48 protein-coding genes and 1 tRNA gene (2 of these 49 cut by a window edge) are annotated in these 57671 nt (G+C 51.1%); 21 read left to right on the top strand and 28 right to left on the bottom strand.

The genetic code is table 11. The features are described from left to right. On the bottom strand, positions 1 to 232 hold the 5' end (the start) of the coding sequence (locus BN2591_RS00570) for a transporter substrate-binding domain-containing protein (RefSeq protein ID WP_086868404.1). It extends 542 nt beyond the left edge of the window; only the first 232 of its 774 coding nucleotides appear in the window; it begins with the start codon at positions 230 to 232; its stop codon lies off the left edge, out of view. A gap of 189 nt (positions 233 to 421) precedes the next feature. Further along, positions 422 to 1288 carry a DNA-binding transcriptional regulator YeiE gene (yieE, locus tag BN2591_RS00565; protein ID WP_086868176.1) on the bottom strand — a complete coding sequence of 289 codons (867 nt, stop codon included), beginning with the start codon at positions 1286 to 1288 and terminating at the stop codon, positions 422 to 424. 101 nt (positions 1289 to 1389) lie between these two features. Here yieE and BN2591_RS00560 point away from each other — a divergent pair, with 101 nt between their 5' ends. Beyond that, positions 1390 to 2439: a YeiH family putative sulfate export transporter gene (locus BN2591_RS00560; protein WP_086868174.1), complete on the top strand. Its 1050-nt coding sequence runs from the start codon at positions 1390 to 1392 to the stop codon at positions 2437 to 2439. Positions 2440 to 2511: 72 nt separating this feature from the next. Next, positions 2512 to 3369 (top strand): deoxyribonuclease IV, encoded by an 858-nt coding sequence (nfo, locus tag BN2591_RS00555; RefSeq protein ID WP_086868172.1) that lies wholly within the window; start codon positions 2512 to 2514, stop codon positions 3367 to 3369. Between the two features lie 49 nt (positions 3370 to 3418). On the opposite strand, the gene fruA is transcribed toward nfo, so the two are convergent. The 3 genes from fruA to fruB are packed head-to-tail and all read right to left on the bottom strand — an operon-like array spanning position 3419 to position 7196. Then, on the bottom strand, positions 3419 to 5110 hold the full coding sequence (gene fruA, locus BN2591_RS00550) for a PTS fructose transporter subunit IIBC (protein WP_086868170.1): 1692 nt from the start codon (positions 5108 to 5110) through the stop codon (positions 3419 to 3421). Positions 5111 to 5126: 16 nt separating this feature from the next. Then, positions 5127 to 6065, bottom strand: a complete 939-nt coding sequence (gene fruK / locus BN2591_RS00545) for a 1-phosphofructokinase (RefSeq protein ID WP_086868169.1) — start codon at positions 6063 to 6065, stop codon at positions 5127 to 5129. Next, entirely contained in the window at positions 6066 to 7196 is a 1131-nt protein-coding gene (fruB, locus tag BN2591_RS00540) for a fused PTS fructose transporter subunit IIA/HPr protein (RefSeq protein ID WP_086868402.1), read from the bottom strand. Positions 7197 to 7558: 362 nt separating this feature from the next. Here fruB and setB point away from each other — a divergent pair, with 362 nt between their 5' ends. Next, positions 7559 to 8740 carry a sugar efflux transporter SetB gene (gene setB, locus BN2591_RS00535; protein ID WP_086868167.1) on the top strand — a complete coding sequence of 394 codons (1182 nt, stop codon included), beginning with the start codon at positions 7559 to 7561 and terminating at the stop codon, positions 8738 to 8740. Here the strand turns inward: setB and BN2591_RS00530 are convergent. Beyond that, entirely contained in the window at positions 8737 to 8991 is a 255-nt protein-coding gene (locus tag BN2591_RS00530) for a YkgJ family cysteine cluster protein (RefSeq protein ID WP_017458533.1), read from the bottom strand. The genes setB and BN2591_RS00530 overlap by 4 nt on opposite strands. Before the next feature lie 164 nt (positions 8992 to 9155). On the opposite strand from BN2591_RS00530, the gene yeiP reads away from it, so the two are divergent. After that, positions 9156 to 9728, top strand: a complete 573-nt coding sequence (yeiP, locus tag BN2591_RS00525; protein ID WP_017458534.1) for an elongation factor P-like protein YeiP — start codon at positions 9156 to 9158, stop codon at positions 9726 to 9728. A 66-nt stretch (positions 9729 to 9794) separates the two neighbouring features. Here yeiP and uxuA read toward each other — a convergent pair whose 3' ends face one another. Then, positions 9795 to 10985, bottom strand: coding sequence for a mannonate dehydratase (gene uxuA, locus BN2591_RS00520; protein WP_086868166.1), 1191 nt, complete (start codon positions 10983 to 10985; stop codon positions 9795 to 9797). A gap of 206 nt (positions 10986 to 11191) precedes the next feature. Between uxuA and BN2591_RS00515 the strand changes: the two genes are divergently transcribed. From BN2591_RS00515 to yejF, 9 genes are all read left to right on the top strand, one after another. Then, the gene (locus BN2591_RS00515; protein ID WP_086868165.1) at positions 11192 to 12658 is read left to right on the top strand and encodes a mannitol dehydrogenase family protein; all 1467 of its coding nucleotides are present in this window, start codon (positions 11192 to 11194) and stop codon (positions 12656 to 12658) included. Between the two features lie 120 nt (positions 12659 to 12778). After that, positions 12779 to 13759 (top strand): CobW family GTP-binding protein, encoded by a 981-nt coding sequence (locus tag BN2591_RS00510; RefSeq protein WP_086868163.1) that lies wholly within the window; start codon positions 12779 to 12781, stop codon positions 13757 to 13759. 40 nt (positions 13760 to 13799) lie between these two features. Further along, positions 13800 to 14501, top strand: a complete 702-nt coding sequence (locus tag BN2591_RS00505) for a phosphatase PAP2 family protein (RefSeq protein ID WP_086868162.1) — start codon at positions 13800 to 13802, stop codon at positions 14499 to 14501. A gap of 423 nt (positions 14502 to 14924) precedes the next feature. Next, complete coding sequence (gene mepS / locus BN2591_RS00500; protein ID WP_017458539.1) at positions 14925 to 15488, top strand: bifunctional murein DD-endopeptidase/murein LD-carboxypeptidase; 564 nt, start codon at positions 14925 to 14927, stop codon at positions 15486 to 15488. A gap of 158 nt (positions 15489 to 15646) precedes the next feature. Further along, complete coding sequence (locus BN2591_RS00495; RefSeq protein ID WP_086868161.1) at positions 15647 to 17203, top strand: cyclic di-GMP phosphodiesterase; 1557 nt, start codon at positions 15647 to 15649, stop codon at positions 17201 to 17203. A gap of 94 nt (positions 17204 to 17297) precedes the next feature. Next, entirely contained in the window at positions 17298 to 19106 is a 1809-nt protein-coding gene (locus BN2591_RS00490) for an extracellular solute-binding protein (RefSeq protein WP_086868159.1), read from the top strand. A gap of 9 nt (positions 19107 to 19115) precedes the next feature. Further along, entirely contained in the window at positions 19116 to 20216 is a 1101-nt protein-coding gene (locus BN2591_RS00485) for a microcin C ABC transporter permease YejB (protein ID WP_086868158.1), read from the top strand. After that, positions 20216 to 21241 carry a microcin C ABC transporter permease gene (locus BN2591_RS00480; RefSeq protein ID WP_086868156.1) on the top strand — a complete coding sequence of 342 codons (1026 nt, stop codon included), beginning with the start codon at positions 20216 to 20218 and terminating at the stop codon, positions 21239 to 21241. Before BN2591_RS00485 ends, BN2591_RS00480 begins: the two co-directional genes overlap by 1 nt. A gap of 1 nt (position 21242) precedes the next feature. Then, complete coding sequence (gene yejF / locus BN2591_RS00475; protein ID WP_086868155.1) at positions 21243 to 22832, top strand: microcin C ABC transporter ATP-binding protein YejF; 1590 nt, start codon at positions 21243 to 21245, stop codon at positions 22830 to 22832. A 1-nt stretch (position 22833) separates the two neighbouring features. On the opposite strand, the gene BN2591_RS00470 is transcribed toward yejF, so the two are convergent. The 3 genes from BN2591_RS00470 to rsuA form a co-directional block, all read right to left on the bottom strand. After that, positions 22834 to 23178 (bottom strand): YejG family protein, encoded by a 345-nt coding sequence (locus tag BN2591_RS00470; RefSeq protein WP_086868153.1) that lies wholly within the window; start codon positions 23176 to 23178, stop codon positions 22834 to 22836. Positions 23179 to 23513: 335 nt separating this feature from the next. After that, positions 23514 to 24707, bottom strand: coding sequence for a Bcr/CflA family multidrug efflux MFS transporter (locus BN2591_RS00460; RefSeq protein WP_086868149.1), 1194 nt, complete (start codon positions 24705 to 24707; stop codon positions 23514 to 23516). A 14-nt stretch (positions 24708 to 24721) separates the two neighbouring features. Further along, entirely contained in the window at positions 24722 to 25429 is a 708-nt protein-coding gene (rsuA, locus tag BN2591_RS00455; RefSeq protein ID WP_086868147.1) for a 16S rRNA pseudouridine(516) synthase RsuA, read from the bottom strand. Between the two features lie 149 nt (positions 25430 to 25578). Between rsuA and radD the strand changes: the two genes are divergently transcribed. Next, positions 25579 to 27339 carry a DNA repair helicase RadD gene (gene radD, locus BN2591_RS00450; RefSeq protein WP_086868145.1) on the top strand — a complete coding sequence of 587 codons (1761 nt, stop codon included), beginning with the start codon at positions 25579 to 25581 and terminating at the stop codon, positions 27337 to 27339. 123 nt (positions 27340 to 27462) lie between these two features. Next, complete coding sequence (rplY, locus tag BN2591_RS00445; protein ID WP_017458549.1) at positions 27463 to 27747, top strand: 50S ribosomal protein L25; 285 nt, start codon at positions 27463 to 27465, stop codon at positions 27745 to 27747. A 47-nt stretch (positions 27748 to 27794) separates the two neighbouring features. Here the strand turns inward: rplY and yejK are convergent, their stop codons facing one another. Then, on the bottom strand, positions 27795 to 28802 hold the full coding sequence (yejK, locus tag BN2591_RS00440; protein WP_086868143.1) for a nucleoid-associated protein YejK: 1008 nt from the start codon (positions 28800 to 28802) through the stop codon (positions 27795 to 27797). Positions 28803 to 28935: 133 nt separating this feature from the next. On the opposite strand from yejK, the gene BN2591_RS00435 reads away from it, so the two are divergent. The 3 genes from BN2591_RS00435 to BN2591_RS00425 all read left to right on the top strand — a co-directional run bounded on the left by BN2591_RS00435 (position 28936) and on the right by BN2591_RS00425 (position 31095). Beyond that, positions 28936 to 29163: a YejL family protein gene (locus BN2591_RS00435; RefSeq protein ID WP_086868140.1), complete on the top strand. Its 228-nt coding sequence runs from the start codon at positions 28936 to 28938 to the stop codon at positions 29161 to 29163. 18 nt (positions 29164 to 29181) lie between these two features. Next, complete coding sequence (gene yejM, locus BN2591_RS00430) at positions 29182 to 30942, top strand: LPS biosynthesis-modulating metalloenzyme YejM (protein ID WP_086868138.1); 1761 nt, start codon at positions 29182 to 29184, stop codon at positions 30940 to 30942. Positions 30943 to 31018: 76 nt separating this feature from the next. After that, positions 31019 to 31095: transfer RNA gene (locus BN2591_RS00425), tRNA-Pro, on the top strand. 649 nt (positions 31096 to 31744) lie between these two features. Here BN2591_RS00425 and BN2591_RS00420 read toward each other — a convergent pair. The 11 genes from BN2591_RS00420 to mqo form a co-directional block, all read right to left on the bottom strand. Then, on the bottom strand, positions 31745 to 33790 hold the full coding sequence (locus tag BN2591_RS00420; protein WP_086868136.1) for a peptidase domain-containing ABC transporter: 2046 nt from the start codon (positions 33788 to 33790) through the stop codon (positions 31745 to 31747). A 15-nt stretch (positions 33791 to 33805) separates the two neighbouring features. Further along, positions 33806 to 34747, bottom strand: coding sequence for a hypothetical protein (locus BN2591_RS00415; RefSeq protein WP_086868134.1), 942 nt, complete (start codon positions 34745 to 34747; stop codon positions 33806 to 33808). A gap of 42 nt (positions 34748 to 34789) precedes the next feature. Further along, positions 34790 to 35515 (bottom strand): SDR family oxidoreductase, encoded by a 726-nt coding sequence (locus tag BN2591_RS00410; RefSeq protein WP_086868132.1) that lies wholly within the window; start codon positions 35513 to 35515, stop codon positions 34790 to 34792. An 18-nt stretch (positions 35516 to 35533) separates the two neighbouring features. Next, positions 35534 to 35770: an acyl carrier protein gene (locus BN2591_RS00405; protein ID WP_407659110.1), complete on the bottom strand. Its 237-nt coding sequence runs from the start codon at positions 35768 to 35770 to the stop codon at positions 35534 to 35536. A gap of 14 nt (positions 35771 to 35784) precedes the next feature. After that, the gene (locus BN2591_RS00400; protein ID WP_086868128.1) at positions 35785 to 36570 is read right to left on the bottom strand and encodes a MaoC/PaaZ C-terminal domain-containing protein; all 786 of its coding nucleotides are present in this window, start codon (positions 36568 to 36570) and stop codon (positions 35785 to 35787) included. Further along, positions 36567 to 37808 carry a beta-ketoacyl-[acyl-carrier-protein] synthase family protein gene (locus tag BN2591_RS00395; protein WP_086868126.1) on the bottom strand — a complete coding sequence of 414 codons (1242 nt, stop codon included), beginning with the start codon at positions 37806 to 37808 and terminating at the stop codon, positions 36567 to 36569. Before BN2591_RS00395 ends, BN2591_RS00400 begins: the two co-directional genes overlap by 4 nt. A gap of 1 nt (position 37809) precedes the next feature. Next, entirely contained in the window at positions 37810 to 39198 is a 1389-nt protein-coding gene (locus BN2591_RS00390) for an efflux transporter outer membrane subunit (RefSeq protein WP_279627194.1), read from the bottom strand. Further along, positions 39195 to 41135 carry an ATP-binding cassette domain-containing protein gene (locus BN2591_RS00385; RefSeq protein ID WP_086868125.1) on the bottom strand — a complete coding sequence of 647 codons (1941 nt, stop codon included), beginning with the start codon at positions 41133 to 41135 and terminating at the stop codon, positions 39195 to 39197. The genes BN2591_RS00390 and BN2591_RS00385 overlap by 4 nt, the downstream gene beginning before the upstream one ends. Continuing rightward, positions 41136 to 42281, bottom strand: a complete 1146-nt coding sequence (locus tag BN2591_RS00380; protein WP_159457488.1) for an efflux RND transporter periplasmic adaptor subunit — start codon at positions 42279 to 42281, stop codon at positions 41136 to 41138. It lies immediately after the preceding gene. A 71-nt stretch (positions 42282 to 42352) separates the two neighbouring features. Beyond that, positions 42353 to 42523 carry a hypothetical protein gene (locus BN2591_RS24455; protein ID WP_159457487.1) on the bottom strand — a complete coding sequence of 57 codons (171 nt, stop codon included), beginning with the start codon at positions 42521 to 42523 and terminating at the stop codon, positions 42353 to 42355. Positions 42524 to 43591: 1068 nt separating this feature from the next. Next, positions 43592 to 45247: a malate dehydrogenase (quinone) gene (mqo, locus tag BN2591_RS00375; RefSeq protein WP_086868122.1), complete on the bottom strand. Its 1656-nt coding sequence runs from the start codon at positions 45245 to 45247 to the stop codon at positions 43592 to 43594. Between the two features lie 277 nt (positions 45248 to 45524). Here mqo and BN2591_RS00370 point away from each other — a divergent pair, with 277 nt between their 5' ends. Further along, positions 45525 to 46760: a SulP family inorganic anion transporter gene (locus BN2591_RS00370; protein ID WP_086868120.1), complete on the top strand. Its 1236-nt coding sequence runs from the start codon at positions 45525 to 45527 to the stop codon at positions 46758 to 46760. On the opposite strand, the gene mgtE is transcribed toward BN2591_RS00370, so the two are convergent. From mgtE to BN2591_RS00340, 6 genes are all read right to left on the bottom strand, one after another. Further along, a complete protein-coding gene (gene mgtE, locus BN2591_RS00365; RefSeq protein WP_086868118.1) occupies positions 46723 to 48159 on the bottom strand; it encodes a magnesium transporter in 1437 nt (478 codons plus the stop codon). The genes BN2591_RS00370 and mgtE overlap by 38 nt on opposite strands. A 143-nt stretch (positions 48160 to 48302) precedes the next feature. After that, the gene (locus tag BN2591_RS00360) at positions 48303 to 49946 is read right to left on the bottom strand and encodes a multidrug ABC transporter permease/ATP-binding protein (protein ID WP_086868116.1); all 1644 of its coding nucleotides are present in this window, start codon (positions 49944 to 49946) and stop codon (positions 48303 to 48305) included. Positions 49947 to 50019: 73 nt separating this feature from the next. Then, a complete protein-coding gene (alkB, locus tag BN2591_RS00355; protein WP_086868114.1) occupies positions 50020 to 50670 on the bottom strand; it encodes a DNA oxidative demethylase AlkB in 651 nt (216 codons plus the stop codon). Next, positions 50670 to 51731, bottom strand: a complete 1062-nt coding sequence (ada, locus tag BN2591_RS00350; protein WP_086868112.1) for a bifunctional DNA-binding transcriptional regulator/O6-methylguanine-DNA methyltransferase Ada — start codon at positions 51729 to 51731, stop codon at positions 50670 to 50672. The genes alkB and ada overlap by 1 nt, the downstream gene beginning before the upstream one ends. Positions 51732 to 51803: 72 nt before the next feature. Continuing rightward, complete coding sequence (gene apbE, locus BN2591_RS00345) at positions 51804 to 52835, bottom strand: FAD:protein FMN transferase ApbE (protein WP_086868110.1); 1032 nt, start codon at positions 52833 to 52835, stop codon at positions 51804 to 51806. A 115-nt stretch (positions 52836 to 52950) separates the two neighbouring features. Continuing rightward, positions 52951 to 54096, bottom strand: coding sequence for a porin OmpC (locus BN2591_RS00340; RefSeq protein ID WP_086868108.1), 1146 nt, complete (start codon positions 54094 to 54096; stop codon positions 52951 to 52953). 838 nt (positions 54097 to 54934) lie between these two features. Between BN2591_RS00340 and rcsD the strand changes: the two genes are divergently transcribed. Together rcsD and rcsB are read left to right on the top strand one after the other, a co-directional pair. Beyond that, positions 54935 to 57604, top strand: a complete 2670-nt coding sequence (gene rcsD, locus BN2591_RS00335) for a phosphotransferase RcsD (RefSeq protein WP_086868106.1) — start codon at positions 54935 to 54937, stop codon at positions 57602 to 57604. A gap of 16 nt (positions 57605 to 57620) precedes the next feature. Further along, positions 57621 to 57671, top strand: the 5' portion of a protein-coding gene (gene rcsB, locus BN2591_RS00330) for a response regulator transcription factor RcsB (RefSeq protein WP_017458563.1). Its footprint extends 600 nt past the window's final position; the window shows 51 of its 651 coding nt (coding positions 1-51); it begins with the start codon at positions 57621 to 57623; its stop codon lies beyond the right edge, outside the window.

Here is a 57671-nt window from a genome sequence, read left to right as displayed (position 1 = left end):
CGCTGGTTACTGGCACCAGTTGCAGTTTCACCTTCATACCTTTTGCCAGGTATTCGGCCATATCAATGTCGTAACCCTGCGGTTTGAGATCGGTGCCCACAGAGCCAAACGGCGGGAAATCCTGCGGTACTGCCACGCGCAATACGCCGCGCTTCTGAATATCCTGTAATTGATCCGCCATGGCCTGCGAGGTACATGCCATCATTACTGTCGCCACCGCTGCTGCCTTCATCCACGTTTTCATCATCAACACCTCATCGCTCATGAAACAAAAGATTCTTTGAATCACTTTCTGCAACTAATGTGCCAGAACGATATATTCTGACGGAGCGTGACAGACAGGAGGTTTACGGCGTGAACCGAAGGTTGCAGCGCTGCGTCTGCACCACCAAAACGGTGCAGACGCCTGCTGATGGTGCAATCAAATATCGCAGTAGCGAATAAAGCGGTTTAATGCGCTGGAGAGGTGTTTCTGACGATGGTGGATACGCCACAACGTGCGCACCAGACGCGGCAGCGGGATCGGCACTTCCACTAAACTGCCGGTTTCAAGCTGTTCGGCAATCACGCGCCGCGACAGGCAGCTAATGCCCAACCCATGACGCACCGCGTGCTTAATGGCTTCAGAGTTGCCAAGCTCCATGCCCAGGTGAAACTGCGGCAGATGCGAGAGGAGTAAATAGTCGACGATTTCGCGCGTGCCGGAGCCGCGTTCACGCAGGATCCACGGCGCAGCGGCGAGTTGCTCCAGCGTCACACGCCCTTGCAGCAACGGCGATGACGGCGGCGCGAACACTACCAGTTCATCTTCCAGCCACGGCTCGGCGATAATCTCCGCCGTGTGGCACGGGCCTTCGATTAAACCGATATCGACGCGGAAATCCGCGACGGCGTTGATCACGTCCTGGCTGTTGCCCACGCTCAGTTCCAGCGGCAGATCGGGAAAATCGCGGCGGTAGTGGGCAATCACCTCCGGCAGGATGTAGTTACCAATGGTGCTACTGGCGAAGACGCGGATAGCGCCGTTATCTTCGCGAAACAGCTGCTCGATCTCCGTCGCCTGCTCCAGCGCTGCCAGCGCGCGGGGATAAAGCAAACGTCCATGTTCATTCACCACCAGCCGTTTGCCTACGCGGTCAAACAGTTGCACACCCAGTTGCCCTTCCAGATCAGTTAGCGCCGCGCTTACCGCAGATTGCGAGAGCGCCAGTCGCTGTGAGGCCTGCGTAGTGGAGCCGCTTTTCAGCACTTCAGCAAAGACTTCAAGCTGGCGTAACGTTATATGCATAGAGGTCACTTACCACTTATAAAGATTGATTATAAATATATAATCAATTTTACCTTTAAGCCAGTTCGCCTTAACCTTTTCTCCATTGAAAGGAGAAGGTTATGACAGAAATCACGTTACAGATTCGACGCCATCCGGCCTGGCACTTTGTTCCTGGCTTGCTGTTGACCGGCCTGATTACCGCCGCCGCATTATGGCTTGGCGCTATCCCGTCGGTCGCGGGCCTGGGGCTGAGCGCCTTAACGCTGGCTATTCTTATCGGCATGCTTCTCGGCAACACGCTCTACCCGACATGGCACCACCGTTGCGACAGCGGCGTGCTGTTTGCCAAACAGCACCTGTTACGACTGGGGATTATCCTTTATGGTTTTCGTCTGACGTTTTCGCAAATTGCCGACGTGGGGGTTAGCGGTATCGCCATCGATGTGCTGACGCTATCGAGTACTTTTTTGCTGGCCTGTTTTCTTGGGCAAAAAGTATTCGGGCTGGATAAAAAAACCAGTTGGCTGATTGGCGCAGGCAGCAGTATTTGCGGTGCGGCCGCCGTGCTGGCAACCGAACCGGTGGTCAAAGCGGAAGCCAGTAAAGTGACCGTAGCGGTCGCCACAGTCGTGATTTTCGGCACGCTGGCAATTTTTATCTACCCGGCGCTCTACCCACTGCTTGCACAGTGGTTCAGCCCGGAAACCTACGGTATCTGGGTGGGTTCAACGGTACATGAAGTGGCGCAAGTGGTTGCCGCCGGTCATGCCATCAGCCCGGAAACGGAAAATGCCGCCGTGATTGCCAAAATGCTGCGCGTGATGATGCTGGCTCCGTTTTTACTGCTGCTGGCCGCACGCGTAAAACAGCTCAGCCCGCAGCAAGGCGCAGAAAAAAGCAAGCTGACGATCCCGTGGTTTGCGCTGGGCTTTGTGGCTGTCGCGGTGTTTAACTCATTTCATCTGTTGCCAGCATCGGTAGTGAACATGCTGAATACGCTGGATACGCTGCTGCTTGCCATGGCGATGGCGGCGCTGGGGTTAACCACACACATCAGCGCGCTGAAGAATGCCGGGGCAAAACCGCTGGTCATGGGGCTGATTCTGTTTGTCTGGCTGATTGTCGGCGGCGGTGCTATTAACCTGGCAGTTCATCACCTGATGGCATAAACCACTACATCTCCTGCCTGTTGACCCGCTATGATGAGCGTTTTTCCCCTGGCGGGTTTAACAGGAGTTTTTATGAAATACATTGGTGCGCATGTGAGCGCCTCCGGCGGCGTGGCAAATGCCGCCATTCGCGCGGCAGAGATTGGCGCGACTGCCTTTGCGTTGTTTACCAAAAATCAGCGCCAGTGGCGGGCCGCGCCGCTGAGTTCGGAAACTATCGACGAATTCAAAGCCGCCTGCGAAAAATACCACTTCACACCCGGCCAGATCCTGCCGCACGACAGCTACCTGATTAACCTGGGCCATCCGGTGGCCGAGGCGCTGGAAAAATCCCGCGACGCGTTTATTGATGAGCTGAGCCGTTGCCAGCAACTGGGGCTGACGCTGCTGAACTTCCACCCCGGCAGCCATTTGATGCAGATCGACGAAGATAAATGCCTGGCGCGTATTGCCGAGTCCATCAATATTGCGCTGGCACAAACCGAAGGTGTTACCGCAGTGATTGAAAACACGGCCGGTCAGGGCAGCAATCTGGGGTTTAAGTTCGAGCATCTGGCGGCGATCATTGACGGTGTGGAAGACAAATCCCGCGTTGGTGTGTGCATTGATACCTGTCATGCGTTTGCCGCAGGCTATGATTTGCGTACTGAACAAGCCACGGCAGACACCTTTGCGGAATTCGAACGTGTGGTTGGTTTCCAGTATCTGCGCGGTATGCATCTGAATGATGCCAAAAGCACTTTTGGTAGCCGCGTTGACCGCCACCACAGCCTCGGCGAAGGTAATATCGGGCATGACGCGTTTCGCTGGATCATGCGCGATGCGCGTTTCGACGGCATTCCTATGATTCTGGAAACCATTAATCCGGATATCTGGGCCGAAGAGATTGCCTGGCTGAAGGCGCAGCAGACCGCTGACGCCACCGCATAAAAAAGGGCCGCTTAGCGGCCCTTCTCATTTCCCGGGTGTCAGCAATTTCTTATGCTACTTTCGCTACGGCTTCTGTTTCCGGCCGTTTCAGGAAGGCATACACCAGACCCGCCAGCAGCGTACCCGCTACGATAGAGAGCAGGTAGCCCAGCACCGGCGTGATAGCACCTGGGATCAGCAGCACAAACAAACCACCGTGCGGTGCCATCAGTTTCGCGCCAATCGCCATGGAGATAGCACCGGTCAGCGCACCGCCGGCGATACAGCACGGCAGAACACGCATCGGGTCACGGGCGGCAAACGGAATAGCGCCTTCGGAGATAAAGCACAGACCCAGTACCAGTGCCGCTTTACCACCTTCACGTTGACCTTTGTCGAACTTGTTGCGGGCAACAATGGTCGCCAGCCCCATCGCCAGCGGCGGCACCATACCGGCAGCCATAATCGCCGCCATCGGCGCGTAAGTTTGCGTACTCAGCAGACCCACACCAAAGGCGTATGCCGCTTTGTTGACCGGGCCACCCATGTCGGTACACATCATGCCACCGAGGATAGCACCCAACAGGACGGCGTTAGCCGTGCCCATGGTTTGCAGCCAGGAGGTCAGACCCGCGAGGATTTTCGCCACCGGCGTACCGATCAGGTAAATCATCGCCAGACCGACAATCAGGCTGGAAACCAGCGGAATGATAAGAATCGGTTTCAGCGCTTCCATACTCGGCGGCAGCTTCAGGCCTTTACTGATGCCTTTCGCCAGATAGCCCGCGAGGAAACCGGCAATGATACCGCCGATAAAACCCGAACCGGTGCTTACCGCCAGCATACCGCCGATTAAACCCGGGGTCAGACCCGGACGGTCAGCGATGGAGAACGCGATAAAGCCCGCCAGCACTGGCACCATCAGGGCAAAGGCTGAACCACCGCCAATTTTCATCAGCGCGGCTGCCAGTGTGCCTTCTTCTTTAAACGCGGTAATACCGAATGCGAAGGAGAGTGCAATTAACAGACCACCCGCTACCACCATCGGCAGCATGTAGGAAACGCCCGTCAGCAGGTGACGGTAGGCGCCCGCGCTCTCTTTCTTACCTTCAGCAGCATCAGCAGAAGGTTTACCCGACGGCTGATAAGGCTTCGCTTCCGCGACGGCTTTATCCAGCTCTTGTGCGGTTTTCTTCAGCGCCAGGCCCGTTGTTGTACGATACATCGGCTTACCGGCAAATTTTGCCAGGTCTACTTCGATGTCAGCGGCAACCACCACCAGATCCGCCTGAGCAACCTCTTCCGGGGTGATAGCGTTGCCCGCCCCCACGGAGCCACGGGTTTCCACTTTCACCCACCAGCCGCGTTTTTTCGCTTCGGTTTCGATAGCCTCCGCCGCCATAAACGTGTGTGCCACACCTGTCGGGCAGGCGGTGACCGCAACAATGCGTTTCGGGCCACTGCTGGTAACGGCAGCCGCCGTTGCGGCAGGCGCGACATACGCCGATGCGTGGTTTTTCGCTTCGCTCAGGAACAGTTCCGGGTGGGCGACTGCGCGATTGATATCGCCCAGCCAGACCTTTTTCCCGTCCAGTGCACTGTCGCCTGGCAGCTTGCTACCCAGCACGATAGCCAGTTCCGCTTCGCCTGGGTTATCAATAAATTGCAGATTTGCTTTCTGCGCCGCCGCGCCCAGCAAGGTCTTCGCCATATAGGCGCGGGCCTGCCCGAGTTCGGAGTCGATTATCAGCAGCGTTTTCATTATGCCTCTCCTGCTGTTAGTTGAAGGGTTTTAAGTCAACTCGCGCCATCATCGCGGCTAACTGGGTACGATCGGTAATACCTACGTTACTCTGACTTACCGCCAGTGCAGCAACAGCGGTGGCCAGGCGTAATGTATGTTCACTGGATTCACGCATCAGCAGACCGTAAATCAGCCCACCGACCATTGAATCCCCTGCGCCAACGGTGCTTACCACTTCCATTGACGGCGGTTTGGCGATCCATTCGCCCGAAGCGTTAACCCACAGCGCGCCTTCTGCGCCCAGTGAAATCACCACATGGGCGATCCCCTGTTCGCGAAGCGCATGAGCGGCTTCAATAACGTCCTTCAATTCTGGCAATTTACGGCCCGCCCAGATTTCCAGCTCACGGCGGTTTGGTTTCACCAGCCACGGCGCGGCTTTCAGGCCGGCTACCAGCGCATCGCGGCTGCTGTCAAAGATAATGCACGGGCACTGACTACGCAGGCGCGTCATCCAGTCGGTAAAGGCTTCCGGAGTGACGCCAGACGGCAGGCTGCCGCTCACGCAAACCATGTCGAACTGACCAAGCCAGGTCAGTGAATCGTTAACAAAGCGCTCCCAGTCAGCCGGGGTAACTTCAAAGCCGGAGAAGTTAAAGTCCGTTACTTCGCCATCTTTTTCCGTCAGCTTCACGTTGATGCGGGTACGCCCCTGCACTACCTGGAAACGGTTGGCAATGCCCAGCTCGCTGAACAGTTGCTGAAAGCCGTCCTGGTTATCTTTACCGAGGAAGCCACCCACGGTGACATCAATGCCAAGGTCTTTCAGCACCTTTGCGACGTTGATCCCTTTACCCGCGGCATGCAGGCCAGTGGTGCGCACAAGGTTAACTTCGCCGCGTTCAATTTCCGGGGTGAAACCCACCAGGTCATAGGCCGGATTCAGGGTAATCGTAGCTACACGTCTGCTCATTTATGCTCCCTCTCCCAGACCAGACGCGATGGCTTCGCCAATCGCTTTCAGCGCCTGTTCAGCATCATCACCCTGCGCGGTGAAACGCAGGCGGTGTCCTTTCTTCACGCCAAGTGCAACAACTTTCATCAGACTCCGTCCATTTGCGGGTTTGCCAGTACCGTCAAGGTTGGTGACGGTGATTTCACTGTTAAATTGCTTGATAGTGTTAACCAACACGGTGCCCGGACGTGCGTGCAAGCCGTGTTCGTTACGCACGACAAACTCCTCGCTCAGCAGGTCTTCAGCCACCGCATCGTCGCTGGTCAGCAGCGCCAGCAGCGTAGCGGCATCGGCGTTCAGCAGCAGATTGGTTTTATTGTTGAGCAGCAGATCGCTAAGACGCTTAAGTACCGCAACTGGCTGTTCGTCGGCCATGGCGACACTGACCAGCAGCGCGGCATGCTCACCTTCCACCTCAAACGGGGTGGCTGCACGACTGACCGCAATTGCGCTCAGCAGGTTGCCTTCAGCACTGTCGTTCAGCCAGATGCCCTGACCCAGGTTCAGCGGTTTCTCGTTAATGGCGCGGGTAACATACGCCGCGTCAACCGCCCCCGCCTCTTTCAGGCGCGCGGCGTTCAGCGCTTGCAGCGTCGTCAGATCGCTGGCGGCAACATCAAGCGTTAAGGTTTCATTATCCAGCTTGAGTGATGCGCTCTGCTTTTCACCCATCAGCAATGCACGCAACTCTTCAGGGGACGTAGCGGACTGCAACTGTGCGGCCACAGAATCATCGCTCAGCACATGCGTCAGCTGACGCAGCAGCCCAAGATGTTCGTCGGAGCTGGCAGCGATACCGATGGCGACATACGCCACCTGCCCTTCGCTCCAGAGGATGCCCTGCGGGAACTGGAAAACTTTCACACCGGTTTTCAGCACTTGATCGCGCGTGTCGGTAGTGCCGTGAGGAATGGCAATGCCATTGCCAAGATAGGTGGAAGTTTGCCCTTCGCGCGCCAGCATGCCATCGACGTAACCGTCGGCGACGTTGCCGGCTGCTGCCAGCGCCGCCGCAATCTGGCGGATGGCATCTTCTTTATTGCTGGCCTGCTGGCCTGGATGGATGTCCTGAACAGATAACTGGAACATGTGACCTCGCTCGCTGAATTGAATCGTTTCAGCTACATTGAGAAAGAGTGCGTCACCGCCGTTGTTCAGACATAACGCGATGACGCTGAAACGTTTCAAGGAGCATTCACTTTTTTTCGTCCGTAAGCAAGAATTCTCTCATTTTGCGTTGCAGAATTTTGAGGTTCAGCACATTTCGCCCGCGCGTAAGGTAAATTTGCTGAAGTGACCTTTCCGTTCAGCAATCCACTTTCAGCTTTCGTCAGCCTGAATGAATTCCGGGAAAAGGATTTGGATTTTTTGTCGCAAATATTGCTTAGCAGGCTGTGTTTTTTTCATGCAGCGGCGTACACTCCGCGTCTCGCTTTTGGATCTCATTTAATATGCAAAATTCTCCCGCCGCTGCCCGTCCCGGCGCTTTTGATTTCACCTCGACGGCATTCCTGATTGTCGCCTTTTTAACGGGGATTGCCGGTGCGTTGCAAACGCCGACGTTGAGCCTGTTTTTAACCAACGAAGTGCACGTTCGCCCGGCAATGGTGGGCTTCTTTTTTACCGGCAGCGCGGTGATTGGCATTCTGGTGAGCCAGTTTCTTGCCGGACGCTCGGATCGTAAAGGCGATCGCAAGACGCTGATTGTGTTCTGTTGCCTGCTCGGCGTACTGGCCTGTGTGTTGTTCGCCTGGAACCGTAACTACTTTGTTTTGTTGTTTGTCGGGGTTTTCCTCAGCAGTTTCGGCTCAACAGCGAACCCGCAAATGTTTGCCCTTGCGCGTGAGCATGCAGATCGCACCGGACGTGAAGCCGTGATGTTCAGCTCAATACTGCGCGCGCAAGTATCACTGGCGTGGGTGATTGGCCCACCGCTGGCCTACGCGCTGGCGATGGGTTTTGGTTTTTCCACCATGTATTTGTGCGCGGCGGCAGCTTTTATTGTCTGCGGCGCAATGGTGTGGCTGTTCCTGCCAACCATGCGTAAAGAGCCGAAGCTGAAATCAGCGGTGATGGAAGCGCCACGCACTCACCGCCGTGATGCACTGCTGTTGTTCGTGATTTGTACGCTGATGTGGGGCACCAACAGCCTTTATATTATTAATATGCCGCTGTTCATTATTGATGAACTGCATCTGCCGGAGAAATTGGCTGGTGTGATGATGGGTACGGCAGCCGGGCTGGAAATCCCCACCATGCTGATTGCCGGGTATTACGCAAAGCGCTTCGGCAAACGCTTTCTGATGCGCGTTAGCGCCGTGGCGGGCATCTTCTTTTATGCCGGAATGCTGACGGTGCACACCCCCGTCGTATTGCTTGCTTTGCAACTGCTGAACGCGATTTATATCGGCATTCTTGCCGGGATTGGCATGCTCTATTTTCAGGATTTGATGCCTGGCCAGGCGGGTTCAGCCACCACCCTTTATACTAATACCACGCGTGTCGGCTGGATTATCGCCGGTTCGCTGGCTGGCGTGGTGGCAGAGATCTGGAGTTATCACGCGGTGTTCTGGATTGCGCTGGCGATGACGCTGGTTACGCAGGTTTGCCTGAGCCGGATAAAAGATATTTAAGGCGCGGTTTGTTGTTCAAGATCGAGCAGATAAACCATCGCCTGCTCGCGGTTTGCGCCGCACATGTCGCGGCTCGGTTGCAGCCCGGCGCAGACTTTTGGGCGCAGCGGCGAGCCGAATATTTTGCAGCGCTTTTGCGCGTCGAGCTGAACGCAGGGCGTATTCGCGGGCTTGCCGTCAGGCATACCGGGTATCGGGCTACTGATGGACGGGGCGGTACAGCAGGCTCCGCAGTCCGGGCGGCATTCCATAAACGTTCTCTTTTTATCAGGCGCGCGGGGCTGCGCGTGCAGGGCGCAAGCTATCATCTTTTGCCCTCTGAACGCAAAACTCTCCGATTCCACTTGCCTGGAAAGTTCCTCGCGAGTAGTTTGTCGCGATATTTTCGTTATTTTCAATTTACAGGACCCTTGCAATGCCAAGAGCGAACGAAATTAAAAAAGGTATGGTGCTGAATTACAACGGCAAACTGCTGATTGTGAAAGATATTGATATTCAGTCACCGAGCGCCCGTGGCGCGGCAACGCTCTACAAAATGCGTTTTTCCGATGTCCGTACCGGGCTGAAAGTGGAAGAGCGTTTTAAAGGCGATGATATCCTTGATACCGTGACCCTGAACCGTCGTTTTGTCGACTTCTCTTATGTTGACGGCAACGAATACGTGTTTATGGATAAAGAGGATTACACGCCGTACACCTTCAATAAAGAGCAGATTGAAGAAGAACTGCTGTTTATTCCGGAAGGCGGCATGCCGGATATGCAGGTTCTGCTGTGGGACGGCCAGTTGCTGGCGCTCGAACTGCCGCAGACAGTGGATCTTGAAATTGTGGAAACCGCACCAGGTATCAAAGGCGCTTCCGCCAGCTCGCGCACCAAACCAGCAACACTGACCACCGGTCTGGTTGTCCAGGTGCCGGAATACCTGACCACCGGCGAGAAAATCCGTATTCATATCGAAGAGCGCCGCTATATGGGCCGCGCCGACTGATAAGCGGGATGCAGTAAAAAAGCCACTTCATTGAAGTGGCTTTTTATTTTCCGACGGTAAACCGGCTTACAGCAGATCGCGGAACAGCGTTTTCTTCAGCGCCAGCTCAACGCCGCGCACTTCCGCCATCCCTTTCAGGCGACCAATCGCCGAGTAACCTGGGTTGGTTTTCTTACGCAGATCGTCCAGCATCTGGTGACCATGATCCGGGCGGAACGGGATCGGACGCAAATCGCCGGCTTTCTTGCGGCGCTGCTCTTCGGTCAGAATGGCGGCAACCACCGACACCATATCCACATCGCCCTGCAAATGCGCGGCTTCATGGAACGTTTTCGGGTTATCTTCGCGACAGGTTGAACGCAGGTGCGTGAAGTGAATGCGATCGCCAAACGTCTCGATCATCCGCACTAAGTCGTTATCCGCACGCACACCGTATGAACCTGTGCACATCGTGAAACCGTTATTGATGCTGTCTACTGCTTCTTTCAGCCACTGCATATCTTCAAGAGTAGAAACGATACGCGGCAGGCCGAGGATCGGGCGCGGCGGATCGTCCGGGTGAACCGCCATACGCACGCCCACTTCCTGCGCAACCGGCACAATAGCGCGCAGGAAATAGGCCATGTTTTCACGCAGTTGCGCTTTGTCGATCCCGTCGTATTCCGCAAGGCGCGCATGGAACTGCTCAAGGGTATAGCCCTCTTCCGCGCCAGGCAGACCAGCGATGATATTGCGCGTCAGCTTTTCGACTTCCGCTTCAGTCATGGTGTTGAAGTAAGCCTGCGCCTGGCGCTGCTCTTCTTCGCTGTAGTCAGCTTCTGCGCCTTTGCGCTTCAGGATATGCAACTCAAACGCGGCAAAAGCAATCTGGTCAAAACGCAGCGCTCTGGAACCGTCCGGTAGTTCATATTCCAGATCGGTACGCGTCCAGTCGAGGATCGGCATAAAGTTGTAGCACACGGTATCAATACCGCAGGCTGCCAGGTTGCGGATACTCTGCTGATAGTTGGCAATCCAGGTATCGTACTGCCCGGTATGGGTTTTAATATCTTCATGCACCGGAATACTTTCGACCACCGACCAGACCAGCCCTTTTTCCGCCAGCAGCGCCTGACGCGCTTTGATCTCGTCAACCGGCCAGACCTGGCCGTTCGGGATATGGTGCAGTGCGGTCACGACGCCCGTCGCGCCTGCCTGACGCACATCATCAAGCGACACCGGATCGTTCGGTCCATACCAACGCCAGGTTTGTTCCATTGCCTTACCCTCTACAAAGTTGTTATACCAATACACACAAACATATGACGACTACCATACATGCTTAATTACAGCGGTCAAATCTTCCCACAGCAATGATTGATCCAGCTCACATTCCCCGGATAATTACGGCATACCAATTCTTTTTGCTGTCATATAACTTTACACTGCGCATTGTTAATTATTGGTTAATCAGGTGTATATAGATGAAGACAATCGCCTCCGTAACGCTGCCCGCCAGCGTACAGCAACCCCAGTATGACCGCACACAACTGCGCTCGCGAATTGTGCACTTTGGTTTTGGCGCATTTCATCGCGCGCATCAGGCATTGCTGACCAACCGGGTGCTTAACGCGCAAGGCGGTGACTGGGGGATCTGTGAAATCAGCCTGTTCAGCGGCGATGTGCTGATGTCCCAGTTACGCGAGCAGAATCATTTATACACCGTGCTGGAAAAAGGGGCGGAGGGAAACCAACCGATAATCATTGGCGTGGTGAACGAATGCCTGAACGCGAAACTCGACTCGCTGCCCGCCATTATTGAAAAATTTTGCGAACCGCAAGTGGCGATTGTTTCCCTGACCATCACCGAGAAAGGCTATTGCATCGATCCTGCCAGCGGCAAACTGGATCTGCATCAGCCGCGCATCGAACACGATCTCCAGCACCCAGGCGAACCGCACTCAGCGCCAGGGATTCTGGTTGAAGCGCTCTCCCGTCGCCGTGAACGCGGGTTGCCGCCCTTTACGGTACTCTCCTGCGATAATATTCCCGATAATGGTCATATTGTTAAAAATGCCGTACTCGGAATGGCGCAAACCCGCTCACCGGAACTGGCGCAGTGGATAGAGGAACATGTAAGTTTCCCGGCTACCATGGTGGACCGCATTGTTCCGGCGGCAACAGATGAATCACTGGCGGAAATTGGCGAAGCGCTGGGGGTATTTGATCCGTGCGCCATCAGTTGCGAGCCATTCATTCAGTGGGTAATTGAAGATAATTTCGTTGCCGGACGTCCCGAATGGGAAGTAGCTGGCGTACAACTGGTGCAGGATGTGCAGCCGTGGGAGCAGATGAAGTTACGTATGCTCAATGGCAGCCACTCTTTTCTGGCCTATCTCGGCTACCTGGCAGGCTTCGCGCATATTAATGACTGCATGCAGGATGAGCTCTTCCGCACGGCGGTGCGCCGCCTGATGCTCCAGGAACAAGCCCCGACGCTGCGTATTACCGGCGTTGATCTTACCGCCTATGCCGATAGCCTGATCGACCGTTTTGCTAACCCGGCGCTGAAGCACCGTACCTGGCAAATCGCCATGGACGGCAGCCAGAAGCTACCGCAGCGTATGCTGGACGGTGTTCGGGTACATTTGCAACGAGAAACGCAGTGGCCGCTGTTAGCGCTGGGCATTGCGGGCTGGATGCGCTACGTCAGCGGCGTGGATGACGCCGGTAACAGTATTGATATTCGCGATCCGCTGGCGGATAAAATTCACGCGATTGTTGAAACCAGCAGCGTCGATGAACGCGTAACGGCACTGCTGACGCTCAAAGAGATTTTCGGTAGCGACCTGCCGCTCAACCCGACGTTTGTTAATGCCATTAATGACGCATGGCAGATGCTCACCACCGAAGGTGCGCATGCCGCGGTAAAACGCGCACTCGGTAATTAACAATTTCTGCTACTAAAGCGGACGGTTAGTGCTTTTACGCCGTCCGCGCCCTTCTCTTTTCGCACTTTTTTCGCCAGGATCGTCAGTCATGTTTAAATTTTGTTGACGCCTGGAGATCTTGTGACCAAAACCAACCTCATCACCGGCTTTCTCGGAAGCGGTAAAACCACGTCGATTTTGCATTTGCTGGCCAATAAAGACCCGCAGGAAAAATGGGCCGTGCTGGTGAATGAATTTGGTGAAGTCGGCATTGATGGCGCGCTACTGGCTGACAGCGGTGCGCTACTAAAAGAGATCCCGGGCGGATGTATGTGCTGTGTGAATGGCCTGCCGATGCAGGTGGGTCTGAATACGCTGCTGCGCCAGGGGAAACCTGACCGCCTGCTGATAGAACCGACCGGGCTGGGCCACCCAAAACAGATCCTCGATATGCTCACCGCGCCGGTGTATGAGCCGTGGATTGACCTGCGCGCAACGCTCTGCTTGCTCGATCCCCGCCAGTTACTGGATGAAAAAGCACTTCACAACGAAAACTTTCGCGACCAGTTAGCGGCGGCGGATATTGTTGTCGCCAATAAACAGGATCGCGCCACACCGCAGAGCCAGCAAGCGCTGGAGGCGTGGTGGGCCGAGTTTGGTGGCGAGCGCTTACAGGTCAGTGCGACCCAGGGCGCTATTGATGGCGCTCTGCTTGATCTTCCTCGCCGTAACCTGCGTGCGCTGCCTTCAAGTGCCGCGCATAACCATGCTCACGATGAGAAGAAGGGGCTCGCGGCATTAAGCTTGCCGGCACACCAGCGCTGGCGTCGCAGTCTTAACAGCGGCCAGGGCCATCACGCCTGCGGCTGGATTTTTGATGAAGAAACGGTGTTCGACACCATCGGTTTGCTGGAGTGGGCACGGCTTGCGCCGGTCGAGCGGGTGAAAGGGGTGATGCGCATTCCGGAAGGATTGCTGCGCGTTAACCGCCAGGGGCAGGATCTGCATATCGAAACGCAAAACGTTGCGCCGCCGGACAGCCGTATCGAGTTGATCACCGCCTCGGAGGCCGACTGGAACACACTTCAATCCGCTTTGTTGAAGCTTCGTTTAAGTCAGTAACACTAACGTTGCCGCCGTGTTAATTGAAAATAGACTCGTAATGAAAACTCGTTTACCACTAATTTTACTGTTGAACGCCGCAGGGCTGGCGCTATTTATTTCCTGGTACCTCCCTGCTAACCACGGTTTCTGGTTTCCGCTGGACGCCGCGATGTTCCACTTTTTCAACCAGGGTCTGGTGGAAAACCGCGCTTACTTGTGGCTGGTAGCGCTTACCAATAACCGCGCCTTTGACGCCTGCTCGCTGGTAGCAATGGGCTGTTTAATGCTCGCTTTCTGGTTAAAAGAAGATGCGAGCGGACGACGCCGTATTCTGATGATTGGCCTGGCGATGCTGCTGATAGCCGTGGTGATCAATCAACTGGCGCAGAATCTGATGCCCGTCAAACGCGCCAGTCCGTCGCTGTTCTTTACCGATATTCACCGGGTTAGTGATTTGCTCAACTTCCCCACCAAAGACGCCTCGAAAGACAGTTTCCCTGGCGATCACGGCATGATGCTGCTTATTTTCGCTGGCGTAATGTGGCGATATTTCGGCCGAAAAGCGTTGGGTGTTGCCCTGATTATTTTTGTGGTTTTCGCCTTCCCGCGCGTGATGATTGGCGCACACTGGTTTACCGATATTGCTGTCGGTTCTCTCTCGGCTGTTTTGATCGGTTTGCCGTGGTGTTTACTAACACCACTTAGCGACAGAATTATTTCTGCCTTTGATCATTTCCTGCCCGGAAATAACAAAATTTAAACAACTTCCGATTATCAATAACGCGCATTCATCAGAGATCGTTTTCGATCTCTGATGCCTAATCCCGGCTTTTGCCTAATTTTGTCATTTTCTCGTCACGGCAATCTGCCTATAAAAGAGCAATTTGCACGCTATTTAAGCCAAATTGGTTATTTTTTATTCAATTCTGAGAATTCACTTTCTGTATCATAATTTCTTATAAAAAATTAAAGAAAACCGCTCGCCATGCCGAAGATGTTCAGGTAACCTCGGTTCGTCTTGTCGCAAAGAGTGCTCTTATTCTCATTGCGCGTAAATTTGTGCGTTCTTCCACAAAATTACGTCAGAGCGTTTGTCTCGATGCATTCAGATAATTAATCTCGCTGCGTTGGCATTTTTTATAACGATATTTATCGTTAAGGACTTCAAGGGAAAATAAGCAACATGGTCAAATCTCAGCCGATTTTGAGATATATCGTGCGGGCGATACCCGCGATTGCAGTAGCGGTTCTGCTTTCAGCTTGTTCGACAAATACCGCAAAGAACGTGCATTCTGAGACGCTTGCTGTGGGCGAAGACAACTCTTCACTGCAAGCCTCTCAGGATGAATTTGAAAATATGGTTCGTAATCTGGACGTAAAAGGCCGCATTATGGATCAATATGCTGACTGGAAAGGCGTTCGCTACCGTTTAGGCGGCGACACCAAAAAAGGCATCGATTGTTCCGGCTTTGTGCAGCGTACTTTCCGTGAACAGTTTGGTTTAGAGCTGCCGCGTTCCACCTGGGAACAGCAGGAAACAGGCAAGTCTATTTCGCGCACCAGTTTGCGCACAGGCGATTTAGTTCTGTTCCGTGCGGGTTCTACCGGCCGACACGTTGGCATTTATATCGGTAATAACCAGTTTGTTCATGCCTCCACCAGCAACGGCGTCATGATTTCAAGCATGGATGAGCCGTACTGGAAGAAGCGCTATAACGAAGCGCGACGCATCCTGACACGCAGCTAATTGCTTAATGCCGGTTTTCCCTTGGCTGACGTTAAGTATAAAAAAACACTGCTCCGGCAGTGTTTTTTTATGCCTGCATTATGCTATACGAACCTTTTCAGGTTATAGTCCGACTCTGTCACTACGCCGCCCCGAGCACTTACAATGGGCCCAACGCTATGTTCACCCGCCATTTTTCCGTTAATCGAAAAATTTTGCTGACCAGCCTGCTTATCGGTCTGTTTTCAGCATTAATCGCGAGTGGCTGTCAGTTTTGGTTCGAACAACAGCGTCGGGAAGCCAGATACGATACGCTGCTCACGAATATGCAGTCCTGGCTTACGGACTATCTCAACGACATCCGCGCCACTGCCGAATCACTCCAGCCACTCACGCTGAATGATTGCCACGCCGTCACCAGCGAGCTCACTTCCCGCGCCGCATTCAGCATGAATGTGCGCGCTTTTTTACTGGTGAAAGATCGCCTCGCCTTTTGCTCCTCAGCCACCGGTGAGATGAGCCTTGCGATGAAAGATCTGGTACCGGAAATCGATCTCGATAAAACCAGCGATATGGTGTTTTTACCCGGGACGCCAATGATGCCGGATAAACCCGCCATCGCGCTCTGGTTTCGCAGCCCATTACTGGATCATCGGGGCGTATTCGCTACGCTGAACATCAATCTGACCCCCTACAGGCTTTACACCTCGCAGCAACCGGATTTAACCGGCATCGCCCTGGGTATTGGCGATCGGGCTGTCTCCACGTTTTCCAGCGGGCTTCTTAACCTGAGCAATATGCCTCAGCCCCCTTTTCTGACCACCCGGATTGAAGATTCGCCAATTACGCTTTATCTCTACGCCGAAAAGTGGCGTCCGGAAGATATACAATTTGCCGCGCTGCTGGGCGCCACCTTTGGCATGCTGGTAGCATTGCTGAGCGCTTTCATCCTTAACACGCAATTGCGCCCCGGCAGAGAGATCCTCACGGCCATTAAGCGCGACCAGTTTTATGTCGTTTATCAGCCCGTTATCGGCGCGAAAGATCTGAAAGTGACGGGTATCGAAGTGCTGATGCGCTGGCGGCATCCCACCGCAGGAGAAATATCGCCTGACGCTTTTATTCACTTTGCCGAAGCGCAGCAGCTTATTGTGCCGCTGACATTGCATCTGTTTGACCTGATTGCTCGAGATGCGCCCGTATTACAAACGCTGCTCCCGCCGGGCGCAAAAATGGGCGTTAATATCGCGCCAGGCCATTTGCATGCCGCCAATTTCCTTGACGATATCCGCGACTTCGCCCACTCCCTGCCCCCACACCATTTCAGTATTGTGCTGGAAATTACCGAGCGGGATATGCTGCGCTATACGGAAGTGACCAAACTGTTTGAGTTGCTGCGCAACGAAGGTTATGAAATCGCTATTGACGATTTTGGTACCGGGCACAGTGCATTGATCTATCTGGAGCGCTTTACGCTTGATTATCTGAAAATCGACCGGGGTTTCGTTAACGCCATCGGTACAGAAACCGTGACATCGCCGGTGCTCGATGCCGTTCTGACGCTGGCGAAGCGGTTAAATATGCTCACGGTTGCCGAAGGTGTCGAAACGCCAGAACAAGCCAGGTGGCTACGCGAACACGGCATTCATTATATGCAGGGCTATTTTTTCAGCCGACCGCTGACACTGGAACAGTTTGTCGCATGGCATCCGCCAGAGTTCACCACCATGCTTTAGCGTGAATCATTTCACATCAGACCAGGCCTCCCTTATTATTCAACGATAAGTAGTCAGCGAGCCTGTCGCGTTGCAGGTCAAAGGAACACACCGGATGAAGTTTGTGCGCATTTCAGCTTTATTGCTGGCTTTTGTCGGCCTGACATGTCAGGCGCAAACCATAAAAGAGAGCTACTCATTTGCCGTTATTGGCGAGCCAAAATACGCGATTAGTTTTTCCCATTTCGATTACGTGAATCCCGCCGCGCCCAAAGGCGGCAACGTCACGCTGTCCGTGATTGGCACATTCGATAATTTCAACCGCTACGCATTACGCGGGAACGCGGCGGTGCGCACCGAATCACTCTATGACGCCCTGTTTACCACCTCGGATGATGAACCAGGCAGCTATTACCCGCTGGTCGCTGAAATGGCGCGCTACGCCGATGATTATTCATGGATGGAGATCAGCATCAATCCGCGGGCGATATTTCATGACGGTTCACCGATCCGCGCCAGCGACGTTGCGTTTACCTTTCAGAAGTTTATGACCGAAGGCGTGCCGCAGTTCCGCCTGGTCTACAAAGGCACGACGGTAAAAGCCATTTCGCCGCTTACCGTGCGCATTGTGCTGGCGAAACCGGGTAAAGAGGACATGCTCAGCCTGTTAACGCTACCCATAATGCCGGAGAAATTCTGGAAAGATCATAAGCTGAGCGATCCGCTTGCCCGTCCGCCGCTGGGCAGTGGGCCTTATCGCATCAGCACCTGGCGCATGGGGCAATACATTGCCTACACCCGCGTTCGCGATTACTGGGCGGCGAATTTGCCGGTGAATCGGGGGCGCTGGAATTTCGACAATATTCGTTATGACTACTACCTCGATGACAACGTGGCGTTCGAGGCGTTCAAAGCGGGTGCTTACGACCTGCGCAGCGAAGGCGATGCGAAAAACTGGGCGACACGCTATATCGGCAGCAATTTCAGCCGGGGCTATATCGTTAAAGATGAGCAGCCCAACACCTCCGCGCAGGACACGCGCTGGCTGGCGTTTAACACCACGCGTCCGGTCTTTAGCGATCGCCGCGTACGCGAAGCGGTATCGCTGGCCTTTGATTTTGAATGGATGAACAAAGCGCTGTTCTACGGGGCATACAGCCGCGCCAACAGCTATTTCCAGAACACGGAATATGCGGCGCGTAACTATCCTGATGCCGATGAACTGACGCTTCTGGCGCCGTTAAAAGCGCAAGTGCCGCCGGAAGTGTTTACCTCTATTTATTCGCCTGCGAAATCAAACGCGGATGGCTATGACCGCGAAAACCTGCTGAAAGCCGATAAACTGCTCACTGAATCCGGCTGGATACTGAAAAATCAGCAGCGCGTTAATGCCAAAACCGGGCAGCCCTTCACCTTTGAACTGCTGCTGCCCTCCGGCGGCAATACGCAGTGGGTTTTGCCGTTTCAGCACAACCTTGCTCGGCTTGGCATCACCATGGATGTGCGCCAGGTCGATAACTCGCAGGCCACCAATCGCCTGCGCAGCCGCGACTATGACATGATGCCGAGTCTGTGGCGCGCGCAACCGTGGCCGAGCGGCGATTTGCAAATCTCCTGGAGCTCGCAATATATCAACTCTTCGTATAATGCTGCGGGCGTCAAAAACCCGGCGGTCGATAAGCTAATTGAGCAGATCAACCGCTGGCAGGGAAACAAAGAGAAATTACTTCCGCTTGGACGGGCGCTTGATCGCGTGCTGACCTGGAACTATTACATGCTGCCCATGTGGTATATGGCAGCCGATCGCGTCGCCTATTGGGATAAGTTTTCCATGCCCGGCATTCGCCCCGTCTACTCCCTTGGCTTCGACACCTGGTGGTATGACGTAAACAAGGCGGCGAAACTGCCCGCTGCCAGACGTTAAGGAGAAGAGATGGGCGCGTATCTCATTCGCCGGTTATTGCTGATCATTCCTACGATTTGGGCAATTATCACCATCAACTTTTTTATTGTGCAGATCGCCCCCGGCGGCCCGGTCGATCAGGCTATCGCGGCGATTGAGTATGGCGATCAAAGCAACCTCCCCGGTAGCGGCGGTGGCGGAATGGGTGCCACACATGCGCGCACCGGCGTCGGCGATGCGTTGAGCAATAACAGCCACTATCGCGGTGGTCGCGGCCTTGATCCGCAAGTCATTGAAGAGATCAAAAAGCGCTACGGCTTTGATAAGCCAATGTACCAGCGCTATTTCAAAATGCTGTGGGATTATGCGCGTTTCGACTTTGGCGACAGCCTGTTTCGCAGCGCGTCGGTGTTACAGCTGATTAAAGACAGCCTGCCGGTTTCGGTGACCCTTGGTCTGTGGGGCACACTCATTATCTATCTGGTGTCGATTCCCCTTGGTATTCGCAAGGCAGTCTATAACGGTAGCCGCTTTGACAGCTGGAGCAGTGCGCTGATTATCGTCGGCTACGCCATTCCCCCTTTTCTGTTTGCCATCTTGTTGATTATTTTCTTCGCGGGCGGCAGCTATTACGACTTCTTCCCGCTGCGCGGGCTGGTGTCGACCAATTTCGACACGTTGCCGTGGTATAAGCAAATCACCGACTACTTGTGGCACATCGCGCTACCGGTGCTGGCAACAGTGATTGGTGGTTTCGCCGCGCTGACCATGCTGACCAAAAACGCCTTCCTTGATGAGATCCGTAAGCAGTATGTGGTAACCGCGCGCGCCAAAGGTGTCAGCGAGCGCAATATTATGCGCAAACATGTGTTTCGTAACGCCATGCTGCTGGTGATTGCCGGGTTCCCGGCGACGTTTATCAGCATGTTTTTTACCAGTTCATTGCTGATTGAGGTGATTTTTTCCCTTAACGGGCTGGGGTTGTTGGGTTATGAAGCCACCGTCTCGCGGGATTATCCGGTGATGTTTGGCACACTCTATATTTTCTCTTTGATCGGCCTGCTGCTGAATATCCTCAGTGATATCACCTATACGCTGGTGGATCCGCGCATCGATTTCGAGGGGCGCTGATGATTCAATTAAGCTACATCAACCGGGCGCGCTGGGCGCGTTTTCGCCATAACCGCCGCGGCTACTGGTCGCTGTGGATTTTCCTGGTGATTTTTATTCTGAGCCTGTGCGCCGAGCTGGTGGCTAATGATAAACCCCTGCTGGTACGCTATCAGGGACAGTGGTTCACGCCCGTGGTGAGAGATTACAGCGAAAGCGATTTTGGCGGCCCGTTCGCGACGCCTGCTGATTACCAGGATCCGTGGCTGCAAAAGCAGCTTGAAGATCACGGATGGGTACTCTGGGCACCGGTACGTTTTGGTGCGCGCAGCATCAATTACGCCACCACGCAGCCGTTCCCTTCCCCGCCTTCGGCGCAAAACTGGCTGGGGACCGATGCGAACGGCGGAGACGTGCTGGCGCGACTCCTTTATGGCACGCGCATCTCGTTACTGTTTGGTTTAATGCTGACCCTCTTTTCCAGCGTTATCGGTATTCTGGCTGGTGCCGTACAGGGTTATTACGGCGGCAAAATCGATCTGCTCGGCCAGCGCTTTATTGAAGTCTGGTCAGGATTACCCACACTGTTTTTAATCATCTTGCTTTCGAGTGTGATCCAGCCGGGTTTCTGGTGGCTTCTCGGCATCACGGTGGTGTTCGGCTGGATGACGCTGGTGAGCGTCGTGCGCGCCGAATTTTTGCGTACGCGTAATTTCGACTATATCCGAGCCGCTCAAGCTATGGGCGTGGGCGATCGCGCCATAATCTTGCGTCATATGCTGCCGAACGCGATGGTCGCGACGCTGACCTTCCTGCCGTTTATTCTTTGCGGCTCGATCGGCACACTTACCTCACTCGATTTCCTCGGCTTTGGTCTGCCGCTCGGTTCACCGTCGCTCGGCGAATTGTTATTGCAGGGCAAAAACAATTTACAGGCACCGTGGCTGGGTATCGCCGCTTTTGTCTCTACCGCTCTGCTGCTTTCGTTGCTGATTTTTATTGGCGAAGCCGTGCGCGACGCGTTTGACCCCAATAAGGCGGTGTAATATGGCAACTCCCCTGCTCTCTGTCGATACTCTGAGTATTGCCTTTCGCCAGCGTGATACGCAGCATCTTGTCGTCAATGACCTCTCCTTACGGATTGAGGCGGGCGAAACGCTGGCGCTGGTGGGCGAATCCGGTTCCGGTAAAAGCGTTAGCGCGTTATCGATCCTGCGCCTGCTCCCCTCACCGCCGGTGGTATACCCCTCCGGCGATATCCTGTTTCATGGCGAGTCGTTGTTGCATGCCAGCGAAAGAACCTTGCGCGGCGTGCGCGGCAATAAAATCGCCATGATTTTCCAGGAGCCGATGGTCTCCCTGAACCCGCTGCATACGCTGGAAAAACAGCTGTATGAAGTGCTCTCGTTGCATCGCGGTATGCGACGTGAAGCGGCGCGGGCAGAAATTCTTGATTGTCTGGATCGCGTGGAGATCCGCAACGCGCGCGCGCGATTAGGCGATTTCCCGCATCAGCTTTCCGGCGGTGAGCGCCAGCGCGTGATGATCGCGATGGCGCTGCTCACGCGCCCCGAACTGCTGATTGCCGATGAGCCGACGACCGCACTTGACGTGTCCGTACAGGCACAAATCCTGACGTTATTGCGTGAGCTGCGCGATGAGCTGAACATGGGATTGCTGTTTATCACCCATGATTTAAGCATTGTGCGTAAGCTGGCGGACACGGTGGCGGTGATGCAAAACGGCCGCTGTGTCGAGCAAAACAGTGCGCAGACCTTGTTCAGCGCACCGGCGCATCCTTATACGCAAAAGCTGCTCAATAGTGAGCCCAGCGGTAAGCCCGTCTCCCTTCCTTCCGATGCCCAGCCCTTGTTACAGGTCGAAAACCTCGCCGTTAGCTTCCCGGTTCGCAAAGGGATCTTTAAGCGCGTGGTGGATAACAACACGGTGGTGAAGGACATCAGCTTTACGCTGCGCCCCGGTGAAACGCTTGGCCTGGTGGGGGAATCCGGTTCGGGGAAAAGCACCACCGGGTTAGCGTTGCTGCGCCTGGTGGCCTCGCGCGGGACAATTCTGTTTGATAACAAACCACTACATCAATGGAACCGTAAGCAGATGCTGCCGGTGCGCCATCGTATTCAGGTGGTCTTTCAGGATCCAAACTCGGCCCTGAACCCAAGGCTGAATGTGCAGCAAATTATCGAAGAGGGGCTGCGGGTGCATCACCCGGAGCTATCGCGTGAACAGCGCGAACAGCGTGTGATCGAGGTGATGGGTGAAGTCGGGCTGGATGCCGAAACGCGGCACCGCTTCCCCGGTGAGTTTTCCGGCGGCCAGCGCCAGCGCATCGCTATCGCCCGTGCGCTGATCCTTAAGCCTGAACTGATTATTCTCGATGAGCCGACATCGTCGCTGGATCGCACTGTGCAGGCGCAAATCCTCGCGCTGCTGAAATCATTACAGGAAACCCACCGGCTGGCGTACATCTTTATCAGCCACGACCTGCAGGTTGTGCGCACATTGTGCCATCAAGTGATTGTGCTGAAAGAGGGGGAAGTGGTGGAGCAAGGAGAGTGCCGACGTGTGTTTGATGCGCCTGCTCAGGCGTATACACGCCAGCTTCTGGCATTACGCTAAATCAGAACGGATTTTGTCCTGAGAAGGGTTCCGCGATGGCAACGCCGAAATTTTTCAGGCGGCACGTCGCGGCAAACTCATCCTCGCAGTTGACGAACAGGCACGGTTCCCCTTCGCACTCAAGCACGGAGCAATTCACTTCGATATCGCTCAGCGCCTGGCTGAGTTTGTGCATGACAGGCCATGCGTTGTCGCCATCCGGGCTCAACAGTTTTAAGGCAACAAGCGTGTCGTCCGCTGACTGACCATTTTGCGGAATCGGTTCAACTTTGGCACCTGCAAAACCATCTAACCAGCGATAGCACTGGGGCAGACGGTGGATGATGGAGAGCTGTAATGTATTCACGTTCTTTCCCCGGAAGTACTTTTACTTCACAAATATTTCACACTTATATTAACACACTATTGACAATTCATCCTGTCAACCACGTAGAAGTGAACACATCCCGCGTGGCGTGTGGGGTAGTCACTCATTTATCAGGATTTTATGGGTAAGCGACAGGCCCGGTTTCGGGGTATATGTACCCGTTTCTGCGATCTAACTCAACCTTTTTCACTACAATGATGTGACTTTTTACACTAATAGATTTTACATAAAATAAACAAACGCGTGTAAAGGTAAGTTGTTTCTGGTTGACATGTATCAAAAAAGGGAGCGTTTTTGCTCCCTGTTCAGGCAGGTTACGCCGGTTTTTTCGCCCGGCTGGCGTAGAGATAGAAGAGAATTGAGCAGGTAGCGCAGAAGGTAATTGACCAAATCATCGGCCAGGCGGTGTTAAAGGTCGCCATCGACAGCAGCGCACCCACAATGGCGCCAATGCCAAAACGGAACGTCCCCGCCAGTGATGACGCCGTGCCCGCCATATGCGGAAACTCATCGAGGATCACCGCCATCGCGTTTGACGCCACCAGCGAAACGCAGCCAACAAACGCCGCAACACCCAGCACCAGCGACCAGAAACCGACATCCAGCAGTGCCGTCACCACCATCCATAACGCCATGGCAAATTGCACCCACAGCCCACTGCGGAACATGTTTAAGGCACCAACACGGCGCACGATACGCCCATTAATTATTGTCGTCACAAACAGGAACACAATGTTCAGCGCAAAGTAGTAACCAAAGTCCTGCGGCGAGATATGGTTAATTTTGATATAGACAAACGGCCCGGCGCTAAGAAAAGAGAACATGCCGGCAAAGCTGAAACCGCTCGCCAGCATATAGCTCAGCACGCGTTTATGGCGAAACAGCGACGCGAAGTTACCAAGCGTGGTGCGGAAATGGAATTTATGCCGTTTTTCTACCGGCAACGTTTCGCGGATAAAAAAGACAATCATTGCTGAGACCAGCAATGCGGCAATTGCCAGGATCCAGAAAATGGCGTGCCAGTTGAACCAGACCAATACTGCGCCACCAATCATCGGTGCCAGCAGCGGCGCAATGGTGGTCACCAGCATGACAAATGACATCATGCGGGAGAACTCCTCACGCGGGTAAATATCACGCATCAGCGCGTTAATCACCACGCTTGCCGCAGCCGCCGCAAGGCCATGAAAAAAGCGCATGGTAATCAATTGTTCGATACTCTGCGCCAGCGCACAGGCAACGGCAGCCGCGGCAAAAACCAGCGTACCGCCGAGGATAACCGGCTTACGCCCGATGCTGTCGGCCATCGGACCGTATAACAACTGGCCGACCGCAAAGCCCAGAATATAGGTACTCAGCGTCATCTGCGCGCTGCCCGCCGGTACGCCAAACTGTTCGGCAATCACCGGTAGCGCAGGCAGATACATATCGATGGATAACGGCATCAGCATGGCCAGCAGGCCAAGAATAAATACAATGCTCAATGATGAGTGTGGCCTGCGGGTCACGTAAATCTCCTGAATTAGCGGGGTGGCATGCCAACGCTGGCAATTTCATCTTCAGTTAATGGCCGGTATTCGCCCGGTTCGAGATCTGCATCAAGCGCAATCGCACCGATGCGCTCGCGGTGCAGACCCACAACATGGTTGCCAACGGCTGCGAACATCCGTTTTACCTGATGGTAACGCCCTTCGCTGATGGTCAGACGCACTTGTGTCGGCGTGATAACTTCCAGCATTGCAGGCCTGGTGAGATCTTTTTCATTATGCAACTGTACGCCACGGGCAAACTGCTCAGCGGTGTCATCTGCGACCGGCGATTCCAGCGTCACCAGATAAGTTTTTTCGCAGTGATGGCGCGGCGAAGTAATGCGGTGCGACCATTGACCATCGTCGGTCATCAATACCAGACCGGTGGTATCAATATCCAGGCGCCCCGCCGCATGCAGCTTATGCGCCACCGGCTCATCAAGAAAATAGAGTACCGTCGGGTGATCCGGATCGTCCGTCGAGCAGACGTAACCTTCTGGCTTGTTGAGCATAAAGTAGCGCGGGCCATTTTGCTGAACGAGGGTATTGCCGTCGTATTCAACCTCGTGCTCGGGTTGCAGTTTAAAGGCGGTATCTCTGACGATCTCACCATTGACCGTAACGCGCTGGCCGCGGATTTCACGCCCGGCAATAGCGCGGCTGACGCCGAGTTGCTGAGCGATAAACTTATCAAGTCGCATGAAATTTTTTTGCCTGTATGGTGCTGGGTGCGGGCAATGCGCCCGAAAACAGAAATGAGTACCCGAACAGTATAACGAGCATCACAGACCGCTCAAAGGAAAGATTCGTGGCATACTGTGCCGTGTGAATGTGTAACCCCTGCGAGATAATGACTTTTACCTTACGCCCCTATCAACGCGAAGCGGTGGACGCCACCCTCGCCCACTTTCGTCAACATGCCGAACCTGCAGTCATTGTGCTGCCCACCGGTGCAGGAAAGAGCCTGGTTATCGCCGAACTGGCGCGGCTCGCGCGCGGGCGCGTACTGGTGCTGGCGCACGTTAAAGAGCTGGTGGCGCAAAACCACGCGAAGTATGTCGCGCTTGGGCTGGAGGCCGATATTTTCGCCGCCGGGCTTAACAGCAAACAGAGCCACGGCAAAGTGGTGTTTGGCAGCGTCCAGTCCGTTGCGCGTAATCTGGCGCAGTTTCAGGGGCAATTTTCCCTGCTGGTGGTCGATGAGTGTCACCGCATTGGCGACGACGATGACAGCCAGTACCAGCAAATCCTCAGCCATTTGCGCGAAGTGAACCCTCACCTGCGTTTGCTCGGCCTGACGGCGACACCTTTTCGCCTCGGTAAAGGCTGGATTTATCGCTTTCATTACCACGGTATGGTGCGCGGCGATGAAAAGGCGCTGTTTCGCGACTGCATTTATGAACTGCCGCTGCGCTACATGATTAAACACGGTTATCTCACACCGCCGGAACGGCTGGATATGCCGGTAGTGCAGTATGACTTCAGCCGTTTGCAGGCGCAAAGTAACGGTCTTTTTAGCGAAGCGGATTTGAACCGTGAGCTGAAAAAGCAGCAGCGCATTACGCCGCACATTGTTAGCCAGATTGTCGAATTTGCGCAGACGCGCAAAGGGGTGATGATTTTTGCCGCCACCGTCGAACACGCGCGCGAGATAACGGGCTTGTTACCTGCCGATGACGCGGCGCTAATTACCGGAGAAACCCCCGGCCCGCAGCGTGATGCCTTAATCGAAGCCTTCAAAAGTCAGCAATTTCGCTTTCTGGTAAACGTCGCGGTGCTGACCACGGGCTTTGATGCGCCGCATGTGGATTTGATAGCCATTCTGCGCCCGACAGAATCCGTCAGCCTGTATCAGCAAATTGTTGGTCGCGGCCTGCGACTCGCGCCAGGAAAAACCGACTGCCTGATCCTTGATTACGCCGGCAACCCGCACGATCTCTATGCCCCGGAAATCGGGGCGCCAAAAGGTAAAAGCGATAATGTGCCGGTGCAGGTGTTCTGCCCGGCGTGCGGTTTTGCCAATACCTTTTGGGGAAAAACCACCGCCGACGGCACACTGATTGAACATTTCGGCCGCCGCTGCCAGGGCTGGCTGGAAGATGATGAAGGCCACCGTGAACAGTGCGATTTCCGTTTTCGCTTTAAAAACTGCCCGCAGTGCAATGCAGAAAATGATATCGCCGCCCGTCGCTGTCGCACCTGCGATACGGTGCTGGTTGACCCGGACGATATGCTAAAAGCGGCGCTGAAACTGAAGGATGCGCTGGTGCTGCGCTGTAGTGGCATGACGTTGCAACAGGGGGCGGATGAAAAAGGCGAATGGCTGAAAATCACCTATTACGATGAAGATGGCGCGGATGTGAGTGAGCGCTTCCGCCTGCAAACCGCCGCGCAACGCACCGCCTTTGAGCAACTCTTTATTCGCCCACACACTCGCACGCCTGGCGTGCCGCTGCGCTGGATTGTCGCAGCAGATATCGTGGCGCAGCAGGCATTATTACGCCACCCTGACTTCGTCGTCGCGCGGATGAAAGGCCAGTACTGGCAAGTGCGGGAAAAAGTGTTCGATTATGAAGGCCGTTTCCGGCGGGCACATGAATTCCGGGGATAAACGCGCTTTTGATTGATGTATCGAACATTCAGGGATAGAATACCGCCCGCTTTTGCATCCGCAAAGCCGATCATCTGCCTGTTGCTGGGTCGCCTGTAACAGGATTATTTAAGAGAGATTCAAATGTTTACTATTAACGCAGAAGTACGTAAAGAGCAGGGTAAGGGTGCGAGCCGCCGCCTGCGCACAGCGAACAAGTTCCCGGCTATCGTTTACGGTGGAACTGAAGCGCCAATCGCTATCGAACTGGATCACGACAAACTGTGGAACATGCAGGCGAAAGCTGAGTTCTATAGCGAAGTTCTGACCATCGCTGTTGATGGCAAAGAAGTAAAAGTGAAAGTTCAGGCTGTACAACGTCACCCGTACAAAGCCAAACTGACTCACATCGACTTCGTTCGCGCTTAATCGCCGACAAGTTGAAGAAACCCCGCTCCGGCGGGGTTTTTTATGGCTTATTTTCCGCCGGTCAGGCGTCGTTGCAGCTGGTCGCGCAGATTCGGCGGCGTACCTTTAATGGTCAGCGTATCGGTCGCCGGATCCCAGAAAATGCGCTCGCCGAGCAGTAAAGCATCGAAATTGATGGTCAGGCCGCCGCCGCTACCGGCATATTTGGTCAGCTGACGCAGCGTGCTACGATCCGCCGGGAAGCTCTCCTCCAGCTCGTAGCCCTGACCTGCGGTGAACTCTTCGAAACTGACTTCGCTCACGCCTGCCAGTTCTTTGGAGAGCGAAGCCAGTTCAATCTCTTCGCCCGCCTGCAACTGCTCATTACAGTAGGTGTAAACCTGCTGGCGCACCGTCTGGCGTTCTGATTTGTCCAGCTCCGCCTGGGCGGTAAAATCGTCCACCGCTTGCAACAACCCGCGGTTTTGCGCTTTGGCGTTCAGCCCTTCGCTGGCCCCGAGGAAATCCATAAAGAAGTCAGCGACTTTTCGCCCTACCCGACCCTTCAGGAATGTCAGATAGCGGGTCGACTGCGGATTGGTTTCCCACTCCGTGAGATCGATACGCGCGACGATATCCGCATGGTTAATATCCAGATAGTGTGTGGCGCTGATATCCAGATGTTCATTAACACGCATGCTGCTTAAGTTGTTCAGCACCGCGATCAGCAGGTATTCCACCGCCAGGTAACGGTAGTGGCAAAAAAGCACAATACCGCCATCAGCGAACGGATATTTTGCCAGTTCATCACGTAAGCGCCCGGTTGCCGCACGGCTGAAGGCCAGAAACGCTTCTTCGCCCTGGCGCTGAAGACGCAGCGCTTGCGCCAGTTCGCTCTCGTCGTTAAACAGGCCATAGGCTTTATTTTTCGCACTGTAAACCCGGTGCAACTCAGCAACCATCTCTTCGACAGGCGCGGTGGGTTCCAGCAAAGAATCGCGCAGCACCAGTTCAAGGGTTTGCTCATCACGTTTGATAAGCTGGTGCAGGGCAATCTGGTTGATGTCCAGACTCATGATAAACTCTCCTTTTAGACCGCCGGTATTCAACCACCACCAACGCGACTGTGCAACTGCTGATAAAAAAGCAGAAAAAAAGCTGTTGCTACGGTAATATGTTGCCCTTTCATGAACAGACTGATTTCGATTTATGCCACAAATCTCCCGCTACAGTGATGAACACGTTGAAAAGCTTCTGAGTGAGCTGGCTAACGTACTGGAAAAACACAAAGCACCGACCGATCTGTCCCTGATGGTGTTGGGTAATATGGTGACAAATCTGATTAATACCAGCGTCGCCCCCGCACAGCGTCAGGCTATCGCGAACTCTTTCGCGCAGGCGTTACAATCGTCCATCGGCGACGACCAGGCGCATTAAGGGAAATATCGACAGTTTATGGTGACTAATCGTCAGCGCTACCGAGAAAAAGTCTCCCAGATGGTTAGCTGGGGACACTGGTTCGCGTTGTTCAACATTCTGTTGTCCATCGTGCTCGGTAGCCGTTATCTGTTTGTTGCCGACTGGCCGACCACCCTCTCCGGGCGGGTTTATTCCTACCTGAGCGTGGTCGGGCATTTTAGTTTTTTGGTTTTCGCCACCTATCTGCTGGTGTTGTTTCCGCTGACATTTATTGTGATGTCCCAGCGGCTGATGCGCGTGTTGTCCGCGCTGCTGGCGACCGCCGGCATGACGCTGTTGTTGATTGACAGCGAAGTCTTTACCCGTTTTCACCTGCATCTCAACCCCATCGTCTGGGAACTGGTCATTAACCCGGACCAGAACGAAACCGCGCGTGACTGGCAATTAATGTTTATCAGCGTGCCAGTGATCCTGCTGATTGAGATGTTGGTTGCGACCTGGAGCTGGCAGAAACTGCGCAGTCTCACCCGGCGTCGCCACTTTGCCAAACCGTTGGCCGCTTTTTTCTTCGTCGCCTTTATTTCCACCCACGTGATGTATATTTGGGCCGACGCCAATTTCTATCGCCCCATTACCATGCAGCGGGCGAATCTGCCGCTCTCCTATCCAATGACCGCACGTCGTTTTCTGGAAAAACACGGGCTACTGGATGCGCAGGATTACCAGCGCCGCCTGGTGGAGCAAGGTAATCCGGAAGCGGTATCGGTGCAGTATCCGCTCAGTGATTTGCGTTACCAGGATATGGGTTCCGGCCAGAACGTATTGCTGATTACCGTCGACGGTCTCAACTATTCACGTTATGAGAAACAGATGCCGCAACTGGCGAGCTTCGCCCAGCAAAACGTCACGTTTACGCAGCATATGAGTTCTGGCAATAACGCTGATGGCGGCTATTTCGGTCTTTTTTATGGCATATCGCCAAGTTACATGGATGGCGTGCTGTCGGCGCGTATTCCGGCGGCGCTGATTACCGCTTTCAACCAGCAGGGTTATCAGCTGGGGCTGTTCTCTTCCGACGGTTTTAGCAGCCCACTCTATCGCCAGGCGTTGCTATCTGATTTTTCTCTGCCCCCAGCAAAAGCGCAAAGCGATGAACAAACTGCCGATCAGTGGATTAGCTGGCTGGGTCATTATGCGCAGGAAGATAACCGCTGGTTCTCGTGGATTTCGCTAAACGGCACAGCGTCTGTTGATATGTCACAGCCTGGCTTTGCCCGTAAATATGGCCGAGCAGCGGCTGGTGTCGACGATCAAATCGCCCGCGTGCTGGATGCTCTGCGCACCTCAGGTAAGCTTGATGACACGGTAGTGATCATTACCGCCGGACACGGTATTCCGGAAAGCAAAGAAGATAACCATTTTGACTGGTCACGCAGTCGGTTGCAGGTGCCGCTGGTTGTGCACTGGCCAGGGACGCCGGCGCAACGCATTAGCAAATTAACGGATCATAAAGACATTATGACTACGCTGATGCAGCGTCTGCTGCATGTCAGCACGCCGGCAAGCGAGTATTCACAAGGTCAGGATCTGTTTACCGCCACGCGCCGTCATAACTGGGTAACCGCTGCGGATAGCGACGTACTGGCGATTACCACGCCGGAATTAACGCTGGTGCTGAATCAGAATGGGAATTACCAGACCTGGAATGCGCAGGGTGAGAAAATTCGCGATCAGAAACCGCAGCTCAGCTTACTGCTGCAGGTGCTGACGGATGAAAAACGTTTTATCGCTAACTGATTGATTAATTATGAATCACTCAGCCTGCCCTTAGCTTGCAATCAGCGATGAAAAGGGTACTATTAGCGCCACATGTCGGCACGTAGCGCAGCCTGGTAGCGCACTGTCATGGGGTGTCAGGGGTCGGAGGTTCAAATCCTCTCGTGCCGACCAAAAAATCCCAAGAAAACCAACCCATTGCGGTTGGTTTTTTTATGTCGGCAATTTGCTCAAGGTAAAAAGAAGGTAAAACCTCTGTCCGTTCAGTGCGTGCATGACAGGAAGAACGCGTCCGCTATGAGCGCGGAGCATAAGTTCGGAACTTCCACAACCGCATGACTGACACGGAGGCGTCTTAAGCAACCGGGAGCAGGTTAGTTCAGTCGATACATTTAAAACAGGTATTTTAGTTATTCGTTTCGTTATACATCCACGATAAAGCAATGTGTTGTCGTACCTGGTTTCAAAGATACCGGCCTCATGGCAGACATCTTGCACTGTTCGTCCGCTTCAACCGACTTGATCACAGTGATGATCTGATGCCAAAAAAAGGGCTTTACGCATAGCAAGCGCCCTATTGGCAAAATGAGCATGCAGGTCGATCTCTGAAAGGGAATGGGGGGATTATGCCGGGTACTTACACTAAGAGCGCGTATGGCACAAACCTCGCGTTTTTTATGCCTGCAATGGACTCCGGACTATGGTCTAATTCCTTACCAATAATATGTCTTGAAACGCATTACCGTTTTTGAAATACCTAAAAGTTAAAAAGAAGCTGGGCATAAACCAGCTTCTTTTCAGAGAGTTACCGCATGTAAAATGATCAATGATTATCCAGGTCAATGACATTATCAAACAGGGATAACGTTTTAACATCATGTGTAGATAATATAATCGTTTTATCACTGGTCATTAAACAATCTAACGCCAGCATAGCACTTTTTTCATCGAGATTAGCGGTCGGCTCATCGAGCAAAATAATAGATTTAGATGAAAGTAATGCCCTGCAAAGCATTAATCGCTGTAATTGACCGGAAGAAAGAACGGGATTACTTGGCGATATTTTTGTGTACAACCCTGCAGGCAAAGATGTAATCACCTCCAATAATCCAAATTTTCTCAACATTTCACGGCAATCATGTTCACTAGCCTCTCCACCACTATACCAGACGATATTATCATAAATCGTGCCGTTAAAGACGATAGAGCCTTGTGGAAGATAATAGACATTGGAATAAAATAGATGCAGTTCATCCTTATTAATTTCATGGCCATCTATAATAAAATCACCGTTTCCTGGCATATATAATCCAGCCAATAATTTCAATAATGTACTTTTGCCAGTGCCAGACGTTCCTATTACAGCCGTTCTGGAATGCAACGGTATTTCAATAGTTAAATTTTTAATAATTGAACTATCAGGTCCATAACCAAATTGTAGATTCTGAACACAAATTGATTCTTTAATTTTAGAATGCTCACGAGTAATGTCGATTTCTTTGTAAGATAACATATCTTTTAATCGCTCATCAGAGACATTTTGCAGCTTCTGCGCAACGCAACACTGATAAAATTGATTGATGCTATCCATCGCAATCCTTCTGAAAAACCAAAAGGCAATTACATTTCCGTAAGAGATATGTAATTCACTTATGCTATAGAATGAGATCCATAAAAACAACATCGAATCAATATTACTCAAAAATGAAAATATTGCACTCTGTCTAATATCAGTCGTGTTTACCTTTTTGTATCGATGAAACAACACTTCAAGTAAATTATTATACCTGCCAAGGATGCCGGTACTTAGCTCACCAGATCTAATTGTCTGGATCCCATTTATTGTTTCAAGGTTAAATGTTTCAATATCCGAAACACTTTCCTCAAGGCTTTTTGAAAATGACTTTTTGAGACCGGCAAAGTAATAACTAATGCAACCAAAGATTGCCATGGTTCCGATTGAGAGGACCGACAGAACAATATTTAGCCATAACATTATGCATAGCGTAACAACAGTTATAGTCAATGCCTTGTATTTATCATTAAGTATTTTTTCCCTGTTAAGAACAGCCATACCAATGGCGTTGATCCGTTGATTAATATCAGCCGAAGATCGCCTTTCAAAGTAAGATATATCTTTCTTTAACAACCTTTTAAATAATGAAGGCTTATATTTGGTTGCTGCATTTATCGCAGCATTCAAACCATATTTGTTGCTAATATATTGTAGGAGTGATATAAAACAAAAAAGTATAATCATTCCCATAAACATTATATTGACCTGTTCATCTGCAAAGAAATGTTGGTCTTTAGATATAAATGAGAATAGCATCGGCGTGATCAAAGAAAAGAGCGACAAAAATATTGCCAGTAAACATCTTTTCATGATCCCCGGAAAAGAGAGTTTTTCTAGCCACCCGCTTTCACTTTTAATTTTACCCGAGCTTTTTTTATCATTATATAATGATTCATCAAGAATCAAGCCAAACCCGGTTGCCGATAGTTCAAGTTCTTCAGCCGAGATCATTAACCTGCCAGTAGCAGGGTTTAAAACCTGAAAGAAGGTACCGTGATGGCTATATACATAAACATAATGATTTCCACCATAATGCAATATACATGGGACGGGTAAATATTGAATGCTGCTAACATCAAATTTTACCGGTAAGGCCTCATAGCCGTATGATTTTAGTATTCTGACTAATAAATCCAGGGAGGTACCATCACCTCCCCCCCATTTATCACGTAAGTCAGTTAATGTAATATTTTCACCCAAGGTGTTGAGCATCATGCAAGCACATGCAAGCCCACACTCGGATATTTCCCCTTGATAAACCATTTCAGGAGATGAATAATATTTCTTTTTCATAATATGAAATAAAACCTAAAAATTATAACTAAAGAAAGACGTGTAATGCCACAAAGTCCATTCATCGTTATATCTGCAGATTCCCTGCTCAACTAACTCTGGCATTTGTTTTTCGACCTTACGATGATCAACGCAATCTAAAATATCTATATTTAAATTGTTTTTATTATCCATCTGGAGACAGTAAAATAACGTCGACTGTTTTAGCAGGCGACTGAAAACCGGAATGCCAGAGTGCAACTCACAGCTTCGTCCCAGCAACCTGACTGGATACGTTTTCATTTTTTTCTTTGTAAGCCTGGTTGTACATTCTGGAATTGCATCAGGAAAGATAACAAGGCTCTTTTGATTCTCTACCAGGGAAACAATAATATCCTGGAAACTGTTGCCTTCGTTACCCTCCATCGCTTCAGGGTTGAATTGTTCGACAGAGATACCCTGCGAGTTATTGTTTTGCTTTTCATGAAGACTTTGCATTGAGTTGTGCACAGAGACTACGACCACCGGCTTTCTCATAACCCGCGCGGCAATCACCGTCTGTAAAATATCCGAGACGGTATGCAATGGCGCAAATATCAGATGAGAAGAGATTTTTTTTTCATCAATATAACTTCTTATTTTTTCCGCACAGGCTTCCAACTGTTCCAGCAGTTGTTTATTCTCATGAATAAGGGCATTCTTTAATATTTTCTGTCGCATAACACAAAAAAAATGGGTTGTGCCGCTTTGGATCCCAAGAACGTTGTAATGGGTTTGCCTGAAGCTACTATTCAGGCCATAATCCTTGCCAAACAGAAAACAATATTTTTTCGCAATATAGAGTAAAAATCTATAATCTATATATTTAAAAAGTAAAGCTACCAGCTTGCTTTTTATTATTCTAAAAATGGCTATTTTCTTGTAATAAACACGAACATAACCTGACAATAACAAACTAAGAAATTCAAAGCCTGGCATCACGTTCTCTACTGGTCTGTATTTATGAATTATACTTAAATATTAAGCGGTCATTCCGCCATCAAGCACAATTGTTTGGCCTGTCATATATTGACAAGTTTCACTAATCATAAATCGTGCAACCTTTGCCACCTCTTCCACAGAACCAATTCGACGCAACGGGATTTGTGAGCGTAATTTTTTCAAGGCATCTGGCGATAAGTTTCGCGTCATATCACTCTCGATGACACCCGGAACCAGGCAGTTAACGCGAATACCGAATCGAGCAACTTCAAGAGCCAATGATCGGGCCAGCCCAAAATGAGCCGCTTTACTTGCACCATAAGCCGTTTGACCAATATTACCTTTTATTCCCGTTACCGAACTCACCAGCAAAATGGCACCATCGCCATTCGCCATCATTTCTGGAAGTAGATACTTATTCCAGTAAAAAATGGCGTTTAGGTTTGTATCAATCACATTCCGCCATTGATCAATCGATTGACGAATATGAAGTTCATCCTGAGTGACCCCGGCATTATGTATGATGGCTTTAGGCGGCCCATATCGATTTAACAAATCCTTCGCGACCGTTTCTACCTGCACAACATCACAGTTATCGCAAACCACATGCTCAATGAAGGTATTACGGGGCTGGTTATTTTCATCCAGGCTGGATTTTGTCGACCGCGAAGTGAATATAATATTATTGTCACTACGCAATTCATTTACAATAGCTGAACCAATCCCGCGGTTTCCACCTGTAACAAGGATCCATGAGTCACTCATTATTAAGCACCTAAAATACTAAGCTGATAAAATGGATGCACAAAACTCTTTCAGAGTCATGTCCGTTGATTTCATTGTGGATTCAAAATTTATCGTTATATTAAATTCCTTTTTAACCAATACCATTAATTCCACATAATCAAGGCTATCTAATTCTAATTCGGAGATAGTGGTTTGTTCGTTTATTTCTTCTAAAGGAAGATCTTTTGCATCAGCAATAGTGGTAGCAATAGCGTTATAAAGCTCTGTGTACATATTCATTTCACCTGTTAGTTAATGGCAACTTTCAGCGTTGCCGAAATTTGCATGAGTGTGTTTTCATTTTCTTTTGCCGCCACCTGAACTTGAATTAACCAGCCATAATTTGCATCACCGGTTATCAATGGTCTTTCAATAGAGAGACACAAGCCTTCAATTTTTTGTCCGTCCCTGTTAAACAAGGAAGAGTGGCAATAGAAATCATAATGTGTCTGGAGCACTTTTTCCTGCGACAACAATGCTGATAGCGAATGTACGGGCGTACATTCTTTTAAAAAATCGGCAGGAAACAATTCCTCAGTCCTGAATAGTTCTCTGAACATTACTGAGGACAAAAAAACGGCATAATTTTTTTCAATGTCAGCAGGCCACAGAGCAACAACCTCATCCTGATATTCCTTTGACAATATCCTTTCGGCAATAACATTGTTGATCGCCGGGTAATTTGCCTGAGTAATAGCGCCGCGAATATGTGTAATACCTGACGAGGAATCAATCAATTTGAAGATTGTCTTTGGTTCTCCACCATTATGGCTTAATGAGTACTTCGTACCACACAATATCGGCTTTTCAAATTTTGCTGAAAATTTTATCGGGGCAGAATATGTTGGGCTAAAAATACCGGCATGATAAATCAGCTCTTTTTGTACATCCGCCAGTACACGCATGCCATGCGCAATCAATACTGTTTGATTCAGTTTAGCGACAGCGAGTAGATCAAAGTGTATCGGGTTGTAATCACCGGAAAAACTGGCCCAACACTTTGCGTGAAAGCTATCATATGCAAAATCTGTCATAACGAGCGACCGATTACCAGAGCAGCATTTGTCCCCCCGAACCCAAAACTGAGATTCAGTACATTATCTACAACAGCCTGACGATGCTGGTTTGGAATGAAATCAAGATCACATTCTGGATCGGGGCGGTTCAGATTACGTGTTGCCGGGAGGATATTGTTTTCCAGCACCTTCAGACAGACAATGCTTTCGAAGCTGCCTGCTGCAGCAATCAGATGCCCGCTGTAGGATTTTGTGCTCGAAACGGGGATCTCATAGGCATACTGCCCAAAAACATCTTTAATAGATTGTGTTTCATTGAGATCGTTGAGCATGGTTGATGTTCCATGCGCATTGATATAGCCAATTTCATCCACGCTTAATCCCGAATCAGCTAATGCTTTCTTGATAGTAGAAACACGTGAAAGCTTATCCTGTGCAGGCGCGGTAAAATCAAATCCATCGGAGAAATTCCCGTAACCTTTAATTTCACCGAGTAGGGTTGCCCCTCTTGCCAGGGCTGATTCGCGCTCCTCCAGACACAAGATAGCCGCGCCTTCAGATAAAACGAACCCCGAGCGGTCAAGACTGAACGGGCAAGAGGCTTTTTCGATATCATGCTGTTCGTGCGTTAACGCCTGAAGCACATCAATCATCCACACCGATGTATTTGATATCAATGATTCACTTCCACCGGCAAGCATCATAGTCATTTGGCCATTTTTAATTAATTCATAAGCCTCACCAATTGCCATGCTACCCGTGGCGCATGCTGCTATCGGGGTATTTTGATAACCTCTTAATCCCCACATGATGCTGCAAGCGGCCGTTGCGACGCTTGGCATGATATGAAAGCAGCTAAACGGTGAGCCAACACCAACGTGTTTATAATCATCATAATTATGGTAGGCATCATCAACTCCCCCCCAGCCGGTGCCGACAATCGTGCCGCATTTCAGAGGATCGTAGATATCGGCAGGCTGAGACTGGTCAAATGCCATTGCAACAGCTTCCTGCGCAGCCGCAAGGCCAAAACGTGCAAAACGAGGTAATTTTCGTCGGATAGAAGCAGGAACCCCCTTTAACTTAGGTTCATGCGCAATCAGGCCATAAAATTTCGAGTTAACACTCGCATCCGTTTTATCAACGTACTGATAGCCCATTTGGTAATCCATAATAGATTTCCAGCTCTCTTCCGCTGAGCTTCCAAGCGGCGTAACAGCACCGTAGCCGGTGATAACAACGCGTTTAGGTTCCATTTTAACTTTTTACCTTGCTATTAAATTCACCACCACCAATTGATAATAAAAACTTCATCGTAGAAGTTAGATAATCGTACTGACAATCGGCATATGAGATCTTTTGATTAAGAACATTGTCCTGAGAGTCCAATAAGGTCTGAAACGATATATAACCAGACCGGTACTTAACTGTGTTTATTCGCATCAGATCCTGAGAAATTGAGAGTGTCTTTTTTTGCATCTCAAGATCATATTCTGCTTTATTTCTTGCATCTAACGCGTTGTTCACTTCAGATAATGCATTGAGCACGACTTTTCTGAAGTTATTAATTGATAACGCGACAGCAATCTTTTCTTTTTGTAATTCAAAATTCAACTTTCTCCATTGAAGCGGTGGGAAAGTGGACGAGATAGACTGTAATAAGGTTTGCTCGCTAAACCATTGTGTAAAAATAGTGCTCCCCGCTCCGATCGTCGCACCCAGTGAGATAGAGGGAAAGAAGTTAATCTTCGCCAGATCATAGCCCGTAATCGCTATTTTTATTCTGGATTCTGCGGCTCGTATATCCGGGCGCAGCGATATTATCTCCACAGGTTTAAACAAAGGGAGTTTGATATCCTGATATTCACCAAGCCCCTTTTTTTCTCGCGGACGGTCAATGCTATCTTTGTTATAGACAATGGCCATGGCGTTACGCTCATTTTCCCTTTGGCTAATAACATTCCGCAGTTGTAACTCGCTTGAATAAATGGCTTGCTTTGCTAATAAAACATCAGATCTCGTGCCTGCTCCGCTTTCATATTTAGCATTAACGAGCAGATATGTAGACCTGGCGATTTCAAGTCGTTGCTTATAACACTCAATTTGTTCATTGAATTTAGCAATGTTCCAGTAACTTTTTGCAATTGAATCAATGATAACCAACATAGTGTTTTGCAAATCTTGTTCACTGGCCTCAACGTTCCATTTACCCTGCTCTCTCGTCCTCGCTAACTTACCCCATAAATCAAGTTCATAGCTCATTGATAAAGAAGAGCTGTAACTCTCTGTCGACGGTGCAGCCTGCGATATAGTGCGGTTATTACTTGCACTCCAGGAGAGATTAAAATCAGGGAAAAGATTCGTATTTATTTCACCTGAATCCAGCTTGCTTTTTAACACATTCAACGCGGCTGCGTGCAAATCATTGTTATTCTTCAGCGTATCATTGATGATCGATGATAACAGAGGATCATTGAATACACTCCACCAGGCTTCATTGGTGATAGCATTTTTATATCCCGTTTTATCGCTTTGCCCCGACGCTGGGAATTTTATCTCTGGCGCATGATATTCCGTTTTCAACATGCTGCCGCACCCGGTGCATAATAAGCAAAGCAATAATAATGATGGTTGTTTGAACTTCATTTGTAACCTAATGCTTTCGCGGGCGTATAAGATGATGCTTTCTTCGCCGGTACGTAACCGAATACGATGCCAATAAAACATGAAAATGCACAGGCAATAACAACCGGTGTTATTGTCAACACCATATCAAATTGATTTGTCACAAGAGGGAATATAACGCAGGCTACACTCGTTAAAGCCACGCCAACGACTCCTCCTAATAAACAAATAAATACAGACTCGATTAAGAACTGCCTTTTAATATCGGCAGGACTCGCCCCTACAGAAAGACGAATGCCAATTTCATGGATGCGTTCCGTCACTGAAACAAACATAATGTTCATTACGCCCACGCCACCCACCAACAGCGAGATTGTCGAAATAGCTACCGTGAGTAGTTTCATTGAAGTAGAGACGTTCACAATCATTTCAGCCATTGACTCATTCGTGACCGTAAAAAAATCCTTTTTACCGTGTGAAAAGATGAGCGCTTGCTCTATTTTCTCTCTTATAAGCTCAACGTGCGCCTGATCTTTGGCCCGCACCTGGATGGCTTCAAAGGGTATCAGACCCGTAATCCTGTTTATGTACGAGGTCCAGGGTATCCAGGCTTTTAATGTCGTCTTTTCAGATGTCGTCGAGATATCTTTGATCACGCCGATCACCTCAAATGGGTAGCCGGAAATCTGCAAATATTTTCCTACCGCTTCATTCGATGAACCGAATGCGGTTTCGGCAAGCCTTGAGTCAATAACGACAACGGCATCACTGGCGTTTATATTGTCGGTTTCAAACAAATGACCGGCTAACACTTTATCCGTATTGAAGTACTCCTTACTGATACCTGAAAGCGCAGCGTCAATATCACCATCACCGCTATTTACCGTCGCCGTTGATGTCATCACCGGTGAAATTTTACTTTCTGGTAATAGCTCGGTAAGCATATCAACATCATCTTTTTCAAGAAGCTTATTGCTGGGATCTGGCATTGACTTCCAGCTGGTGCCAGGCCTGATTTCAATGGTGTTGGTGTCTAATAAATTCATTTCTTTCATAATACGATGGTGTGCGCCTTCGCTTATGGCAATAGACATAAGGACTGCAAAAACCCCAATAATGACACCCAGCATTGACAGAAACGCTCGTATCCTGTGGCCGTTCAGTGCCCTAAACGCGGTTCTGAATGCTTCGACTACCCCAAACATCATACCAAGCGGATCCTTTTCAAATGCCCTGGTGCGTGCTGCCTGGAGGCCACTGGTTGATACGCTACTTTCGTCTTTAGCGATCCGACCATCATTCATGGATATGATTCGGTCAGCCTGTGACGCAATACTGCTATCATGCGTGACAAGGATAATCGTTTTACCTTTTCGATTAAGCGCCTTGAAAAGGCTCATAACCTGGCTACCCGTAACGCTATCCAGAGCCCCCGTGGGTTCATCTGCCAAAATGATGTCGGCATCATTCATTAGCGCTCTGGCAATACTGACGCGCTGCTGCTGCCCGCCAGAAAGTTGGTTTGGGTTAAAATCAACGCGATCGCTTAAGCCGACCGATTCAAGTATTTTTTCCGCACGTTCATTTCTATTTTTATAGTTTTTTGCGGTGTACTGCGCGGGTAAAGCGACATTCTCTTTCGCGGTTAAGTAAGGCAAAAGATTGTACTTCTGAAACACAAAACCAATATATTTGTTTCGTAACTCCGCAACATCGTTTTCATTTAATACCGATACGTCAATGCCGTAGAAAGACATCTGCCCTGAGCTGATATTATCTAAACAACCAATGGTATTCATCAGCGTGGTTTTACCGGAGCCTGATGGTCCGACAATTGCGATGAACTCACCTTTTTTTATGGTTAAAGATATACCTTTCAGTGCAGAAACAACTTCGCCGCCACTCTCATACCGTTTATAAACATCGGATAAGGTTATGTATTCATCGGTGCGGCTCATTTAGTCGCTACCCTTTGTTATCACATCACCTATTTCTAATCCTTTCACAACCTCAGTATTTTTTGCGTTCTTAATCCCTGTTTGCACCTCTCTTTTTTCTATTTTATCGTTATGAAGCACGTTGACGATATAATGGTCTTTGCTAACCATTTCGCCCAGGAAGTTTGTCGGAATAGTTTTAACGTTTTTTTTCTCTTCAACCACTAAATAAACCTGTACCGACATGGCAGATTTTAAAACATGCTGATCATTTATTACGTCAAAACTTCCATTGTAATAAGTAGCCGTTTTCTTACTCGCGGCAGAATCACCTGAACTGCTTTTCATATCGTAAAGCATTTCTTCTGGTATTTGTTGTATGCTTTTTAACATCCCTTTATAACGGGTTTCAGGAGAGGCAGTGACAGTAAACCATAAAGGCATGCCAGTCCTGGTTTTCAAAATATCCATTTCCGATATTTTGATATTTACAGTCATGATATCCAGATTGGCCACAACCAGAATTGTCGGCGCACTCTGTGATGAAACAATTGTCTGCCCTTCCTGAGTTAAGATACCCAGGACGACGCCATCTATGGGTGAGGTAATGCGCGTGTATTCTAAGTTTGCCAGGGCAGTGTTTAACTTAACTCTGGCCTGTGCAATTTGAATTTCATTTATATCCAGCTGCTCTTTATCACTTTCATATTTCGTTTTTGCCGCTTCGAGGTCGCTCAGCGTTGTGGCGTCATCCTTCGACATTTTCTGTTGTCGGTTATAATCCCGCTTCGACTGTTTAAGCGACAGTGACGTAATCTTTTTTTGCACTAACGCATTATCCAGTTCAGATTTAGCGCTATCGACATCGTTTTGTGCAAGCGTAGGATCGATCTCAGCCAGCAACTGACCTTTTTTGACTGTGTCACCTTCCTTGACATGTAGCTTATTAAGTCGTCCATTAACCTGCGCTCCGACACTAACTTGCTCGTTGGGTTTTAGAACACCGGTAGTGGTAATCAGTCGGTCAATATCAGAGTAGGTGACGTGAGAACTTTCTTTCTTCGTATTTTCAGTAACGTCACTTTCAGAAATAAATACGCTATTAACTGCATATACAGCAGGTACTATAGCTACTAATAAAGTCAGAAAAAAAGGTTTTATTCTCACGTGCATGACCATTATAAAAAGGCCAGAAACTGGCCTTTGTTTTAATTTCACTGCTTAATTAATGTTGTGAATTACTTCTCGTCACAACGTTTTTCCATACCGTTTTTATCTGATTCCTCGCGGAACCAGCCATATACGCCATTAGCACGGTTATCAACAAAATAACATTCGCCGTATGGCCCCATCATTCCGCCTACAACTGCTTTACTTTCTTTGGACTCTAATACTGTAGCTTTAAACATTTTAATTCCCTTGTGTAATAGTACTTCAGTTAATTACCAATTGTTCCTTTCAGAACGGGAAGAAATATATCGCATTACCAATAGAACTTTTAATCAATAAAATATTAAATCGCTTTTTTGAAGATTTTAGATTTTTTTGAACTTTTCTAAAGCGTTTCTTGAAGTTTTAATGTGTTTATTTGAACTTTTTAAAGCGCTCCTTGAGGTTTTAATGCGTTTATTTGAACTTTTTAAAGCATTTCCTGGCGTTTCAATGTGTTTATTTGAAGTTTTAAAAGTGCTTTCGAAAGCTTTAAGGCACCTTTGAAGGTTTTAAAGTGCTTCTTGAAAATTTTAAAGCGTTTTTGAAAGATATAAGTGCGTTTTTAAACAGCTATTTGCCCGTCATTTTAACTGTAGCAACGATGCGAGGCAGCGGATAATGAGGTGCGGACGATGACAATAACGGTTTTACCGCAGCCGCCATTTAAATCGGGCACGTCATCAATGCAGAAAATCCGGGGAAGAAGTACGGTAACGCGCTGAAGACACTGCATCATATTGAATGGCTGACCGATAAGGGTAGTTGCTACATATCCGATGCAACACGCACATTCGCCAGTTAACTGGGGGTTAATAGTGTGAACAACGCCTGTACGCCGCCGGAAAGTCACGGTATAGCAGAATCGTTCGTTAAGACATTCAAACGAGATTACGTCTGTATAAATGATTTACCGGATGCGGTATCCGTGATGAAAACTGTGGTAATAAAGGGGTTTCCAGTAAAGCGTCTGGAAATGTTGAGGCTCGCAGCTTTAATGAGATCATATAAATCATAACGTCATATTAATTTATTGACTCCCCTCGTATCACCCCAAAAACCCCAAAGAAACCAATTCATTGCGGTTGATTTTTTATGTCTGCACTATGTGAATGAGAACGTGAATGAGAACAAGCAAACCCAGATAAATACCCTCCCCCATCGCTGGTGATACTGCGTCCAGCGAAAAATTCACTAATCCATCAGCGGGGGAGAGTTATAAAAACCGTAACGCATTCGTCACGGTTTTTATGTTGCAGTAAAAAAGGTTACAACGCGATATCCGCAACCTGTTCGCCGTCGTTATGCGGCTGTGTTGTCGGTTTTTGCACCGGTGGCGTGATATCTGCGACCAGCGACTCGTCGCATTTCAGGCCGAGGATCTCACTGGTGTAGCGCAACTCCTGGTCGGCGGCTTCAATATTGCCATTCAGCTCCGTGCCAAAAGAGGGAATGATCTCTTTCAGTTTTGCCTGCCAGGCAGCAGAGGCGAAACGCTCCGCAAAGACTTTCTCCATCAACTCCAGCATGATCGGCGCTGCGGTCGAGGCTCCCGGTGACGCGCCAAGCAACGCGGCAATGGTGCCCTCTTTATCGCTGACGACTTCGGTTCCCAGGCGCAACACACCGCCCCTGCCCGTTTCGCGTTTGATAATCTGCACGCGCTGACCCGCCTGCCACAAACGCCAGTCCTCTTTCTGCGCCAGCGGATAGTACTCACGCAGCGCGTCGAAGCGGTCATCCTCATTTTGCAGTACCTGGTTAACCAGGTATTTCACCAGGCTGAAATTGGTCATCCCCACGGTCAGCATCGGCAGAATGTTCGACGAGTTAGTCGAGCGCAGCAGATCCCACAGCGAACCGTTTTTCAGAAACCGCGTCGAAAACGTGGCGAATGGCCCAAACAGCAGCACGCGTTTGCCATCAATAATGCGCGTATCAATATGCGGTACTGACATGGGCGGCGCGCCCACGGTCGCCTGGCCGTAAACTTTCGCCAGATGGTGATTGACCACCGCCGGGTTTTCCGCCACGAGGAATTGCCCGCCAACCGGGAAACCCGCATAGTCTGCCGCTTCCGGAATACCGGATGCCTGCAGCAATTTCAGCGCTGCGCCACCGGCACCAATAAAAATAAACTTCGCCTTGATAATCTGCTCCGCGCCGCTTTGCAGGTTATGCAGCGTCACATTCCAGCTGTTGTCGGCATTGCGTTTGAGGCCACGGACTTCCGTGCCCAGTTGCAAAGCGAAGTTCTCTTTTTTCTGTAATGAACCAATCATCTGGCGCGTCAGTTCACCAAAGTTCACATCGGTGCCGATTTCGGTACGCGTGGCGGCAATTTTTTGCCCGGCATCACGCCCTTCCATCACCAGCGGCGCCCACTGTTTGATCTGTTCGGCATCTTCGGAATAACGCATACCGCGGAACAAGGAGCACTGCTGCAACGCTTTGTAGCGCGCACGCAGGAAGTTCACGTTATCGTCGCCCCAGACGAGGCTCATATGCGGCACGGTATTGATAAATGAACGAGGTTCGCGCAATACGCCGGTTTTCACCTGATGCGCCCAGAACTGGCGAGAAATACGGAATGCTTCGTTGATTTCAATCGCTTTTTTAATACTGACAGAGCCGTCCGCGCTGCGTGGGGTGTAATTCAGTTCCATTAAGGCGGCATGCCCGGTACCGGCATTATTCCAGCCGTTTGAGCTCTCCTGTGCCAGGGCATCCAGCCGTTCCACCATGGTAATCGACCAGGTGGGTTCGAGATCCTGCAACCAGGTTCCCAATGTGGCGCTCATGATCCCACCACCGATTAAAAGCACATCTGTTTCCTGCTCTTTCGATGCGGACGTTTTTGCTGCTTTTGAGACAGCATTAAGCCCGACAGCCATCGAAAACAGCCTGGCAGTCATTTTTTTCATGATGATATTGCCTTACTTTTAGTGCTGCTTTATTCGCATTTATTGAGGGTAAAGTAGTTAGCACCCCTAACGTAGCACTTAAAAAGTGAGATTTAAATAATGTTTAAACATTAAATATTCATTGTATTAATGTTACTAATAAGTTGATTTTTTGCATTATATTTAACACTTATTGCTGGTCACTTCGGCTGGAAATCTGCTATCATCCCCCGCTTTGCCGAACGCAGGGATACCGTTGTGTCACTGTTTTTCTGGCAACTCTCACCTGCGATTCTTTATGACTGAAAAATCAACGCATTCTGCACTCCGCGTAAGCCACCTTCTGCGCTCACCGCAGCTTTTCACCCGAGAAGTGCTGGCAGGCGTTATCACCGCACTGGCACTGATCCCGGAAGTTATCTCATTTTCTGTTATCGCAGGCGTAGACCCGAAAGTGAGCCTGATAGCCTCAGTAGTGCTGTGTTTTAGCATGTCGTTGCTCGGCGGGCGTCCGGCAATGGTCACAGCGGCGGCGGGGTCAGTCGCGTTGGTTATTGGTCCGATGGTTCATCAAAACGGGGTGGAATACATCTTGCCAGCGGTTTTACTCGCGGGTGTGATCCAGATAGTTTTCGGGCTGAGCGGAATGTCCCGGCTGATGCGCTTTATCCCGCACGCTGTGATGACCGGTTTTGTTAATGCACTGGGGATATTGATTTTCTTCGCTCAGGTGCCGCATTTCTGGCATAGCGATCCCCTGATTCTGGCGCTGTTCGCCCTGACCATTCTGATTGTGCTTTGGCTTCCGCGCTGGGTAAAAAGCATTCCCGCGCCGCTGGTAGCGATTGTGCTGCTCACCGCATTCACCGTTTTTACCGGTCAGTTGCTGCCCACCGTGGGGGATGAAGGTTCGATGCAGGGCGGTTTGCCTGGCCTGACGCAATGGCTGGTGCCATTGAATTTGCATACGCTGAGCATTGTCTGGCCGTGCGCGCTGAGTATCGCGTTTGTCGGGTTGATGGAGTCTCTGCTGACCGCAAAATTGGTGGACGATCTGACACATACGCCATCGAATAAAAGCCGGGAAAGCACCGGGCTTGGGATCGCGAACATTCTGGCGGGTTTCTACGGCGGGATTGCCGGGTGCGCCATGATCGGTCAGACGATTGTTAACGTGGAGATGGGCAAAGGCCGCACGCGTATCTCAACCCTTGCTGCTGCGCTGGTGCTGTTGCTGCTGGTAACGGCATTGAGCGAAGTGATGGCGAAAATCCCGATGGTGGTACTGGCCGGAATCATGGCGATTGTCGCGTTCAAAACGTTTAACTGGGGCAGTTTGCAACCCACCACGCTGACGCGTGCGCCCGTTGTCGAAACGCTGATGATGCTGGTCACCGTGGTTGCCACCGTCAGCACCGGTAATCTGGCAATCGGCGTTGTTGCCGGGCTGGTTACGCTGGCGATTACGCCACCGGCGCTGCGGAAAAAGCGCCTGTTTACAGCAAAAAAATCGTCGCCAGCCCAAGAAAAATAAAGAAACCGCCGGTATCGGTAATGGCGGTGATCATCACGCTGGAGCCGACCGCCGGGTCGCGCCCCAGCCGGGTCATCACCATCGGGATTAATACCCCCATTAGCGCCGCCATCAGCAGGTTCAGCACCATTGCCAGCGTCATCACGCCGCCCAGCGCCGCATCGTCATACAGCCACCAGGTGACGCCGCCCATAATCCCGCCCCACACCAGACCATTAATCAGCGCCACGCCCATTTCACGCAGAATAAGAAAGGTAAAGTTCCCCGGCTGAATGTTCTGTAAAGCCAGTGCGCGAACAATCATGGTAATGGTTTGATTACCGGTATTGCCGCCGATACCGGCGACAATTGGCATCAGCGACGCCAGCGCCACCAGTTGCGAGATGGTGTGTTCAAACCCATCAATCACGCGTGATGCGATAAAGGCGGTACACAGGTTAGTTGCCAGCCACACCCAGCGGTTTTTCACCGCTTTACCTACCGGCGCGAAAACATCTTCCTCGGTACTTAGCCCGCCCATCTGACGCATGTCGTTATCGGTCTCTTCGTACACCACATCAACGATTTCATCGATGGTCAAACGCCCCATCAGCATGCCGTTTTCATCCACCACCGCCGCGCTCAGCAAGTTGTCACGCTCGAAGGTGCGCGCCACTTTTTCCGCTTCGTCTTCGGGTGAGAAGGTGACCGGATCGGCATCCATTACCTCACTCACCCGCCGTCCGGCGGCGTTAAGCAGGATAGTTTGCAGCCCAAGCTCCCCCATCAGTCGGTTATCACGCCCGATAACAAACAGTTTGTCGGTGTTCTCCGGCATTTTACCGAGACGGCGCAGATAGCGCTGAACCGCCGCCAGCGTCACCTCTGAGCGTACGGTGATGACGTCAAACGCCATAATTGCGCCAACGCAATTTTTGCCATAGCGCATAACCTGCCGCATACGGGCGCGATCTGTCGGTGGCAACGTCGCCATCAGCCGTCCGGTGAGGTTACGCGGCAGATGCTGCACCAGCCAGATTTGCTCATCGATATCCAGCGTCTCAAGCGCATCGAGCAGCGCACGGTCGCTCATCTCATCGATCAGGTCATCCCAGACGTTTTCGGACGCTTCAAGCAGCACTTTTCCGCGCTTATCATCATCGATGAGCCGCCATAACGCGTGGCGTTCAACCACTGGCAGCGCTTCAAGGGTGTCCGCCAAATCCGGTGGCGGCAGGTGCGAAACCAGCACCTTTACTTCGGCGAGATCGTGCTCAAGCTCGGCGCTATCAACCTGCTCGACCAGCGTGATTTCGCCAAGCAGCGCGGCGGTGAGTGGTTTATGAGTGGTGAGCAGCCAAATCAGCCGCGCACGCTCTTCGTCACGCAGTTTGACGCTGTTTTTTTTGATAACTGACATTGGCCGGTCCCTGAGTGGCAAAGCGCTCCGAAGGCAGAGCGGAGTAGCCTTAAGCATAGCGGCAGGTTTTGTAAAAAATAATAAACCGCGCAGGCGTTTGGATAAAAAACCAGCAAACGCCCCCGGGAAAAGGGGCGCTTCTGTCAGGCGGTACGCGCCACTGCGTCGCGGGAAGCGTGCGCACGCTCTTCACCTACCAACTCGGTGAGCTGTCCGTTACGCATTTCAAGCAGGCGATCGGCATGCACGAAGTAGTGATCGTCATGGCTGATGGCAAAAATGGTTTTGCCCATCTGCTGCATTAACGGGAGTAATACCTGGTAAAAATCGCGGCGGAAATGTGGGTCCTGATCGGCCGCCCATTCATCCAGCAGCAGGATATCGCGCTCTTCCGCCAGCGCCAGCAGCAACGCGACGCGTTTTTTCTGCCCTTTCGACAGCTTCAGATTGAGGATTTTGCCGTTGCTCAGTTCCAGCTTATGCGACATTTTCAGTTGCTCAAGCCACTTTTCCACCAGCGCCGGATCCGCCTGCTTGCCTTCCGGCCCCAGCAGATCGTCAAACAGCCAGACGTCGGTAAAAACCGCCGAGAATAATTTGCGGTAATCTTCCGGTTTATCCTGCGCCATCGGTTTACCATCCAGCAGGATCTCGCCAGAAACCGGCTGATACAGCCCGGTTAACAGCATCGCCAGCGTCGACTTACCGCTGCCGTTGCCCCCAATCAAAAACACCAGCTCGCCGCGATTCAGCGTCATATTGACGGGGCCAATCGCGAAGTCGTTGTCCTGATATTTAAAGGTAACATCGCGCAATTCCAGCGTTTGCCAGTTCGGGAAAGCCTGCGGGCGAGGAAACCCGGCTTTATAGGGCGTCAGCGTAAACTGTTTTAGCTTTTTAAAGGCCACCTGCGCACTAAGCAGCGTGGGCAAGGCCCCCACCGCTGACAGCAGCGGCGTGCGCAAAAACAGCAGCGTCAGGGAATAGGTTGCGGCGACATTGGTATCCGCCCAGCCGAGGCTGTTTGCCATCCAGAACACCAGGCCGATGGCTCCCAGCATCATAATGTTCGACCAGTTCACCGCGCTTAAATGGAACGTATCGGCGCGAATAATATGATGGCGATATTCACGCGCATCCGGCAGATACATCTGGTTGAAAATGTGTTCCGCGCGCTCGCGGTTGAGGTTCAGCTCTTTGCGACCTTCCAGCACAGTCTGGAAATCGTTGTACAGCTTGTCTTCTGTTTCACGCAGCCTCGCCATATGTTTGTACACACGCGACACCAGCACAAACCCGCCCCAGATGGTCAGCGCCATCCACAGTACGGTGATCAGCAGCATCTTGCCGGAGAGCATCGCCAGATAGAGACAGGAACCGACGGTGAGAATTATGCCCTGCACCAGTTCCGGCAGGCGCACAAAGGCGATGGTGATATTACGTACGTCGCTGGTCAGACCGGCCAACAGTGTGGCGCTACCGAGTTGTTCAATGCGTTCGACCGGAGTATCGAGAATACGTTTGATAAATTCACTGCGCAGACGGAAGACAAAATGGTGACCGAGGGTGGTCAGCGCCAGTTGCGACCCCAGCGTCACCGCCATCAATAGCAGCAGTAAACCGAGAAACTCCGGTAATACGGTCAGCGACATATCCACTGTTTCAATCAGCCGCTGGTTAATAAAAGCAATCAGGCCGATACCAAACGCGGCGCTCACGAGGGTAAGCGCGAGCACACCGACAAAAGGCCAGCGGTACTGACGCCAGACGAGAAGGAGAAGTTCCATAACAAAACCCGGTCAACAAAATCAGCCAGCAGTTTAAACGGCTACCGGGTTACATCAAGAATAATTCTTATTTTTATTCGCCATTGCCTGCCTGGCGAAATGTCAGGTTGTAGCGGCACTCGCCGGTAGCCGGATGATAACCGCCTTTCAGCGGCGCAATGCCGTGGTAAAAGAGCCGCGACTCGCCGCCCCAGACGACAACATCGCCGTGTTCAAGCATTAACCGTTGTATCGGATCGCTACGTTTAAGGCCGCCAAACTGGAAAACAGCCGGTAATCCGAGCGACACCGACACAATCGGCGCACGCAGATCGGGTTCGTCCTTATCCTGATGCAGCGACAATTTCGCACCCGGCACATAACGGTTGATAAGACAGGCATCAGGGCGAAAATCCGGGTAACCTGCCGCCTCGCTCGCCTGCTGGCACAACGCGGAAAACGCAGCAGGCATCGGCGGCCACGGCTGCTGAGTTAACGGATCGACTGGCGCGTAAAGATAACCACGCTTGTCGGTGGTCCAGCCAAGTTTGCCACAGTTGGTCATTGCTACTGACATGGTATAACCGCCAGGCGTGACCATATGGCGCAGCGGCGACTGGCTGACCACTTGCGCAATACCGCGTAATAGTTGGTCGGCTGATGCTAATGCAAGGCGCCGCAGCACCACAGCGCCCGATGCCAGCGGCTCCTGCCAGGGTTGTTCTCCGGAAAACAGATCGAGCATCACGTCTCCTCTTTGTTACGTTCTCGCTGAAGTAATTGGGCTTTACGCGCCACTCCCCAGCGATAACCAGAAAGCGCACCATCGCTGCGCACCACGCGATGACACGGGATCACAATCGCCAGTTTGTTCGCACCGCAGGCGCTGGCTACCGCCCGCACCGCTTGCGGTTTACCCAGTTTTTGCGCCAGTGCCTGGTAACTTACCGTCTCACCTGCAGGGATGTCGCGCAGTGCTTGCCATACCTGTAACTGGAACGCGGTGCCGCGCAGATCCAGCGGCAATGTAAAGGGGGCATCGGCGTTGTCGAGCCGCTTGATAACCTCCTCCACCCGTGAGCTGAACGCGTCATTCGCCTGCGCACGCTGGGCGCGGGGGAAGATCGCCTGCAACTGAGCAAGAAGCTGTTCGTCACTATCGGCCAGTAAAATGGCGCAAATTCCACGCTCGCTCTCTGCCACCAGACAGCGGCCCAGCGCGCAGTCGCTGAAGGTGTACCAGACATCCGTTGCATCGCCACCGCGGCGAAACTGCTGTGCCGTCATCCCGAGCGATGCATCAGCCTGGCGGTAATAACTGCTGCTATCCGGGAAGCCCGCGGCCAGTACGGCGTCGGTAACGGTTTCGCTCACGGCAAGGGTAGTACGCAAGCGACGAGCGCGAAAAGCCATCTGCCAGGCTTTTGGCGTCATGCCGGTAACGGATTTAAATAAACGGTGAAAATGATAAGGGCTAAGCGCCACTTCGGCGGCCAGTTGCGCCAGCGTAATGGGCGTATCCTGCTCCAGTAAACGGCAGGCTTTAGCCACTTTATCCAGCCGCTGTTGCTGCGGATGGGTTTTATCCGGCTGGCAGCGCTTACAGGGGCGAAATCCGGCGGCCTGGGCGCTCTGCGCATCGGGATAGAAACGGACATTCTGGCGCAGGGCGTGACGCGCCGTGCAAGAGGGACGGCAAAAAATGCCGGTTGTCAGCACGGCAAAGACAAACTGACCATCAACCTGCGCGTTACGGGCCAGCACCGCTTGCCAGCGCTGTTCATCTGATAATGTGGTGTCGTTCATGTCAGGCTCCTCATGTAAGCTTAGCCTTACTGTGCCCGTATGCGCAGATCCAGACACCCGCAATCTTGCGGTTTAATTTTTTTCGCTTAGCAGAAACGCGGAAAACTGCGGCGACATCCAGGTGCGAAAACCATCGCCGTCTTTGATAATCATAAAGACCGCCAGCCCTTCCCGCTTCACCACCTCTTTTGCCTGTTCGGTGCCGAGCACCATTAAACCGGTGTCCCAGGCATCGGCTTCCAGCGCTGTGGGCGCGATAACCGTAACCGATACCAGCGCATGCTGGATTGGCCGTCCGTTGCGCGGATCGATGATGTGTGAAATACGTTTGCCGTCCAGTTCGTAATAATTACGGTAGCTGCCAGAGGTGCTGATGCCATGCCCATTAATATCGACAACCGCCTGGGCAACATTCTCACGATCGGTCGGTTTCTGGATCGCTACGCGCCACGACTGGCCTTGCGCGTTCATACCCCGGCTGGCTAACGCACCGCCAACAGAAACCAGATAACGCGCGATCCCTTCCTGTTCCATTAACCTTGCAAGGTGATCCGCCGCGTACCCCTCGCCTACCGTCGAAAGGTCAACAAACAGATCCGGCAGATCTTTTTGCAGAAATTGCTCCCCGGCGCGGTTGATCACGGTTAAATGCGCTAAACCGGTACGTGCTTTCGCCGCATCGATTTGTGCCTGGTCTGGCGTTTTTACCGGCTGTTTATCCGGGCCAAACCCCCACAAATTAACCAGCGGCCCGACGGTGATATCCATCGCGCCATCTGTTTTTTCGCCGACACGCAACGCAGTGGTGACAATGTCCGCCAGCGCGGCGTTGACAGGCCACGGAGCCGTGCTGGTCGAATGGTTAAAGCGCATCAGCGCGGAGTCGTCCTTCCAGGTCGACATCAGGTGATCGTCAGCATCCAGTTGCGTCTGAATTTTTTGTTGCAGGTTCTGCGCCTGTTGTGGGCTGATATCCACCACACTCACGCGCCAGAAAGTGCCCATGGTTTTGCCTTCCAGCACGATGGGCTGCGCCTTGCTACCGGTGTCGCATCCGGCCAGTAATAACAACGCCGCGACAACCCCGGCACGAAGAAAAATCATCTCTGTCTCTCGTTATTTGTTAACCCGCGGCAAGCCTACACTAAAACGTGCGTTTTAACCGACGCGAGCCATAAAAAAGGGGCCTTTCGGCCCCTTAATCATCACGGTTGTTAACTTAGAACTGGTAAACCAGGCCCAGCGCAACAACGTTGTCGGTGGAAATACCAGCGGCTTTGGTGAAGTCGTTGTCGTCCAGCAGGTTGATTTTGTAATCAACATAGGTGGACATGTTTTTGTTGAAGTAGTAGGTCGCGCCAACATCGATGTATTTCAGGATATCCTGGTCACCGAAGTTAACAGTACCGGTGTTGTTGCTCATGTCCTTACCTTTAGATTGCAGGTAAGCGATGGACGGACGCAGACCGAAGTCGAACTGGTACTGGGCAACCACTTCAAAGTTCTGCGCTTTGTTGGCAAAACCGTATGCAGTGGAGCGAGGATTACCATTGGAATCACCAAAGCGGGTTGCGTTATAGGTCTGAGAATACTGTGCCGCCAGGTAGATGTTGTTAGCGTCGTATTTCAGGCCGCCGCTGTACACTTCTGCGTGATCGCCTTCACCGAACAGCGCATCATTGTTGGTCGCATTCTGGTCAGCAGTACGTTTAGAAGAGGACATCGCGCCGCCCACGCTGAAGCCTGCGCCCAGATCGTAAGTCAGAGACGCGCCATAGCCGTCACCATTCTGGTTAAGCAGGCTACGACCATTGCTGTCGTTCTCACCACTTACGCTACCGTTTTTACCCTGGTATTGCAGAGCAAAGTTCAGACCATCAACCAGACCGAAGAAGTCAGTGTTACGATAGGTTGCAACGCCGTTAGCACGGGACTGCATGAAGTTATCTGCACCGTAGGTATCGCCGCCGAATTCCGGCAGAACGTCGGTCCAGGAAGTGACGTCGTAGATAACGCCATAGTTACGACCGTAGTCGAAAGAACCTGCGTCAGCAACGCGGATACCAGCAAAGGCCAAACGAGTCCATGCTTGATCGCTTGCGCCTTCTTCACTGTTCGCCTGTACGTTGTATTCCCACTGGCCGTAGCCGGTTACCTGATCGTTAACCTGCGTTTCGCCTTTGAAGCCAAAACGGACATAGCTCTTATCGCCATCAGAACCGTTGTCGTCAGAAAAATAGTGCAGACCGTCTACTTTGCCGTACAGATCTAATTTGTTGCCATCTTTATTGTAAACTTCAGCCGCATTTGCTGCGCCTGCCACCAGCAGAGCCGGTACCAGGAGGGACAGAACTTTAACTTTCATTTTATTAACCCTCTGTTATATGCATTTTTATTGCCACTGCTTGCCGATTAACCCTCTAACCGGCTGGCAAAATCATTGTGCTTAAAAAAGAAAAATAATCCAACGAGAATATGATACGAAAACTTTGAAGATGTTTCATACATAATGATAGATGTTTCATTTTGTAAATTTCAGGGAACTTTTTTCCGCACAAATAGCTAAACAAATGCGCACAAATAATCAAAAACAAATAAAAATTCATTTCAAAACAATCAATTAAATCAAATAAAAATCATAGCACTGAATGCAAAACCATAACCTTCAATCGCAACTAAAATATCAAACGCTATCATCATTAACTTTATTTATTACCGTCATTCGAATCTGAATGTCTGTTTACCCCTCTTATAACCGGATGCGTCGCATTCGGTTTTTTTTTACCCTTCTTTACGCAAATTGAATAATTATTTAGATATAATAACGATTTGTAACGACTATTAATTAATCAATTGTCATGCCAGATATTTCTGATTGACGCATTCATGAAATTAATAGCTTGTTATTTATCGCGTTCTTTTTGCAACCAAACGGTAAATATATGTACAAATTTTCCTGGCTGTACATATTTGCCACAATATGTAGTCAATATGTCTATCTCCATGTTTTCGAGACTGAAACGGGAAAGTGAGTCTGGAAATTCACTCATTAACCGATATACTGCCTGCTGTACACTGCTCTGCAACACAACATCTATACGTTCGCCGCGTGTTATAGGCGGCTATTACGGCATGGCAGCAACATTGTCTCAGCGAGCGCTGAGTGTTAACAGCAGTGTTGTCATAACGGGTTCCACACAAGAATGAGTCGATCGGACACAATGATCCCTGGCAAATTTTCCCTGATACCGGGCAACATCACCCGTTACTTTCTTTTGTTGATTATCGTCCTGTTGGTAACAATGGGCGTGATGATCCAAAGTGCGGTCAACGCCTGGTTAAAAGATAAAAGCTATCAGATTGTCGATATCACCCACGCTATTCATAAGCGTATCGACACCTGGCGCTACGCTACCTGGCAAATCTACGACAACATTGCAGCTGCGCCTGCCGCTACGTCTGGTGAAGGCCTGCAAGAAACGCGCTTAAAGCAAGATGTTTACTATCTGGAAAAACCGCGGCGTAAAACAGAAGCGTTGATTTTTGGTTCTCATGACAGTTCAACGCTGGAAATGACGCAGCGGATCTCCACTTACCTCGATACGCTCTGGGGCGCGGAAACCGTGCCCTGGTCGATGTACTATCTTAACGGCCAGGATAACAGCATGATCCTGGTATCGACGTTACCGCTAAAAGATCTTTCTTCCGGTTTCAAAGACACCACGATCAGTAATATTGTCGATTCCCGCCGTGCGGAAATGCTGCAGCAGGCGAATGCCCTTGATGAACGCGAGAGCTTTTCATCTCTGCGCCATCTGGCCTGGCAAAACGGCCATTACTTCACGCTGCGTACGACATTCAACCAACCGGGCCACCTGGCCACGGTGGTCGCATTCGATTTGCCAATTAATGATCTGATCCCACCCGGCATGACGCTGGATAGCTTCCGTCTCGATCCGGATACCACGCAGACCAACACGCGCGGGCAGGATAAGGAAACCACCGACAGCGTTGCCGTCAACTTTAATAGTTCGCGCATCGAGATCTCCTCGGCGTTGAATGGCACCGGGCTGCGTCTGGTCTGGCAGGTGCCATTCGGAACACTGTTGCTGGATACGTTACAAAACATTCTGTTGCCGTTACTGCTGAATATCGGCCTGCTGGCGCTGGCGTTGTTCGGTTACACCACCTTTCGCCAGATGCCAGGACGTAAAACCGACGGTCTGGCAACGCCGGGGGCGAGTAACGAACTGCGCGTGCTGCGCGCCTTTAATGAAGAGATTGTTTCACTGCTGCCGCTGGGACTGCTGGTGCACGATCAGGAAGCGAACCGCACCGTTCTGAGCAATAAAATCGCCGATCACTTACTGCCGCACCTGAATCTGCAGAATATTACGGCCATGGCCGATCAGCATCAGGGCGTGATTCAGGCCACCATCAATAACGAACTGTACGAAATCCGTCAGTTTCGCAGCCAGGTCGCGTCGCGTACGCAGATCTTTATTATTCGCGACCAGGACAGAGAAGTGCTGGTCAATAAAAAGCTGAAGCAGGCGCAACGACTTTATGAGAAAAACCAGCAGGGCCGCGCCAGCTTTATGAGTAACCTTGCCGAGTCGCTCAAACAGCCGGTGAAAGCGCTGGCTGGCGAAGCGGCCGCCTTGCAGACTCAGGAAGGCAATCTTGTCGCGGATCACGCCGACAGGCTGGTTCAACTGGTCGATGAAATCCAGTTGGCGCATATGCTGGAGAGCGACAGCTGGAAAGGCTCCCCGACACTGTTCTCGATTCAGGATTTGATTGACGAAGTGGTGCCGGAGGTCCTGCCGGTTATCAAACGTAAGGGTCTGCAACTCTTAATTAATAACCCGCTTCCGGCCAATGAAGAGCGTCACGGCGATCGCGACGCGCTGCGTCGGATCCTGCTGCTATTGATCCAGTACGCGGTCACGACCACGCAGATGGGGAAAATCACGCTTGAAGTGAATGTGGACGAATCGGCTGAGGATCGCCTGACTTTCCGGATCCTCGACACCGGCGTGGGTGTGAACGCCAGTGAAATCGATAATCTGCATTTCCCGTTCCTTAACGATACGCAGGGTGACCAGTACGGGAAAGCGAACGCCCTCACCTTCTGGCTGTGCGATCAGCTGGCACGTAAACTTGGCGGACATCTGAATATTAAAGCGCGTGAGGATCTGGGCACTCGCTACTCCCTGCATGTGAAAATGGCGGCCCGTCCGCAACAGGCAGAGAGCGAAGAAAAATTACTCGATGACGTTGTGGCGATGATTGATATTACCTCTAACGAAATCCGTAATATTGTGGTTCGCCAGTTGGAAAACTGGGGGGCGAGTTGTATTTCCCCGGATGAGCGGTTATCAAGTCAAGAATATGATCTATTTTTGACAGATAATCCGTCTAATCTTACTGCCTCAGGCTTGCTTTTAAGCGATGATGAGGCAGGCGTGCGGAAAATTGGCCCTGGCCAATTGCGCGTGAACTTTAATATGAGCAATGCAATGCAGGGAGCAATATTGCAACTCATTGAAGAGCAACTGGCGCAGGAGGATGTACCGGAGTCGCCTTTGGGGGGTGACGAAAACGCCGAGCTCCACGCCAGCGGCTATTACGCGCTGTTTGTTGACACAGTACCCGATGATGTTAAGAGGTTGTATACTGAGTCGGCGTTGCGCGATTTCGCGGCGCTGGCGCAGACGGCACACCGCCTGAAAGGCGTGTTTGCCATGCTTAATCTGGTACCTGGTAAGCAGTTGTGCGAAACGCTGGAGCAATTAATTCGCGAGAGCGATGTTCCAGGCATAGAAAATTACATCAGCGACATTGACGCTTACGTCAAGAGCTTGCTGTAGCAAGGTAGCCTAATACATGAACAATATGAACGTAATTATTGCCGATGACCATCCGATTGTACTGTTC

The sequence above is a fragment of the Kosakonia pseudosacchari genome, assembly GCF_900184035.1.
Classification (GTDB): Bacteria; Pseudomonadota; Gammaproteobacteria; order Enterobacterales; family Enterobacteriaceae; genus Kosakonia; species Kosakonia pseudosacchari.
The sequence above is the reverse complement of the archived record's forward strand: the minus strand, read 5'-3'. Positions and strand labels throughout refer to the sequence as shown.

Excerpts from the sequence above, each read along its gene's own strand:
- rsuA (WP_086868147.1), bottom strand. The coding sequence starts at position 25,429 with ATGCGACTTGATAAGTTTATCGCTCAGCAACTCGGCGTCAGCCGCGCT.
- BN2591_RS00390 (WP_279627194.1), bottom strand. The coding sequence starts at position 39,198 with ATGAAGTTCAAACAACCATCATTATTATTGCTTTGCTTATTATGCACC.
- BN2591_RS00530 (WP_017458533.1), bottom strand. The coding sequence starts at position 8,991 with ATGGAATGCCGCCCGGACTGCGGAGCCTGCTGTACCGCCCCGTCCATC.
- apbE (WP_086868110.1), bottom strand. The coding sequence starts at position 52,835 with ATGATTTTTCTTCGTGCCGGGGTTGTCGCGGCGTTGTTATTACTGGCC.
- BN2591_RS00395 (WP_086868126.1), bottom strand. The coding sequence starts at position 37,808 with ATGGAACCTAAACGCGTTGTTATCACCGGCTACGGTGCTGTTACGCCG.
- BN2591_RS00405 (WP_407659110.1), bottom strand. The coding sequence starts at position 35,770 with ATGTACACAGAGCTTTATAACGCTATTGCTACCACTATTGCTGATGCA.
- fruK (WP_086868169.1), bottom strand. The coding sequence starts at position 6,065 with ATGAGCAGACGTGTAGCTACGATTACCCTGAATCCGGCCTATGACCTG.
- BN2591_RS00495 (WP_086868161.1), top strand. The coding sequence starts at position 15,647 with ATGTTCACCCGCCATTTTTCCGTTAATCGAAAAATTTTGCTGACCAGC.
- BN2591_RS00415 (WP_086868134.1), bottom strand. The coding sequence starts at position 34,747 with ATGCCAGGCTTTGAATTTCTTAGTTTGTTATTGTCAGGTTATGTTCGT.
- mqo (WP_086868122.1), bottom strand. The coding sequence starts at position 45,247 with ATGAAAAAAATGACTGCCAGGCTGTTTTCGATGGCTGTCGGGCTTAAT.
- yejM (WP_086868138.1), top strand. The coding sequence starts at position 29,182 with ATGGTGACTAATCGTCAGCGCTACCGAGAAAAAGTCTCCCAGATGGTT.
- yieE (WP_086868176.1), bottom strand. The coding sequence starts at position 1,288 with ATGCATATAACGTTACGCCAGCTTGAAGTCTTTGCTGAAGTGCTGAAA.
- BN2591_RS00515 (WP_086868165.1), top strand. The coding sequence starts at position 11,192 with ATGAAGACAATCGCCTCCGTAACGCTGCCCGCCAGCGTACAGCAACCC.
- BN2591_RS00435 (WP_086868140.1), top strand. The coding sequence starts at position 28,936 with ATGCCACAAATCTCCCGCTACAGTGATGAACACGTTGAAAAGCTTCTG.
- fruB (WP_086868402.1), bottom strand. The coding sequence starts at position 7,196 with ATGTTCCAGTTATCTGTTCAGGACATCCATCCAGGCCAGCAGGCCAGC.
- mgtE (WP_086868118.1), bottom strand. The coding sequence starts at position 48,159 with ATGTCAGTTATCAAAAAAAACAGCGTCAAACTGCGTGACGAAGAGCGT.
- mepS (WP_017458539.1), top strand. The coding sequence starts at position 14,925 with ATGGTCAAATCTCAGCCGATTTTGAGATATATCGTGCGGGCGATACCC.
- rcsD (WP_086868106.1), top strand. The coding sequence starts at position 54,935 with ATGAGTCGATCGGACACAATGATCCCTGGCAAATTTTCCCTGATACCG.
- nfo (WP_086868172.1), top strand. The coding sequence starts at position 2,512 with ATGAAATACATTGGTGCGCATGTGAGCGCCTCCGGCGGCGTGGCAAAT.
- yejF (WP_086868155.1), top strand. The coding sequence starts at position 21,243 with ATGGCAACTCCCCTGCTCTCTGTCGATACTCTGAGTATTGCCTTTCGC.
- radD (WP_086868145.1), top strand. The coding sequence starts at position 25,579 with ATGACTTTTACCTTACGCCCCTATCAACGCGAAGCGGTGGACGCCACC.
- BN2591_RS00385 (WP_086868125.1), bottom strand. The coding sequence starts at position 41,135 with ATGAGCCGCACCGATGAATACATAACCTTATCCGATGTTTATAAACGG.
- BN2591_RS00400 (WP_086868128.1), bottom strand. The coding sequence starts at position 36,570 with ATGACAGATTTTGCATATGATAGCTTTCACGCAAAGTGTTGGGCCAGT.
- BN2591_RS00340 (WP_086868108.1), bottom strand. The coding sequence starts at position 54,096 with ATGAAAGTTAAAGTTCTGTCCCTCCTGGTACCGGCTCTGCTGGTGGCA.
- rplY (WP_017458549.1), top strand. The coding sequence starts at position 27,463 with ATGTTTACTATTAACGCAGAAGTACGTAAAGAGCAGGGTAAGGGTGCG.
- BN2591_RS00360 (WP_086868116.1), bottom strand. The coding sequence starts at position 49,946 with ATGGAACTTCTCCTTCTCGTCTGGCGTCAGTACCGCTGGCCTTTTGTC.
- fruA (WP_086868170.1), bottom strand. The coding sequence starts at position 5,110 with ATGAAAACGCTGCTGATAATCGACTCCGAACTCGGGCAGGCCCGCGCC.
- BN2591_RS24455 (WP_159457487.1), bottom strand. The coding sequence starts at position 42,523 with ATGTTTAAAGCTACAGTATTAGAGTCCAAAGAAAGTAAAGCAGTTGTA.
- yeiP (WP_017458534.1), top strand. The coding sequence starts at position 9,156 with ATGCCAAGAGCGAACGAAATTAAAAAAGGTATGGTGCTGAATTACAAC.
- alkB (WP_086868114.1), bottom strand. The coding sequence starts at position 50,670 with ATGCTCGATCTGTTTTCCGGAGAACAACCCTGGCAGGAGCCGCTGGCA.
- BN2591_RS00420 (WP_086868136.1), bottom strand. The coding sequence starts at position 33,790 with ATGAAAAAGAAATATTATTCATCTCCTGAAATGGTTTATCAAGGGGAA.
- BN2591_RS00480 (WP_086868156.1), top strand. The coding sequence starts at position 20,216 with ATGATTCAATTAAGCTACATCAACCGGGCGCGCTGGGCGCGTTTTCGC.
- uxuA (WP_086868166.1), bottom strand. The coding sequence starts at position 10,985 with ATGGAACAAACCTGGCGTTGGTATGGACCGAACGATCCGGTGTCGCTT.
- yejK (WP_086868143.1), bottom strand. The coding sequence starts at position 28,802 with ATGAGTCTGGACATCAACCAGATTGCCCTGCACCAGCTTATCAAACGT.
- BN2591_RS00410 (WP_086868132.1), bottom strand. The coding sequence starts at position 35,515 with ATGAGTGACTCATGGATCCTTGTTACAGGTGGAAACCGCGGGATTGGT.
- setB (WP_086868167.1), top strand. The coding sequence starts at position 7,559 with ATGCAAAATTCTCCCGCCGCTGCCCGTCCCGGCGCTTTTGATTTCACC.
- BN2591_RS00490 (WP_086868159.1), top strand. The coding sequence starts at position 17,298 with ATGAAGTTTGTGCGCATTTCAGCTTTATTGCTGGCTTTTGTCGGCCTG.
- BN2591_RS00505 (WP_086868162.1), top strand. The coding sequence starts at position 13,800 with ATGAAAACTCGTTTACCACTAATTTTACTGTTGAACGCCGCAGGGCTG.
- BN2591_RS00560 (WP_086868174.1), top strand. The coding sequence starts at position 1,390 with ATGACAGAAATCACGTTACAGATTCGACGCCATCCGGCCTGGCACTTT.
- ada (WP_086868112.1), bottom strand. The coding sequence starts at position 51,731 with ATGAACGACACCACATTATCAGATGAACAGCGCTGGCAAGCGGTGCTG.
- BN2591_RS00370 (WP_086868120.1), top strand. The coding sequence starts at position 45,525 with ATGACTGAAAAATCAACGCATTCTGCACTCCGCGTAAGCCACCTTCTG.
- BN2591_RS00485 (WP_086868158.1), top strand. The coding sequence starts at position 19,116 with ATGGGCGCGTATCTCATTCGCCGGTTATTGCTGATCATTCCTACGATT.